This window comes from Bacteroides sp. 1001136B_160425_E2 (genome assembly GCF_015559655.1).
Lineage (GTDB): Bacteria > Bacteroidota > Bacteroidia > Bacteroidales > Bacteroidaceae > Bacteroides > Bacteroides luhongzhouii.
In genome coordinates this window covers 1-57,671 of record NZ_JADMQH010000019.1, presented here as the reverse complement: position 1 = coordinate 57,671, position 57,671 = coordinate 1, and the positions used below count along the sequence as shown (strand labels likewise).

The 57,671-nt window shown below is 40.4% G+C and carries 32 protein-coding genes, 1 tRNA gene and 6 pseudogenes (1 of these 39 running past the window's edge); 21 read left to right on the top strand and 18 right to left on the bottom strand.

From position 1 onward, the window contains the following. Nucleotides 1-3 carry the start of a kelch repeat-containing protein gene (locus I2I04_RS18375; RefSeq protein WP_195655602.1) on the bottom strand. Its footprint begins 2,523 nt before the window's first position, so 3 of the gene's 2,526 nt are visible here — the first part of the coding sequence; the start codon lies at nt 1-3; its stop codon lies off the left edge, out of view. 339 nt (nt 4-342) lie between these two features. Between I2I04_RS18375 and I2I04_RS18370 the strand changes: the two genes are divergently transcribed. After that, nucleotides 343-3,180, top strand: a complete 2,838-nt coding sequence (locus I2I04_RS18370; protein WP_195655601.1) for a hypothetical protein — start codon at nt 343-345, stop codon at nt 3,178-3,180. A 398-nt stretch (nt 3,181-3,578) separates the two neighbouring features. On the opposite strand, the gene I2I04_RS18365 is transcribed toward I2I04_RS18370, so the two are convergent. Beyond that, nucleotides 3,579-5,354 (bottom strand): DUF5010 domain-containing protein, encoded by a 1,776-nt coding sequence (locus I2I04_RS18365; protein WP_195655600.1) that lies wholly within the window; start codon nt 5,352-5,354, stop codon nt 3,579-3,581. 327 nt (nt 5,355-5,681) lie between these two features. On the opposite strand from I2I04_RS18365, the gene I2I04_RS18360 reads away from it, so the two are divergent. The 6 genes and pseudogenes from I2I04_RS18360 (at nt 5,682) to I2I04_RS18335 (ending at nt 16,170) form a co-directional block, all read left to right on the top strand. Next, nucleotides 5,682-8,228 (top strand): beta-glucosidase, encoded by a 2,547-nt coding sequence (locus I2I04_RS18360; protein WP_195655599.1) that lies wholly within the window; start codon nt 5,682-5,684, stop codon nt 8,226-8,228. Between the two features lie 48 nt (nt 8,229-8,276). Then, on the top strand, nt 8,277-9,527 hold the full coding sequence (locus tag I2I04_RS18355; RefSeq protein ID WP_195655598.1) for a right-handed parallel beta-helix repeat-containing protein: 1,251 nt from the start codon (nt 8,277-8,279) through the stop codon (nt 9,525-9,527). A gap of 8 nt (nt 9,528-9,535) precedes the next feature. Continuing rightward, entirely contained in the window at nt 9,536-10,531 is a 996-nt protein-coding gene (locus I2I04_RS18350) for a family 43 glycosylhydrolase (protein ID WP_195655597.1), read from the top strand. Between the two features lie 16 nt (nt 10,532-10,547). After that, nucleotides 10,548-12,326: a DUF5010 domain-containing protein gene (locus tag I2I04_RS18345; protein WP_195655596.1), complete on the top strand. Its 1,779-nt coding sequence runs from the start codon at nt 10,548-10,550 to the stop codon at nt 12,324-12,326. Between the two features lie 214 nt (nt 12,327-12,540). Continuing rightward, nucleotides 12,541-14,880, top strand: a complete 2,340-nt coding sequence (locus tag I2I04_RS18340; RefSeq protein WP_195655595.1) for a hybrid sensor histidine kinase/response regulator — start codon at nt 12,541-12,543, stop codon at nt 14,878-14,880. Then, nucleotides 14,855-16,170 (top strand): annotated as a pseudogene (locus I2I04_RS18335) (sigma-54-dependent transcriptional regulator). Before I2I04_RS18340 ends, I2I04_RS18335 begins: the two are co-directional and overlap by 26 nt. 444 nt (nt 16,171-16,614) lie before the next feature. On the opposite strand, the pseudogene I2I04_RS18325 reads toward I2I04_RS18335, so the two are convergent. The 6 genes and pseudogenes from I2I04_RS18325 to sppA form a co-directional block, all read right to left on the bottom strand. Beyond that, a pseudogene (locus I2I04_RS18325) lies at nt 16,615-17,508 on the bottom strand (site-specific integrase); the annotation flags it as partial. A gap of 455 nt (nt 17,509-17,963) precedes the next feature. Next, nucleotides 17,964-18,036, bottom strand: a tRNA-Phe gene (locus I2I04_RS18320). A 161-nt stretch (nt 18,037-18,197) separates the two neighbouring features. Continuing rightward, nucleotides 18,198-19,235: a thiamine-phosphate kinase gene (gene thiL / locus I2I04_RS18315; RefSeq protein ID WP_143260512.1), complete on the bottom strand. Its 1,038-nt coding sequence runs from the start codon at nt 19,233-19,235 to the stop codon at nt 18,198-18,200. Between the two features lie 16 nt (nt 19,236-19,251). After that, on the bottom strand, nt 19,252-20,061 hold the full coding sequence (locus I2I04_RS18310) for a purine-nucleoside phosphorylase (protein WP_195655593.1): 810 nt from the start codon (nt 20,059-20,061) through the stop codon (nt 19,252-19,254). Next, complete coding sequence (gene lpxK / locus I2I04_RS18305) at nt 20,018-21,148, bottom strand: tetraacyldisaccharide 4'-kinase (protein WP_195655592.1); 1,131 nt, start codon at nt 21,146-21,148, stop codon at nt 20,018-20,020. Before lpxK ends, I2I04_RS18310 begins: the two co-directional genes overlap by 44 nt. 10 nt (nt 21,149-21,158) lie before the next feature. Beyond that, complete coding sequence (gene sppA / locus I2I04_RS18300) at nt 21,159-22,937, bottom strand: signal peptide peptidase SppA (protein ID WP_195655591.1); 1,779 nt, start codon at nt 22,935-22,937, stop codon at nt 21,159-21,161. Nucleotides 22,938-23,168: 231 nt separating this feature from the next. Between sppA and I2I04_RS18295 the strand changes: the two genes are divergently transcribed. Next, entirely contained in the window at nt 23,169-23,513 is a 345-nt protein-coding gene (locus I2I04_RS18295; RefSeq protein WP_223225947.1) for a hypothetical protein, read from the top strand. A gap of 57 nt (nt 23,514-23,570) precedes the next feature. After that, nucleotides 23,571-25,766, top strand: coding sequence for a GH92 family glycosyl hydrolase (locus I2I04_RS18290; RefSeq protein ID WP_195655590.1), 2,196 nt, complete (start codon nt 23,571-23,573; stop codon nt 25,764-25,766). A 149-nt stretch (nt 25,767-25,915) separates the two neighbouring features. On the opposite strand, the gene I2I04_RS18285 is transcribed toward I2I04_RS18290, so the two are convergent. Together I2I04_RS18285 and I2I04_RS18280 are read right to left on the bottom strand one after the other, a co-directional pair. Next, a complete protein-coding gene (locus tag I2I04_RS18285; protein ID WP_195655589.1) occupies nt 25,916-26,959 on the bottom strand; it encodes a FecR family protein in 1,044 nt (347 codons plus the stop codon). 53 nt (nt 26,960-27,012) lie between these two features. Beyond that, on the bottom strand, nt 27,013-27,600 hold the full coding sequence (locus I2I04_RS18280; RefSeq protein WP_195655588.1) for an RNA polymerase sigma-70 factor: 588 nt from the start codon (nt 27,598-27,600) through the stop codon (nt 27,013-27,015). Between the two features lie 326 nt (nt 27,601-27,926). Here I2I04_RS18280 and I2I04_RS18275 point away from each other — a divergent pair, with 326 nt between their 5' ends. From I2I04_RS18275 to I2I04_RS18240, 8 genes are all read left to right on the top strand, one after another. Beyond that, complete coding sequence (locus tag I2I04_RS18275) at nt 27,927-31,343, top strand: SusC/RagA family TonB-linked outer membrane protein (protein WP_195655587.1); 3,417 nt, start codon at nt 27,927-27,929, stop codon at nt 31,341-31,343. 32 nt (nt 31,344-31,375) lie between these two features. After that, entirely contained in the window at nt 31,376-33,019 is a 1,644-nt protein-coding gene (locus tag I2I04_RS18270; protein ID WP_229127013.1) for a RagB/SusD family nutrient uptake outer membrane protein, read from the top strand. Further along, entirely contained in the window at nt 33,019-34,434 is a 1,416-nt protein-coding gene (locus I2I04_RS18265) for a DUF5125 domain-containing protein (protein WP_195655585.1), read from the top strand. The genes I2I04_RS18270 and I2I04_RS18265 overlap by 1 nt, the downstream gene beginning before the upstream one ends. A gap of 46 nt (nt 34,435-34,480) precedes the next feature. Beyond that, nucleotides 34,481-35,959, top strand: a complete 1,479-nt coding sequence (locus tag I2I04_RS18260) for a BACON domain-containing protein (protein ID WP_143260468.1) — start codon at nt 34,481-34,483, stop codon at nt 35,957-35,959. Nucleotides 35,960-35,993: 34 nt separating this feature from the next. After that, the gene (locus I2I04_RS18255; RefSeq protein ID WP_195655584.1) at nt 35,994-37,067 is read left to right on the top strand and encodes a cellulase family glycosylhydrolase; all 1,074 of its coding nucleotides are present in this window, start codon (nt 35,994-35,996) and stop codon (nt 37,065-37,067) included. Nucleotides 37,068-37,074: 7 nt separating this feature from the next. Continuing rightward, nucleotides 37,075-39,600, top strand: coding sequence for a family 20 glycosylhydrolase (locus I2I04_RS18250; protein ID WP_195655583.1), 2,526 nt, complete (start codon nt 37,075-37,077; stop codon nt 39,598-39,600). A gap of 250 nt (nt 39,601-39,850) precedes the next feature. Then, on the top strand, nt 39,851-43,876 hold the full coding sequence (locus I2I04_RS18245) for a hybrid sensor histidine kinase/response regulator transcription factor (RefSeq protein WP_195655582.1): 4,026 nt from the start codon (nt 39,851-39,853) through the stop codon (nt 43,874-43,876). 70 nt (nt 43,877-43,946) lie between these two features. Next, on the top strand, nt 43,947-45,233 hold the full coding sequence (locus I2I04_RS18240) for a histidine-type phosphatase (protein WP_143260457.1): 1,287 nt from the start codon (nt 43,947-43,949) through the stop codon (nt 45,231-45,233). A 62-nt stretch (nt 45,234-45,295) separates the two neighbouring features. On the opposite strand, the gene I2I04_RS18235 is transcribed toward I2I04_RS18240, so the two are convergent. Beyond that, on the bottom strand, nt 45,296-46,810 hold the full coding sequence (locus I2I04_RS18235; RefSeq protein ID WP_143260456.1) for an SLC13 family permease: 1,515 nt from the start codon (nt 46,808-46,810) through the stop codon (nt 45,296-45,298). A 187-nt stretch (nt 46,811-46,997) separates the two neighbouring features. Between I2I04_RS18235 and I2I04_RS23680 the strand changes: the two are divergent. From I2I04_RS23680 to I2I04_RS18215, 4 genes and pseudogenes are all read left to right on the top strand, one after another. Then, a pseudogene (locus I2I04_RS23680) lies at nt 46,998-47,165 on the top strand (RNA polymerase sigma-70 factor); the annotation flags it as partial. Beyond that, nucleotides 47,153-47,425 (top strand): annotated as a pseudogene (locus tag I2I04_RS18225) (beta-galactosidase); the annotation flags it as partial. The pseudogenes I2I04_RS23680 and I2I04_RS18225, both read left to right, overlap by 13 nt. 1 nt (nt 47,426) lies before the next feature. Next, nucleotides 47,427-47,675: pseudogene (locus I2I04_RS18220) on the top strand (1,4-beta-xylanase); the annotation flags it as partial. A gap of 113 nt (nt 47,676-47,788) precedes the next feature. Further along, on the top strand, nt 47,789-49,783 hold the full coding sequence (locus tag I2I04_RS18215) for a glycoside hydrolase family 97 protein (protein ID WP_195655581.1): 1,995 nt from the start codon (nt 47,789-47,791) through the stop codon (nt 49,781-49,783). A gap of 111 nt (nt 49,784-49,894) precedes the next feature. Here I2I04_RS18215 and I2I04_RS18210 read toward each other — a convergent pair whose 3' ends face one another. The 7 genes and pseudogenes from I2I04_RS18210 to I2I04_RS18180 all read right to left on the bottom strand — a co-directional run bounded on the left by I2I04_RS18210 (nt 49,895) and on the right by I2I04_RS18180 (nt 57,357). Further along, nucleotides 49,895-50,668 (bottom strand): ABC transporter permease subunit, encoded by a 774-nt coding sequence (locus I2I04_RS18210; RefSeq protein ID WP_229127011.1) that lies wholly within the window; start codon nt 50,666-50,668, stop codon nt 49,895-49,897. Nucleotides 50,669-50,677: 9 nt separating this feature from the next. Beyond that, nucleotides 50,678-51,376: an ABC transporter ATP-binding protein gene (locus tag I2I04_RS18205; protein ID WP_143260440.1), complete on the bottom strand. Its 699-nt coding sequence runs from the start codon at nt 51,374-51,376 to the stop codon at nt 50,678-50,680. Next, entirely contained in the window at nt 51,373-52,614 is a 1,242-nt protein-coding gene (gene nosD / locus I2I04_RS18200) for a nitrous oxide reductase family maturation protein NosD (RefSeq protein ID WP_195655580.1), read from the bottom strand. Before nosD ends, I2I04_RS18205 begins: the two co-directional genes overlap by 4 nt. Continuing rightward, nucleotides 52,578-53,633 (bottom strand): nitrous oxide reductase accessory protein NosL, encoded by a 1,056-nt coding sequence (locus I2I04_RS18195; protein WP_195655579.1) that lies wholly within the window; start codon nt 53,631-53,633, stop codon nt 52,578-52,580. The genes nosD and I2I04_RS18195 overlap by 37 nt, the downstream gene beginning before the upstream one ends. Continuing rightward, nucleotides 53,630-55,618, bottom strand: coding sequence for a Sec-dependent nitrous-oxide reductase (nosZ, locus tag I2I04_RS18190; protein ID WP_143260438.1), 1,989 nt, complete (start codon nt 55,616-55,618; stop codon nt 53,630-53,632). Before nosZ ends, I2I04_RS18195 begins: the two co-directional genes overlap by 4 nt. A gap of 259 nt (nt 55,619-55,877) precedes the next feature. Continuing rightward, nucleotides 55,878-56,051: pseudogene (locus tag I2I04_RS18185) on the bottom strand (ISAs1 family transposase); the annotation flags it as partial. A 97-nt stretch (nt 56,052-56,148) separates the two neighbouring features. Beyond that, a complete protein-coding gene (locus tag I2I04_RS18180; protein ID WP_195655578.1) occupies nt 56,149-57,357 on the bottom strand; it encodes a hexokinase in 1,209 nt (402 codons plus the stop codon). Nucleotides 57,358-57,671 lie beyond the last annotated feature (314 nt).

The following is a 57,671-nucleotide window of genomic DNA, read 5'->3' as shown; positions in this document are numbered from 1 at the left end:
CATATAAAAATATATCTTTATTGCATAAAAATGAATGTACAAAGATAATTTTTATTTCAAGAAAAGAGGGTGAAAGTTTCTTTTTTACCGATTAATTACGCATTTAAGCTATAATTAATTGCGTATTAAGTTCAATTTAAGCGATAAGGAAAGCCTTGCGCCCTATTTTTGTTCCCATAAACAAATAATTAGATTTGTTCTTTAAATTGTAATATTATGAAGCAGACATTTCCTTCCATTCTCATCTTTAATAAAGAACTTTTATTTAGTAATAGTTCTTCTCGGAAAGTATGTTTCTTCGGGAATAAAAAACAAACTATTTCAATAACAAAAAATTTATCTATGATGAACAGAAAGTTTTTAAACGCAGTTCTCTGTGGGGCTTTGATGCTCTATATGGGGACATTTTCGTCTTGTAAAGATTATGATGACGACATTGACGGACTTGACAATCGTTTGACTGTTGTGGAAGAGGCGACTAAAAAGTTGCAGCAGCAAGTGGAAGATGCAATCAACAACGGGAAGTGGATTGATTATGTGGAAGAGCAGGCTTCCGAATTTATATTGCATCTGACAAACAAAAACGGTGCTGTGGAGACTATTTCCATACCCAAACAAGGTGCAGACGTGATGTATTATTTTAAAGTAGCGGCTGATTCTGAAGGTGAAGGAGAAGGAGCAGGATCTCAAAATGTATGGTGGTATAGCAACGATGGGAGTAATTGGCAGTATGTGCTGGATGAAGCAACTCATAGCAAAATGGTGTTTAATTCGTCTTCTGCAATAAAAGAGAGTGTCACGATTACCTCTAATGAAAATGTATCTTATGTAGCAATTGGTGGTGAGCAGACTACTATCAAGGTGGATAACACGACCAAACTGTTGGCGGAAGATAAGGAGAATGGTATATTGGTAGTGAAACTCGGTGAACTCAATTATACTATTCTACTTGAAGAATCTCTTTTCCGTGGGTTGAACTCTGTACAGTACAGACCGATGCAGGTATCTTCGGAAGAGACATTGGTGGCTGTTACGTTGAAAATGAAATCTGACGATACATATACTTACGAACAACCCGCATGGGGATATTTCAGATGTCTGCCTGCCACGCATTTCGACCCGACTGCAGATAATGTGGCATATGCTTGCCAAGACTTGCATATAGTGACTCGTGCAACAGGAAGTCTGATGCTGACTCCAGTGAAAGAAGGTGCAACAGTCGATGAGAATGGTATCTTGAAATTAGGCTTCCAGCCACAGACCGGTTTCGAAGATGATACCTATTATAAGACATTACTGGATATTACAATGAATGGTTACACCGTATCTTCAGATTATTTCAATGTGCGTAAAGAGACTCATTATATAGAGGAAGCTGTTTGCTATGAATTGGGTAAAGGAGAAGTCGATGTCAATGAACCTCTTCTTTTTGATATAAATAGTGGCTATCCGCTGGATGACAAGATTATGATCGGATTCAAGACCGGTGATAACATGGATCAGCTTAAATCGCTCAAAGAATTAGGTTTCCCAATTACCGTCGATTATACTATTGAAGGAGATAATGCGGCATTTTCCATTGGTACAGATGTGAATACAGGTAAGAAAATGCTGGTGAAAAATAATGCTGAAGTGGGAAGTGAAGTAGTAGTATACGTGAAATGGACGGTTAATGGAGAAACTAAACCGAACTGTTCATTCCCTGTCAAGTTTAAAGTAGAATCTTTGGAGCAGGCTTTGGGTGCTAGGGATCAGACAATTCAGATGAGTGCTTTGGAATCTAATTATAAGACTCCGATTGAAATCGAATTGGAAACTAGTGGAATAGCTCCTGAAGATTGGGTACTGTTCAAGAATCGTTTGAATGAACAACAAGCTATAACTCTCAAATATCGTTATATGGAAAACGGAGCCGAGAAGTTTGCTTCTCCTGTGGCCCCTATTGATGGAACAGATCCATTGAATGTCAAACTAGATGGTGATAAACTTATCCTGACTATTGGTCATCATGCTTCTTTCAAGGAAGATATTTCTCGCAACTTGTTTGTGATGGGAGTCAATAACAATGTTGAATCTGTAGTTCAGATTGAAGGGGGAAAGACTTTGTATGTACAGAATGTGAAAGTGAAGTATGCACCATCGGTAGCTCCGAAAGCAAGCCATAAAGTAATCTTGGGTGATGGAAATGTCATTAAGGGTGATATGAATACAGGTGATATTACTGAATTAGTTCAGATTTACAGCAAAAAGCAGTTTGTCTTACAGAATACGAATTTACAGTTTGGCTCAAATGCCTATGTTATGCCTAACCAATCTGTCAATCAGGGATGTTTGTTGAATTATAATTTATCTGCTTTGTATGATATCAAGCCTACCGATCTGGAGGTTGAGTTTGATATAGATAGAACGAACGAATTAATTACAGCAAATGCTGATTGGGGCAATGATCAGGATAGTGGTAATACTCCGGGCCGTTTCTTCCATAAGAATCATGTTGTGAATGGTGTAGTAACTAACACGAGCCGATATGATGGTGCTGTTAAAGTAAATGGGGTAAAACAGGAATCCAACTACAATGTTTATGGTGGTGTTCCTGTTAGATGGACTATTAATGATGATAAACTACCTGAAGGGGTGAAATCGGAAGGATGCGAACGTTGGCTGATGTATGAACCGTTTGTTTTCTTTGGACAAGGCGGTGGTTGGGAAGCTAATTTGGGTGACTATGCTAAATTGAAAAACAATAAGCAGAATAAGGTTGTGACTGGAACCGTGACACTGCAACAATTGAGAGATGGTGTAGTGTTGCAAGAACTTCCAATAAATGAGTCGGACTTGGTTTTAGTCAATGCATTGCCTTATGGTGCAAAGGAATTTAAGCCATGGGTGTGGTCGGATGAGAATGGAAAAGTTCATTTCGCATCTAAAGACGATTCTCAATACGGTGGTAATGATCCATATTCTACTAATGGACAGGGGGTATACTATGTTTGGGATGGTGACCCTGGTGTCTTTGAAGGTTTGGTCAGTCCGAATGGAAAAAGTGCAACTACGCTGAAACTGAAAAGTGAACAGACTGTAGAGATTGGAACAGAATTGAATTTCAAGGCTCAGTATAGGTATGATGCCGGTAGTTCGGAACAGGGCTCTTTAAGATTGAAACTTATTGTAGTGGATTGACCTTTTTAAGAACAAGGCTGATTATATCGGCCTTGTTCTTAATAATATAAACAAGAAGTAGTTGAAGTAATATATTGCTCCTTTAACTACTTTTTGTTTTTATGGATTATGAATTAAGTTAGTACTTTGCTAACTCTAAGAATAATATGAGCAAGAAGGATCTTGATGATTTTATGGGGATAATTTCATTTTCTATAACAGATTGTACTGGAATTAGTAGATGAGTTAGGAAAAATGTTTCATTGAAAGTCGTGGAACTGTGATTTGGAGACCTGTCAGAATAACTTTTGAAGCAATGTAATGAAAGATGTAAGTAACTTTCATTTATGTATATTACATTCCACTCTTTCTTACTTTGAAGAAAGGTGGAGTGTATTTGATAATCTTGCTCTTATCTATTATTGCGTTACGATATCGAAATAATTAATATCAATTTTTCTAGATACCTGTAGAGTGATTGTATGTAAAGCTGCTTTTTGTTGTACAAAAGGACAACATTCTATGGTTTCCCACAATCCTCCTGTTGATGGTAGTATTTTATTGGGCTGATTGGAATTGTTACCATCAATTTGAAAGTTTATAGTTGCATTATTTGTAGATTTATAGCGAATTTTGAATACTGTGTAACCAGCTCTGACTGGGATTTCTTTCCATTGCAGATAATTGCCGGCTTGCATTCTGACGTGCCATCCTGCATTCTTGTCGTTGCATCGATAGATATCTAAACCATCTAGACGAAATGCTTTTCCAGAACGTGTACTTCCGGTGTCATCATATTCGTCGCATGCTTCAGCTTCTAACCTATATGTTTTCGGGTAGGGGTTATGGCTATATTGACGTAGGATATTGAGCCGCTGATTGCAATAATCATAATGAGTCTTTTCATAAGCATCCTTTTTAGCTCGCCAAAGAGCGGCATTCTCCATTACATCAGTAAAACCTTCAAGAAAAATAAGATTGCACCCTTTGTTAATGAAGTCATCAAGTGATTCTTTCAGATGATTGCCGTGGCGTGGATCAATCCAATCCCAGTTTTCCATAGGACCCTTGTCTTTGTCGCCACCGACAAATGAAGGTACGGTAGTACCTACTGTCAATCCGTTATGAGTGAAAGTTCTTCTCGGTTCTGCCATGGTGAACCAACCTGATATACCGCCTATGTATGGGCATGTCCGTATGCTGTAATCACGCTTTGACCAGTCTTGATCTACCACCAATAACGGGTACATACCAGTTTCTTTGTAACAGTCCTCATAAAGTCTTTTGCAGATATAAGAAAGCAGGCCATTGCAGCAATCCTCTTTATTGTCACCGGCACGGACAAATCCACATCCCCAGAAAAAGATCAGAGGTTTGCCCTCGTAGGTGAATAGCAAGTCGTTTACTCCTATCTTCTTCCCTTCATCAATGATGTTTCGCAATGCTGCTTTGATATTGAAATCCCAGATAAACTGATAGACGGAGTCGCGGAATATTTTGTCTTCTTCAGGGCAGTTTTTCCATCCCTTGCGTTCCATTTTCTCAATCTGTGCTTTCATTGTCTTTAGCGGGAAGGGGAGACGTTTTTCATTGTTCTCTTTGTTGGCATCCCAACCACTGTATCCACGCCCTAAATAATGATTACGGGCAGCTTCCCACGAAGCGGGACAGTCGTCAAAAATGGCTATTTTGAATTTGTTTTCTACACCTCTTTCTTTCATCGCTTGCACTAATTCACTCACCCGATCGGGGTCACCATGATCGGTTTTAACTGGATTGTTTTTAAGTTGTGACCCATATCCCCTAAAGTTGAGAGCAATATAGTCTATGCCGCTATAAGCAATCTCTTCCGCCATGTTTCCCCACCACTCTTGTGTCTTTCTTTTCCCTTCTTCAGTTTTCCACCAGTTTGTGTCATTTTCTCTTCCTTCGGCTCCGTCTAATGCACTTTCGTATAGGGGCTGGTTGAAATAAGTGGTACGTGTATCTTTTTTATAAGCATTGCCGCGTATCAAGTCGCCTTCGAAGCCCATGAGCGAACCGATGTAACAATTTTGAGGGAGTAATGGTACGGGGTTCTCCCATTGAGGTTCAGAAGATGCTATTCCTTTTGGGAGAATTGTTTCATGTTCACTGCATGAAACTAGGAAGGTAAGGATACCGATCCATGCTGCCAAATGTGTTTTTCTTTCCATGAATTTAATTATTAGTATGAAACATGCAGCCTAAGTAAAGAGAAGGCTATTAGTGGATATATTAACGAAAGGATTAATTTTAATTCCATTAACTAATGAACATCATAATTTAATATAGATTGATACATAATAGTCTGTATTTAGAGGATAAACCTTTTTTTCTGTAAAGTGAAAAAAAGTGTTTTTTTGCTTATTAACCGCATTTTTAATTTCTTATTAAGTCTAATTTAAGCGAAAAGGAAAGCGTCTGTGTTTATTTTTGCCCTTGTGAAAAGACACAATGTTGTTTGGCAATGATATTATGAAGATAAAACCTTATAAAAAGACATGAGAAAGAAATTTATATTAATAGGAATTTTACTGTTTGCATGTTTGTCTGTTGTACGGACACAGGAAATCTATAAGAATGAGAATATGCCTGTCAATGAGCGTATCCTCGATTTATTGTCACGCCTGACAGTGGAAGAAAAAATCAGTTTATTGCGTGCTACTTCTCCGAGTATTCCCCGGCTGGATATTCCTAAATATTATCATGGCAATGAGGCCCTCCACGGAGTGGTTCGGCCGGGACGCTTCACGGTATTTCCGCAGGCCATCGGGCTGGCGTCTACTTGGAATCCGGAATTGCAGAAACGAGTGGCAACCGTTATATCCGATGAAGCACGTGCCCGCTGGAATGAATTCGACCAGGGACGGAGCCAGAAAGAACAGTTCAGTGACCTGCTGACATTCTGGTCGCCTACGGTCAACATGGCACGTGATCCGCGTTGGGGACGTACACCGGAGACGTATGGCGAAGACCCTTATCTGAGCGGTGTGATGGGGGTTGCCTTTGTGAAAGGATTGCAGGGAGATGATCCCCGCTACTTGAAGATTGTTGCCACACCGAAACATTTCGCAGCGAATAATGAAGAGCACAATCGTTTTGTCTGCAATCCGCAGATTTCTGAGAAACAGTTGCGTGATTATTATTTCCCGGCTTTCGAGGCTTGCGTGAAAGAGGGGAAGGCGGCTTCTATCATGACGGCGTATAATGCGCTCAATGATGTACCCTGCACATTGAATACTTGGTTGCTGAAAAAAGTGCTTCGTAAGGATTGGGGGTTCAAAGGTTATGTAGTATCTGACTGTGGTGGACCTTCTTTGTTGGTGAACGCTCATAAATATGTGAAAACGAAAGAAGCGGCGGCCACGCTTTCTATTCAGGCGGGGTTGGACCTGGAGTGTGGGGATGATGTGTACGACGAACCGTTGCTGAACGCCTACCGTCAGTATATGGTATCGGATGCGGATATTGATTCAGCAGCTTATCATGTGCTGGATGCACGAATGAAGTTAGGTTTGTTTGATAGCGGAAGTCAGAACCCGTATACAAAGATTTCTCCTGCCGTGATTGGTTCGAAAGAGCATCAGCAGGTAGCATTGGATGCTGCGCGTCAGTGCATTGTACTATTGAAGAATCAGAAGAATATGCTGCCACTGAATCCGGAAAAAATGAAATCTATCGCAGTGGTGGGAATTAATGCGGGGCAATGCGAATTCGGTGATTATAGCGGTTCGCCTGTGGTGACTCCCGTTTCAGTTCTCGAAGGTATTAGAAATAAGGTTAGGGGTAATGTAAAAGTTGTTTATGCTCCCTGGAAATCAGCTTCGGATGGTATGGAGCTGATTCAGGGGGCTAATTTCCCTGAAGGATTGAAAGCGGAATATTATGATAATACGGAGTTGAAAGGGACTCCGAAAGTGAGAAAGGAAGAATGGATTAACTTCGAACCTGGTAATCAGGCTCCCGATCCGTTCTTGCCCAAATCTCCGCTATCGGTACGCTGGACGGGTAAACTGCGTCCTACAGTATCTGGCAAATATACATTCAACTTTACTTCAGATGATGGATGCCGTCTGTTTTTGGACGGAAAGATGCTCATTGATGCTTGGGACGGACATACAGTCCGCACAGACTCTGCTTCCATCGAATTGGAGGCAGGCAGGGACTATTTTCTGAAAGCGGAATACTACGACAGACGCGACTATGCGATTGGTAAATTGCAATGGAGAGTACCTCAAATGGAGAAGGCTGCTCGTCTCGACCTGTACGGAGAAGCGGGTAAAGCTGTTCGCGAATGTGAGACGGTGATTGCTGTGATGGGGATCAATAAGACCATCGAGCGTGAAGGGCAAGATCGTTATGACATTCAGTTGCCTGCCGACCAGCGTGAATTCTTGCAGGAGATTTATAAGGTAAATCCTAATATTGTAGTGGTGCTGATAGCGGGAAGTTCATTGGCGGTGAACTGGATGGACGAGCATATTCCGGCCATTGTGAATGCATGGTATCCGGGCGAACAAGGAGGAACTGCGGTAGCCGAGGTACTGTTTGGTGATTATAATCCGGCGGGACGTTTGCCACTTACCTATTATAAGAGTCTTAATGAATTGCCTCCTTTTGATGATTATGACATTACGAAAGGGCGTACGTATCAGTATTTTAAAGGCGAAGTTCTGTATCCTTTCGGTTACGGATTGAGTTACACTTCTTTCAGATACAGTCATCTTTCGGTGACGGATGATAAAGAGGAAGTGAGCGTTGCGTTCAAACTGAAGAATACGGGTAAATATAAAGGAGACGAAGTGGTGCAAGTATATGTGAAACTTCCCGACACCGGCAAGGTGATACCAATAAAAGAACTGAAAGGATTTCGCCGGGTGACTTTGAACCGGGGCGAGGAACAACGAGTCGAAATAAAGATTAGAAAAGAATTACTCCGCTGCTGGGATGAGGAGAAGGCGGATTTTGTACGTCCTTCCGGAAATTATACCATTATGGTGGGAGCTTCTTCTAAAGATATACGCTTGGAAACGAGTATTCTATTATAATAAAAACGAAATATCTATTTTGGTAACTAATTGCTAATATTATTATATATGAAACAGAATTATTTGACTAAAGGCTTATTAAGCCTATGTTTGGTAGGAATGGTAACTACAGGTTTTGCTAAAGACATTTTTGTGGCTACTACTGGGAATGATAAGAATCCAGGTACGAAGGAACAACCGGTACTTACGTTCAACAAGGCGCTGAGTCTTGCCAGAGGTGCGAAAGAAGATGCTGTAATCAAGTTTTCAGGAGCCGTTAAACTGGATAAGACTTTTGATTTGAATGGTACGCAATGCAATCATCTGGTCACTGTAGAAGGTTTGGAACCTGATAGAAGTAAGAACGTGCTGACAAAGGCGGACGGACGGGTTATCAATATTCATGAAGGTGCGAATTTCGCAATGAAGAATCTTACCGTAACCGGACAGAATACAACAGGTGCAGTATCGGAGTTCTCCGGTGGATCAACCGTCACACTTACGAATTGTGCATTTACCGGCAATAAAGCGGAAACGAGTATATATGGTGGTGCGTTGAGAGCAAACAAGGTGACATTGACTTTGACAGATTGCCTGTTTGATGGCAATATTTCGAAAAAAGCAGGAGCTCTTTCTGCCAATCAGTGTAAGCTTACTGCTAAAGGTACAACATTCTCCAACAATCGGTCAGTAGGCGATAAAGGCGGTGCTGTACAACTTGAAAAGTGTGTGTCTGTATTCGATCATTGTACTTTCAAAGATAATAAGTCGGACTTTCATGCGGGAGCAGTTTACGTTAGCGGTGGCAATTTTACCGGTGCTTCTTTGAAAATGACTGATTGCGTACTGACGGGTAACCATGCCGATAAATCAGGTGGAGCCATTTATTACGAGATTCAGAATCCGAATGGTGACTTCAAATCGGAATTTATCAATACTACCATTTCGAAAAACAGCACCAATGAAATTGGAGGTGCAATGCGTTATGTAGGTGGTCCTGCATCAGTAGTCAAACATACGATTGATTTTATCAACTGTACGATTACAGAAAATACCACAGAACGCGGGGTTGCTGATGCCGGTGGTCTGTACATCGAGGGACCGTCTATGAAGATCAAGATTCACGGAACAAAAATTGAAAAGAACCTTGCTTTAAAAGATGGACATAAGAAATATTCCGACCTTCGTGTGGCAAACTACGATGCTAATGAACATGAAGCTAACTTTAGTATCAAGAATGCTGTAATTGGTAAAGTGTCAGGTGCCGATTTGATTCCGGAAGATAATTCATCTATTGACGAATCTCCGGTAGAAGAATAAGAAAGGCTATGAGAAGGTTTTTATATCCATTGCTTATGGTTTGTCTGGTTGGAGGACTATCATCTTGTAAGTTTGGAAAAAAAGTAGACTTGATAATGAATGATACGATAGTTGCCAGTATTGATTCGATGGCCTCCAACCCGTTTATCACTCATATGTATACGGCCGATCCCTCTGCGCATGTCTGGGAAGACGGACGGTTGTATGTATATGCTTCGCATGATATTGATCCACCACACGGATGCGACCTGATGGATCGTTATCATGTGTTTTCTACCGATGATATGGTGCACTGGACAGATCATGGAGAAATCTTGAATTCATCGCAAGTCTCTTGGGGACGCAAGGAAGGCGGATTTATGTGGGCACCGGATTGTGCTTATAAGGATGGGATTTATTATTTTTATTTCCCACATCCTAGCGATACCGATTGGGACAAGAGCTGGAAAATCGGTGTGGCAACCAGCAGGAAGCCTGCTTCGGACTTTACCGTGCAGGGCTATATTGAAGGGATGGATCCGCTCATTGACCCTTGTGTGTTTGTAGACGATGACGGGCAGGCCTACATCTATAACGGTGGCGGCGGAAAATGTAAGGGAGGTAAACTAAAAGATAATATGATGGAACTGGATGGTCTGATGAAAGATATGGAGGGACTGGAGGATTTTCATGAAGCGACTTGGATACATAAAAGGAATGGCATCTATTATCTTTCTTATTCTGACAATCATGATGAAAACTGGAACGATGGTGTGAAAGGGGACAATCGTATGCGTTATGCAATAGGTGACTCTCCACTTGGTCCCTGGAAGTCGCAGGGTATTTATATGGAGCCAACAGACAGTTATACTAATCATGGTTCAATAGTAGAATACAAGGGGCAGTGGTTTGCATTCTACCACAATAGTGTATTGTCAAATCATGACTGGCTGCGTTCGATTTGTGTTGATAAGCTATACTATAATGAAGACGGAACCATTCAAATGGTGGAACAAACTAAGTAAATAAGGAGATAATACTATGAAAAGCATTTCAAAATGGATTATGTTTTTAGGAGCAGTCCTGTTAATCGGTTGTTCGGACGAGAATGAATCGGAATTTATTCCTGTCAATCCTCCCATGGAGGAACTTGAACCGGAGACTGAACCGGAGCCAACTCCGAAGAAGGATTTTTATATTGGTTCTTTGGTTGGCTTTGAAGGAGATTTAAGAAAAGGGACTAAAAACTTTGAAAACGGAGTGACTACTTATTATAATAGATCTCTATTTGAAAAAGTTACCACTACAGAAGACGAATGGTGGGATAATTTGGTAGAAGAGATTGCGTACAGTGGCATGGACTATGTTGCAATGAATTGTCGTGGAACTCAGGCCGATTTGGCTAAGCATAAAATAGATCATGGCAGACCAGACTTGTTACCGGATATGATTGCTGCGATGGAGCGTCGGGGCGTAGCGGATAAATTTAAAATAGCTATATTTGATGACTGTCCTGCATCTTGGAGTGCTGCCCGTAACGAGGCATTAGGGTATGGGTATTCTTCCAAACCCAAGAAAAATGGGGTAAGAGTATCCGAATCTTATTTCCCTTTAATAGATATTGATTTGTCGACTACGGAAGGTAAAGAAAGGTTCGAAAAAGAAGTGTTTTATTATATATGGGACAGGAATTTGCGGTTAGCTATGTCGAATATTCCCGATAAGTATCTTTTTAAATACAATGACAGACCATTGATTTACCTTTGGGGATGCAATGGCTTTTTGATAGATGATTTAATTAATGAAAAATTAGCTGATGGTTCGTTGACGTGTACGGCAGGAAAAAGTAAATCTGGTGAAGTCGATGCTTATCACGGAAAATTGACTTATATATTGCAACGGATTTCTGAGTCATGTGAAAGTGAGTTTGGACTGAAGCCCTTTCTCATTATAGATCAGTCCTGGTGTGACAGAGATCTGACAATTGCCTTTTCAGAATATGTGGATGGTATAAACAATTGGTTTGGTGTGCCTAAAACGGGGCAGAGTCCGGATAAACAGGCTGAAGCCATGACAAAGACTTATCAGGTACGTGAGCATAAGGGACTTAAAGTGGGAACAGGTATTCCCGGTTTCTTGGTGGATGACAAGAATTATGATAAAATAAAGGAGGAAGGAGACAATTACGAAGGGTATATGTTTTTGGATGCAGATCATGGAAAACAACTAAAAAAGGCATTGAACTATTTTAGACAGGAAAAAGCCCAACTGATATTCCTAGAAGGTTTTACGGATGTGGCAGAGAATGCGGCTTATTGGAGAAGTTCGGATAAAGTGTATTATGACTATCCTAACCAGCGATTGAACATTCTGAGACAATATAGTAACGAACCGTATCCTGCTGTTCAGAAGTTGGAGGCTGAAGCCTGCGATTTTTGTTATAACTCTGCTGTTCCGGGAGATACAGGTAATGCTCCAGGTAAAGATGTAGTGGGCAAGTGTTCAGATATCAATAATGGTGGTGGATGGTATGTAAAAAGTCTAGGAGGTCAAGTAAATAGTCTCAAATGGAAGGAACTTCCTTTCCGTAGTGGTAAATCTACACTGCGGATTCGTTATACTGCCAGTAGAACGGCAGAAGTACTATTCAAAATAAATGGTATAATTTGTGGTATGGTGAAAACATTACCGGCAACATATAATTGGGAAACGATCGAAATTACAACTTTTGAACAAAAGACGGAAGCTTTATGGGATATAATATTTACAGTTTTATCAGGTACAATTGATATTAACTATATTGAAATTATAGCCTTATGATTTGGTTATAAATCTTGTTGTAAAATATGTAATTGCGATTTTTTTGGTAGCAAAAAATTATGGTTGAGAGTTGGAGACCAATATAGAAGTGTATACAGAATATTGCTTTATGGATATTAAAATATTGGGTACTGGGACAAGAATTAATTAGATAGAATTAGGAAAATTTCTGTCGTAAGGAATGAGGAATCTTTTTATTTTGATGTTGTAGCTAATGGAAAGAAAAAATATAAATATTCTGAATCTCAAAATATTGTTCGGGCATTTTATTTTGTTGGCAGTAATTTGCAGTGTGATATCAATTATATTGTATGAAAAGCAGCAGTTATACGAAATAGAAGTAGATTCAGAGAGTATTCATAACATTCAGTACAACATCAATACGGTTCATCGTCATTTTACAGAGCTTACGACTTTAGGGGAATCTGTTATCGGTTGGAAAGATACAGATTATCAGACATACCGCGAAAGGAGGTTATGTACAGATAGTTTGTTGCAAAAGTTACAGTTGCTCTGCTTGGAATTTATTCATTCGGAGCAAATTGATACATTGAGAAAATTGCTTATAAGTAAAGAGCAGCATTTATTTCATATTATGCAAGTTGTCAATAAGAAGGAAGAGGTGGATAGTTTACTTGTATACCGTTTGCATGTTGCTACCAAGCAAATGGTCTATCCTCGTATAATAACGCATAAAAAAAAGGGAATTGCTGGATTTTTTTCAAAAAAGGATTTTATAAAAGTTACAGATCCTGTAGTATCGTTTCGTGCTTTAAATGAGCAATTGATTGAAATGCAGGAACAGCGAAGGAATGAGTTGGAAAGTTATATAGATACATTAAGATTAAAGAATAGAATACTTAATAGCAAACTGATGGCTCTGATCTCCAATATGGATAATTTGACTCAAATAGCTTTCCAGCAAAGAGAACAAAGAATAGGGAATATGCGGCAGAGTTCTTTTCGATTAATGTCTTATATGATGGTAATTGCTACCATATTGTTATTTGTTTCCTACTTAATTATTCAGCGTGACCTTTTACACAGAGAAAAATCACGTCGAGAGTTGGAAGACAGTATTAGACATAATAGTGCCCTTTTGGAAATGCGTAAGAAAATTATTTTGACAATTTCCCATGATATACGTGGTCCCTTAGGGAGCATAAATGGTAGTGCTGAATTGGCTATGGATATACGTGAGAAGAAAAAAAGAAACCGTCATCTGATTAATATACAGACATCCTGTCGGCATATTTTACATCTTGTAAATAATCTGCTAGACATTTATAGGATGAACGAATCTAAAGAGACTAGAAACGATTTCCCATTTAGACTGGATCGTTTTATAGAGCGAATTATTGCTGGGTATTTGCACAAGTGCAATGATAAAGGACTTTTGTTCTTAACAAAATTATCTGGTATGGAAATCACAGTGACAGGAGATGCTGATCGTATTGAACAGATTCTTGATAATCTTTTAATGAATGCCATTAAATTTACTGAAGTTGGGGAAATTGGTTTAACAGCAGATTATAAAAACGGAAGGTTAATAATGGAAGTACATGATACGGGCATTGGGATGAGTGAGGAAACACTGTCTCGTATATTCAATCCATTTGAGCGTGCTGCTCAAAAAATAAATTCGGAAGGTTTCGGACTAGGATTGTCAATAACGAAAGGGCTTGTTGAACTGCTTGAAGGTGAAATCTCGGTTACGAGTTCCCTCGGTAAGGGAAGTGTGTTTAGCGTCATTCTGCCACTTGTTGAAACGGAGGATAAAGAAGAGGAAGAGAATAAAACTGTTATAGGTAAGCTACGGCTACCACGTCAGGTCCTTGTTGTTGATGATGATTCTGTTCAGCTTGAAGTAATCAAAGAGATGCTGGAACGTAATGGGGTTTATTGTCAAGCGTGTAAAAATGTAAAAGAGGTGATTTTGGCATTAAGGGAACGGAATTTTGATCTGATACTAACGGATCTTCAAATGCCTGACACTGACGGTTTCGGTTTATTGAAGTTACTACGTAATTCTAAAATTGGGAATTCTCAGGTAGTACCTGTAATAGCAATGACTGCTCGTGGAGATAAAGATGTATCCAACTTCATGGAAGCTGGTTTCTTTGACTGTATTTACAAACCGTTCTCCACTCAGGAACTTTTGTCCTTTATCTCTTTGACTGTTCGACAGGAAGATGAAGAAAACAATAATGTCTCTTTTAAAGCATTGACATCTGAAACGAATGATGAGGGAAAGATACTGGAACTTTTTATTGAGGAATCGGAAAGAAGTATAATGGACTTACGGATGGCTTTACATAAGGCAGATTGGAAAAAACTTCGTGAAACTGTACACCGTATGCTTCCATTATGGGAGATGTTAAATGTAACTGAGGTTTTGCAAGTGTGTTATCGGATGCTGTGTGATGAGAAGATTGACAAAAAAGTAATTTGTTTTGAAACAGAAAAGATCGTTGCTTATGCATATGAATTGATAGCAAATGCCAAAAATAAAATAATTAAATTGAAAGATGAAACCAAGGATATTGATAGTTGAAGATAATGTAGCTTTGTCGCTGTTGCAGAAAAAATGGTTGGAAAGATATGGGTATGATGTGCTAACAGCTATGAATGAACCGATTGCCCGTAAGTTGATACGGAATCAGACATTTGATCTAATCTTTTCGGATGTGCGTCTTCCTGAAGGTAATGGTATTAGCTTGCTGAAATGGCTCAATAAATTTAAAATACGTATTCCTTTTGTTATAATGACAGATTATGCGTCTTTTTCGGATGCCGTATATGCTGTCAAACTAGGTGCTAAAGATTATTTGCCAAAACCTGTTCATAAAGAAAGATTGCATGAGCTTGTTTGTGAGTTATTGAAACCATTGTTGATTATGAGTGAAGAGAAAAGAATAATTCGGAGAACTAGTCTCAAAGCAAAAGAAGTGGAACGCTTTGCCCTGCTGACTGCTCCATCAGATATATCAGTGATGATATTCGGTGCTAATGGTACAGGAAAGGAGTCTGTAGCTCAATGTATTCATTTGAATAGTGAGAGACATGACCAGCCTTTTATTGCAGTTAATTGTGGAGGAATTCCTAGGGATCTTGCTTCATCTTATTTTTTCGGACACGTTAAAGGGGCATTCACTGGTGCTGAGAGTGATAGAAAGGGGTATTTTGAACTGGCAAATGGGGGCACACTTTTTTTAGATGAAATAGGTAATATGCCTTTTGATTTGCAAACCATGCTGTTAAGAGTATTACAGGAGCGTACATATTCTCCTGTTGGTAGTCACAAGGAATTGTTTGCTGATGTTCGTATTCTTTCTGCTACTAATGAAGATTTGAAACAAGCTATTTCTAATGGGTTGTTTCGTGAAGATCTTTATCATCGTCTTTGTGAGTTTGAACTATATATGCCTACTTTATCGGAATGTCCTGAGGATATTCTAGCTTTTGCTGATTTTTTTCGAGAGCAATTTTCTAAAAGGTATAGAAGAGAAATAACAGGATTCACTGTTGGAGCTAAAGACATGTTGTTAGGTTATTCATGGTCTGGAAATATCCGAGAATTGAGAAATCGGATAAAACGTGCTGTGATAGTAGCACGATATGGACTGCTATCTGAAGAAGATTTAGGATTTAATGAAGAAATAATAACGAATTTCAGTAAAAAAGTCAGACTGCTATTCTAAAACTCAAGGATGAGAAAAGAGAATTAGATCTAGTAAAGCTTGCTCTTGAAAAATCGGGAGGTAATATCACACAAGCAGCTATATTGCTTGGTATTAGCCGTCAAGCTTTGTATGCAAGATTGAGGAAATGTAATATAAAGTAACTTTTTATATTTCAGGTAAATCATCTGGTATGTATTGTTGGGAGTAGTAAAGAAATGTATATTTCATGAAATGAGCTTCTTTGTCAGTTGTTATGGGGGATACGATTATAATAAAGGAGAAGTTTTCAAAGCGGTTTTTATTAATATGAAACTTTAAGGTTTGTGATATGCTTTGATTTATAAAATAAGTATTACGATACAGATTTAATACTAGAAATAAAACATGTATAGGCTTTGCCACTTAAAGAAGTAATAAGAGTTGGTAGAATGTTATTACTTTGAGAAATATAAAGAGCAGATAGGAATAAAACATTAACTTCTATGAGTTGGTGAATTCGTAGGCATACAAAGTATGTGATATTAAATATTGCTACAATTCGGAACAATAGCCTGCTTTATTGGCCTGGGTTCTACGTATTATTTGAGAGGAGAATATAAGTATATGGAGATATGATTATATTTACGCCGATGCATCAGTTTGATTCTTCCTTTTCTGATCCACCAGTCTCCATTATTATCTTGCATCAGATCTTCTTTTTTGAGCGTGGACACATCGGCAAATGCCAGACCAGTGAAGCAGGCGAAAATGAAAATATCCCGTACCAGTGCTAGTCGGGGTATAGTGAATTCCTTATTCATAACGGTCTGTAATTCGTCATATGTGAGGAATACAGGAGTTGTTTCATCCTGTTCCATTTTGTATCCATAAAACGCATCTTTCTTCATCCAACCTTTTGCCAGTGCCATATTTGTGATTTTCTTGAAACATTTCATATATCGTACAATAGTGTTGCGGCATAAACCGACTTCTGTTTTTAAATGAAGGTCAAAGGCTTTTATGAATTCCGGAGTGAGTTCATGGAAAGTAATATCTTTTTTGTCATAAAATGTAGGAATGGAATTTTCGAGTTTTTTCAGTACATTTTTGTAACGGTTGATGGTCACTGGTGCATAGTCAATATTCACAACTTTCTCCATCTCCTTGATTTCTTGTCGTATTGCTTCAAGCAGGGTACGCATTTCCGTATCCTTACCGAATACACGTTTTAATATTAAGGAGGGAGTGGATATTGCCTGTTCCAGTATAAGTTCCTTATACTTTTCCAATGCTCGCGTGGCTAATTCAGATAAATAACTGTTGAGTTCATTGGAAGCCCGGTCTTTTCCTTTACTACATCCTTTGGCTGCGTTCCACAGTTTGAGAGGAACGCTTCTTTGGATTCGTGTTTCTTCGTATTGACCGTTAATTGTGATCCTCATTAGAATAGGTGCTTCACCATTTTTTAATAATTTCGTTTTGAGAACGAAAAACAGAATCTTCATTGTTCCTTGTTTCATAACCTTTTTTCTTTAAGTTGGTAAATACAATTAGTTATTCTGTCAACTTGAAAGATGAGTTGGAAGTCGGTAAAAAAGTTAAAATCGGTGTTTTTTTTGTAGACATGGTCTGAAAAACCACCGTTTTTTTAGTTTTAAGATTCTCTTTGTTTTCCTTCATCTTATATTTGTCAGTAAAGGAAGAATCTTTTTTGCTTTTCTTTTTCCGCTATTTCCATTACATTCAAGCAGGTATGCAAAAGTATGTTTTTGCTCCTAAAAATGTTTGTCGCAAATTGTTGTAAATGAGTGAAATATCGTGCAATCGGTGGTTTTTAAAAGGGACTCTGAAAAAGCCACCGAATGGGACATTTCCAGATACTCGAATCGGCTGGAATTTGCGTATTGGAGTATAAAAGAAAACCCATTGAAATGACTGAATTTCAATGGGTTCTGAGAAATTACCGAATCGATAGTGGTGCCACCAGGAATCGAACCGGGGACACAAGGATTTTCAGTCCTTTGCTCTACCAACTGAGCTATGGCACCTTGTAGTTGTTTGGTCCGGTAATATCTCTTTTGCGGTTGCAAAGGTAGTGAAACTTTTGGATTCTGCAAGCCTTCTGGAAATAAAAAACACTGATAAAAAGCTAGTTGGCTTATTATCAGTGTTGTATATAATGAAAAATATTTCAAGTATATAATGAAATCTATTGTTTATCTTCCTTTAATGGATTCCAACCCTGTGCTTTTAGTTCGAATTCCTGGCCGTCGCGGGTAATTAATGCACAGCCAAGTTCAGGTTTGGTGATATGCCCGATGAGGCGCACTCCTTCCATTTGTGATACTTTCTCATGATCGGCGATAGAAACGGTAAAGAGTAGTTCATAATCTTCTCCGCCATTCAAGGCGCAAGTCGTCAGATTCATGTTAAACTCTTCAGCCATAACAGCCGTCTGATAATCGATCGGAATATGTTCTTCGTACACACGGCAACCAGCATTGCTTTGTCTGCAGATATGCATCAATTCTGATGATAGACCGTCAGAAATATCCATCATAGAGGTTGGGACAATATTGGCGGCAGCTAGTTTCTCAATGATATCCTTACGTGCTTCCGGTTTTAACTGGCGTTCTAACAAGTATTCTTTGCCGGTGAAATCCGGTTGAATGTCTTTATCTCCTTTTAGTACGACTTTCTCGCGCTCCAATAGTTGTAAACCCATATAGGATGCTCCCAGATCACCGCTGACGCAGATCAAGTCAGTTTCTTTTGCTCCATTGCGGTAAACCACTTTATCCTTGTCAGCATCGCCGATACAAGTGATGCTGATAGCAAGCCCTGTAAGGGAGGAAGTAGTATCACCTCCCACAATGTCGACATTATATTGTTGGCAGGCTAGGCGGATACCGGAATAAAGCTCGTCCATATCTTCTACGCTGAAACGCTTGGAAAGGCCAAGAGATACCGTAATCTGCCGGGGAGTGCCGTTCATGGCATAAATATCGGAGAAATTAACTACTGCTGATTTATATCCCAAATGTTTCAAAGGAACATAAGTCAAGTCAAAATGTACGCCTTCCATAAGCAGGTCGGTTGTTACCAATACTTGCTTTTCTGAAGGATAGGAGAGAACGGCGGCATCGTCGCCTACTCCATATTTACTGGATTCATTTTCTAGTTTGATTCCCTCGGTGAGGCGGTCAATCAGACCAAACTCACCGAGAGATGCTATTTCAGTTCTCATAAATCGGGGTGATTGTTTAGGCACGGTTGATAAGTTCGCGCATGATTGTTGTCATTTTCGGTTGGGCGGCATCGGCTGCTTTCTGAACTTCTTCGTGCGTTACTTCTACGATTTTTCCTTCTACTCCCAAGTCGGTAATGACGGAAATGCCAAATACTTTGATGCCACAATGATTGGCTACAATTACTTCCGGAACGGTAGACATACCAACAGCGTCGGCGCCAAGGATATGGAATAGTTTATATTCGGCAGGAGTTTCGAAGGTAGGACCTTGTGTGCCGATGTATATTCCGTGTTGTACTTTAATTCCTTTTTCTTTGGCAATCTCATCGGCTTTACGGATCAGTTCCTTGCTGTATGCTTCGCTCATGTCCGGGAAACGAGGACCATAGGGGATATTTTTTCCACGAAGCGGATGTTCGGGGAAATAGTTGATATGGTCAGTGATAATCATCAAATCGCCGATTTCGAAGTCTGCATTTGTTCCGCCACTGGCGTTGGACACAAACAAGGTTTTGATTCCTAATTCGTGCATTACACGTACAGGGAAAGTCACTTCTTTCATCGAATAACCCTCGTAATAGTGGAAACGTCCTTGCATAGCCATGATATCCTTATTGCCTAGTTTGCCGAAAATCAGCTTACCGCTATGACCTTCGACGGTAGATACCGGGAAGTTCGGGATATCCGAATACTTTATTTCATACTTCTCGGTGATTTCGTTTGCCAAACTGCCAAGTCCGGTGCCAAGAATAATGGCTGTTTCCGGGCTGGTATGCATCTTACCTTTCAGATAAGCTGCGGTTTCTTGTATTTTCTCTAACATAGTCAATAATATGTTGGTTAAATTTATCTTGTTGATTCTGTAATATTTCTATTTCAATAGGCAAGGCATAGATAAATGGTTTCAATTCCTTGTCCAAAGCCGGATGGTTAATCAGGCGTGTTGCATCTTTTTCGGTGGTAATAATCAACCGATGTTCTCCTTTCAGCCTATGAAACCGTTCTTTGATAAGCTGTATATCCCGATGGCTGAAATTATGATGATCGTCAAACGATAGCAAATCTATTTGTTTGGTGCAATCTTTCAGTCTTTCAAGAATGGGAGCCGGTGAGGCAATTCCGGTCATCAATAATATATCTGTATTTGTCAGCGAGGACAAATCAATTTCATTGTTTGCCGAAGTGGCATCTGTGTCCGGAACCATCATAGGAAATACCGGTTGCAGGTTGCCATACCGGAACGATGAGAAAAATAACTGTTGATATGGATAAAGGTTCAGTCGTTTCGTGATAATATTATAATCAATAGGTTTGATGTCCTGTGGACATTTGGTGACAATAACGATTTGTGCCCGGTTTTTGCCGTTAATTGGTTCACGAAGTCGTCCTGCGGGGAGCAAGGTGTCGTCACAGAACAGCCGGTGATAATCCGTTAACAGAATACTCAATCCCGGTTTGACATATCGGTGCTGGAAAGCATCATCCAACAGGATAACATCTATCGAAGGCTTTTGCAATGCAAGTAGCTTTTCTATGCCATGACAACGCTTTTCGTCGACGGCTACTGTGACAGACGGGAATTTCTGATGCATCTGGTAGGGTTCGTCACCAATGCTTCTTGCCGTACTTTCCGGAGTCGCCAGCACATAACCTTTCGTATGCCGTTTGTACCCCCGACTTAATACAGCTACATTATATTGATTACAGAGAAACTTTATCAGATATTCAGTGTGCGGAGTTTTCCCTGTTCCTCCAACAGAGAGATTACCTACGCTGATGATAGGTATATCAAAATTCTTTGATTGGAGCACTTCCCAGTCAAAGAGTTTATTTCTCATCATTACCGCTGCTCCGTAGAGCCAGGAGGCAGGGTAGAGCCACTTATGTATCTTTATAAAGTGTTCGTCCATGTATGACAGTTTATTTAATATTCAGTTCGAACGGAATACGCGCCTGAATCATGGATTGTTCTTGCAGATTCTTTAGTAAACCGAATTGTTGGTAGAACTCACCTAACTTACTTTTCAGCAATTGTGATTCTACATAATTCGTAGGTTTCGTATCAAGCAGGGAAGAAAAGAAATCTTGTTTTGCAGGATAAGAAACAACGGTGTAGCCCTCGATACCGGCTTTTGCCACGGCAATATCCAGAGCCTTGTCAATGCCGCCTAACTCGTCTACCAATCCTAACTTTTTAGCAGTTTCCCCGGTCCATACACGGCCTTCGGCAATCTTTTCGATCGCTTCCTTTGTCATGTGACGTCCTTCGGCACAACGGCTAACAAAGGTGTCGTATCCTTCGGTAATCATCATTTGAAGCAATGATTTTTCATCCTCGTTGAACGGGCGCATGATATTCCCGAAATCAGCATATTTATTCGTCTTAACTACATCATAATTTAAACCGATTTTATCAGTCAACCCTTTTACATTAGGAATGATACCGAAGATTCCGATAGAACCGGTCAGGGTAGTAGGCTCTGCAACAATCGTGTCGGCAACGCAAGAGATATAGTAACCTCCTGACGCGGCATAATCACCCATAGAGACAATGACCGGCTTCTTTGTTTTCAACTCTTTCACTGCATGCCAGATTTGTTCTGAAGCAAAAGCACTTCCTCCCGGAGAATTGACACGGAGTACAACAGCTTTTACATCATTGTCATCTTTCAATTTGCGCAGGTCACGAATGACTTTTGAACCAACAATCCCGTCCTCGGAAGTTGCGGAACCCGGATAGTCTGTAATTTCACCGGATGCGTAATAAACGGCCACGATATTGCCGCTCTTGTCTTTTGGCACATTCTTCTTTACGTTCATCATGTCGCTTAATCCTACTATCGGGAGATTGTCATCCTCATCTATCTTTACCAGTTTTTTAAGATAATTGCGCACATCATTGCGATAAATCAAGGTATCAGCCAATCCGCATTTTACACTCTCTTCTGACGGATAGAACATTAACATGCGATCGGCATAAACATTCAGAGAATCTATTGGAATATTGCGGGAGGCAGAAACCCCCTCCGTCACCTGTCCCCAGATGGAAGTGATAAATGCTGTCACTTGTTCGCGATTGGCAGGGCTCATCTCTGTTGCAATAAACGGCTCCACGGCAGATTTGTAAGTTCCCACCTTGAATACCTGCATCTCAACTCCTATTTTTTGTAGCAGGTCTTTGTAGAACAGGGGAGCGGAAGCGATACCTCTCCATTCAATCATTCCTTTGGGATTGAGCAGCACCTTATCGGCTGCGCTGGAAAGATAATAAAGCCCTTGTGTATAGGAGTCGGCATAAGCAATGACGAACTTTCCACTCTCTTTGAAGTCGAGCAGTGCGTTACGGATTTCTTGTAAGGAAGCATAGGAGGTACCTAATGAACTTGCTTGCAAATAAATTCCTTTGATGTTTTCGTTTTCTTTAGCCTTCCGGATGGAAGAGAGAATATCGTCCAGCCCGTACGTGTTAGATTCGTCACCAAACAACTGTGATAAAATACCTAGCGGATCTTCTTGCGTACGTTCAACTAACGTTCCGTTTAAGTCGAGCATCATTACGGAATTCTTTTTTACGATTGTTTCCGTGTCCGAAGCGGACATGATGCCAAACAGCGTTACCATGCTGATTATAAATAATACAATACTTGACAAAATGATACCTGTCACCGTGGCAAGTGTAAATTTCAAGAAATCTTTCATTATATACTTATTGTTTTTGCGTCAGCTTGTTATTAAGCTAACAAAGATAAATAATTGAGTTGATATTTATTCAATAAGTCGTACGAATTTTTGTTTTATCATAGCGAATCCACATAAATAGGAGCTTCTTTTCTGTAAGATTTAAGTATATTTGTCTGTATCTAATCCTTTTAAATGAGAAGAATTCTCTAATTTTGTGGCACAACTATTAATACATAGAATAATCATATTATGAGAAAACTCACCTCTGTTCTTTTACTGCTCTTGTTCGTATGGACGGTACAGGCGCAAACGGCTCGTGAAGAGATCAACGTAAACCGATATTTATCCGCTAATAATTATTATGCATATCCTACCCCTACTGCCAAGCAGACAGCTGCTCCTAAAGGGTACGAGCCTTTTTATATAAGCACCTATATGCGTCATGGTTCACGATATTTGATTGATCCGAATGATTATCGTTTTCCAAAACAGACCTTATTGAAAGCTGACTCTCTGAACAAACTTACCGCAACCGGTAAAAACAGATGTAGCTCCTTATTATCATTGGAAAGATGTAGAAAGCTATTATCGTGAAAAATTAAATAAATATCAGCATATGTAATGCGACATTAACTTAACAATCTAATTATAATGAGAAGAAAAAACCTTTTTATGGCCGCAGTTTTAGCAGGCTTGTTTTTTTATTCTTCCTGTACTCCGACTGAAAAGGCGGAAACAAAGGATTATACTCAATACGTTAATACCTTTATTGGGGCTGCTGATAATGGTCATACATTTCCCGGCGCATGCTATCCTTTCGGTATGATACAAACCAGTCCTGTGACGGGAGCGGTCGGTTGGCGCTATTGTTCTGAATATGTTTATGAGGATTCCCTGATTTGGGGATTTACTCAAACACATCTGAATGGAACGGGGTGTATGGATTTAGGTGATATTTTGGTGATGCCGGTCACAGGTACACGTGTACGTGCGTGGGATGCCTATCGCAGTCATTTCTCTAAAGATAAAGAAGCGGCTACTCCGGGATATTACACAGCAGAGCTTTCTGATCCACTAGTAAAAGCGGAACTGACTGCCTCCATCCATGCTGCCCTTCACCGCTATACTTATCACAAGGCTGATTCTGCCTCTATATTGATTGACTTGCAACATGGTCCTGCATGGAGAGAAGAGCAATATCACTCACAAGTCAACAGTTGTGAAGTAAACTGGGAAGATGCTCAAACACTGACAGGACATGTCAATAACACAGTATGGGTCAATCAGGATTATTTCTTTGTGATGAAATTCAACCATCCGATAGTCGATTCACTTTATCTTCCGATGGGCGAAACAGAAAAAGGAAAACGCATCATTGCCTCTTTTGACATGCAACCGGGGGACGAGTTGATGATGAAAGTGGCTCTTTCCACCACCAGCATAGATGGGGCTAAAAAAAATCTGGAGGCAGAAATTCCTGCCTGGGATTTTGAAGGAGTAAGAACTGCCGCCCACAATGAATGGAATAACTATTTGAGCCGTATTGAAATAGAGGGTACCGATGATGAAAAAACGAATTTTTACACTTGTTTCTATCATGCGTTGATTCAACCCAATCAGATATCAGATGTGGATGGTATGTATCGCAATGCCGCCGACTCTATTGTAAAAGCCGGAACAGGTACTTTCTATTCTACATTCTCTTTGTGGGATACTTACCGTGCAGCTCATCCGTTTTATACATTGGTGATTCCCGAACGTGTGGACGGTTTTGTGAATTCTCTCATCGAACAGGGCGAAGTGCAAGGTTTCCTACCTATATGGGGATTGTGGGGTAAAGAGAATTTCTGTATGATTGGTAATCACGGCGTATCAGTTATAGCCGAGGCTTATCGCAAAGGCTTCCGTGGCTTTGACGCTGAACGTGCTTTCAATATAATAAAGAAGACGCAGACCGTATCTCATCCGTTGAAGTCTGATTGGGAAGTTTATACAAAATATGGTTATTTCCCGACAGACCTGATAAAAGCAGAATCTGTATCTTCTACTTTAGAATCGGTATATGATGATTATGCTGCTGCCGATATGGCACGACGTATGGGCAAAGAGGAAGATGCCGCTTATTTTGCGAAACGTGCTGACTATTATAAGAATCTATTCGATCCGGAGACGAAGTTCATGCGCCCGCGTAAGGCGGACGGAACTTGGAAAGCTCCGTTTAATCCAAGTGCGTTGGCGCATTCAGAGAGTATTGGTGGAGATTATACGGAAGGAAACGCATGGCAATATACTTGGCATGTACAGCATGATGTACCGGGATTAATCCAGTTGTTTGGCGGTGAAAAGCCTTTCCTGAATAAATTAGACTCATTGTTTACAGTTGAGCTAGAAGGCGAGAGTTTATCAGATGTTACCGGATTGATCGGACAGTATGCTCACGGCAATGAACCAAGTCATCATGTTACTTATTTGTATGCATTGGCTGGTCGTCCGGAACGTACACAGGAATTAGTTCGTGAAATATTTGATACTCAATATAAGAACAAACCCGACGGACTTTGCGGAAATGATGATTGCGGACAGATGTCTGCCTGGTATATGCTTAGTGCGATGGGATTCTATCCAGTAGATCCGGTGAGTGCGGAATATGTATTCGGTGCTCCACAGTTGCCGAAGATGACTTTGTACTTGGCTGATGGCAAGACTTTCACAATTGTTGCAGAGAATTTATCGAAAGAACATAAATATGTAGATAGTATTACATTGAATGGTGAACCATATACGAAGAAAACAATCTCGCATGAAGATATTGTAAAAGGTGGTACACTGGTGTATAAGATGAAGTAATTCTCAAACATCCTCACCGTAATGAGAAAAAATACTCATTGCGGTGAGAACTTTTTCTCATTACTATGAGAATTAATTCTCATAGTAATGAGAATCATTCCTTGTCAGAGCATACGGAAACGGCGTTTTTACACAGACTGAAACTCCCTCTATTGTATAGTCCTGCTCACCTCTATACGCTGCTTTTCAAATTTCTCATTATTAGTGTGGCGGTTGCTAACCTCTTTACAGCGAATAGGTGCACTCATTTCAAGCAAGCGCAAAATCTCATTTAAAGATTCACCTTCAAAAGTCGCTTTATAGGAATACTTCCCTAATTCGGCGTCTTTCAGAATAAATTCCACGTTATAAGTCTGTCCCAAACGCTTGAATACATATTCCAGCGGGTCATCTCTAAAAATGAGTATTCCATCTTTCCATGAGCACCATTTATAAGTATTGGTCTTATTGACGTTATATAAAGAAGTGGCTAGATTATAGTCAATTTTCTCTCCCGGTGAAAGGGAAATCGTCTTTTTCTGGTCAAGAGTAACTGCAACCTTTCCTTTTACTAGCGTCACTGCTGCTACATGATCCGGAGCGTATGCGTTCACATTGAATGCAGTGCCGGTAGCTTCTACAGTCAGTTGTTTCGTTTTTACGATGAAGGGATGCTCTTTATCGGATTCCACTTCAAAATAGGCTTCCCCCTGCATCGAAACAACTCTTTGTTTATCATTGAATTGAGTCGGATACTTTAAAGAACTTCCGGCATTTAGCCAAACCTTAGAACCGTCAGGCAGATTAACTACCGACCAAGTCCCGTAAGGAGTGAATAACTCCTGATAAGTTTCTGCAATTTGAGAGGCGGGTTTAAAATAAAGATAAGCAGATAATATCAGTAAAGGAAGAAGTAAGATAGCTGCCACTTGCTGCCAATAGTGCAGGAAGGACAACTTAGGACGAACGGACACCGGTTGGTTTTGATGGAGAATCTGTTCCATTACTTTTCTGTGCGCACTGTCCACATCTATCTCTTCCGGATTAAAGGCCGGGTGACTGATCTCCCATATGTTTTTTTGTGCCAAAAAGCTTTTATAGTTTGCGGGAGTAGCCGATATCCAATCTTCCAGTACCTTAATGTCCTCTGGTGTAGCCTCTTTTGAGAGATATCTGGAGATTACAATTTCTATGTCTGAATCTTTATTTATCATATGCATTTTACCTTATATATAATAGACGTTTCAGAAAAAAAATCCCACATTCATTAGTGCCAAAGAAAGAAAAAAAGTAGCAAATAAAAATCTTTTAATAAGATGCGAAGCTGCTTCAATGCTTTACTGATACGCACTTCTACCGTTCTGACAGAGATATTCAAGCGATTGGCTATTTCCTGATATTTGATATTTTCTAATCGGCTCATCTCGAACACTTCTCTTTCTTGAGGAGGCAATTGTTCCAACGCATTTTTAAGGTGTCGGCATAAATCAGAATACAGTATGTAGTTTTCTGTCGTATCTGTATGTATAGAACTCGATTTAAGTTCGTAAGCAATGTGTTCATCTATAATTCTGCGATGGCGCAATTCGTCCAGACAGTAATTCCTGACCGCTTTCAGTAAATATGACTTTAGTGAGTTCTCAATTTCCAATGACTTCCGGTCATTCCATAGTTTGAGAAAGATATTTTGCACAATATCTTCACAAGTAGATTTTTCTGGAATGTAAGTACCACCAAACAATACCAAGTCTTTATAATAAGCATGGAATAGACGGGTAAAAGCCTGTTTATCATCCTGTTTCAGTGCTATTACCAGAATACGGTCGTCGGAAGTCTGTTGTTTGATATTCGGCATAGTATTGTAGTAAAGGTTCTATTGTTGGGGGTAAAAATAGAAAGATTATTTGGGATAAACGATAGTTTGAAGAAAAAATAGTGCAGATGAAAAAATAATGTGATATCCAATGTGGCTTTTATTTTTAGAAACGTCTTATTGATAGAAACGAGAGAAAAACACATTTATTAACCTTTAAATAATACAAGCCATGAGAAAGACATAATCAGTGAATTCAGCTTCCGACAACTGATAAAAAAGGAAGGTCTGACTCACCTTCCTTTCCAAAGATTCAGTTATTCGTTAATCAACTTATTTGTAGAACCAATAACCAAACATGTAAAGGTATGAAACTTATTTCAATTAGAAAAATGAAAAAGAGAATTAATGTACCTGCAAATGTAAAAATAGGAAGAATATGTGCGATATGGTTGTTTTGTATAGCTTTGCAAGCTATCAGTATACCTATCCTGGCACAATCTGCCAAAATTACATTGCGACTGAAAAATGTGACTGTAGAGGAGGTCCTGACTAGTATCGAAAATCAGACAGAATATCGTTTCTTATACAACAAAGATATTGTTGATGTAAGTCGTATAGTAAGCATTACTGTGAAAAATGAATTGATGACTCTGGTACTGGATAAACTTTTTAAAGGAGAAGGAGTATCTTATACGATTGAAAAACGTCAGATTGTATTAAACAGAGTCTCATCTCAATCACAGGATAACAAACAGCCGGTCAAGGTGACAGGCAAAGTAGTGGACGAATCCGGCGAGGTTCTTCCGGGAGTGACTGTTATAATAGAAGGGGCTACTCAAGGAACTATTACCGGTATAGATGGCAATTACCAGTTGCAAGTTCCGGAAGGCTCGACACTGAAATTTACTTCAATAGGTTACACTACATATACGCAGAAAATTACCCGGCCAATGACGTTGAATGTGACGATGAAAGAGGATTCAAAACAGTTGGATGAAGTTGTTGTGGTAGGGTATGGAACGACCACCCGTAAGAATCTGACAACTTCCATTGCAACGGTAAAAACGGAAAAAATATCGCGAGCCGCAACAAGTAATATGTCACAGATGTTGCTTGGGCGGGCTGCCGGACTGGAAGCTACGTTGACGAGCCCGCAACCGGGTGGAGCAGTTGACCTTTCAATTCGTGGGGCAGGTACTCCTATCTTTATAGTGGATGGAGTAATGATGCCTTCCACTTCTTTAGAAGTTGGAAACGGAAATCAGGTTATGCCCAACTCTATCAATCGTTCGGGATTGGCCGGACTTAATCCTGCAGATATTGAATCTATCGAAGTATTAAAGGATGCGTCTGCCTCCATTTATGGAATTGGCGCAGCCAATGGTGTCGTATTGATCACCACAAAGAAAGGTACTGAGACTCGTCCCCAAATCACTTATGAAGGAAATTATTCTATCGTGAAAAACTATTCGTATCTGGAACCTTTGAGTGGGGAAGAATATATGAATGTTGCCAACATTTTCAATAAAGAAAACTATTTATTTACGAACGGTATGTATCCTTACGGTGATAAACCTTTTGATAATAAATGGGTGCCTCAATTCTCACCTCAACAGATAGCTGCCGCTCAAACAACAGACTGGCTGGATTGTGTATTAAAGGATGGTAGCATCAATAATCATAATATCACAATCACGGGTGGTTCTAAACTGCTGAAATATTATCTGTCCGGAAATTATTACAAACAGGAAGGTACGGTAGAAAACTCCGCTATGGAACGTTACGCTCTTCGGACAAACATATCTTCACAATTGCTTCCATTTCTTAAGTTGACAGCAATTGTCAATGTAAATGAGAATGAATATACAAACTCAACTTCCGGTGGCGGGGGTGGTGGAAATGGGTATGATGCCATACAATCGGCTCTGACTTATCCTTCTTATTTACCGATCAGAGGTGAGGACGGAAAACCTACCTTATATTCAAATTACCCTAACCCGGCCGAAATGATAAAAGTTAGTGACCGGACTAAAACAAGCGGTTATTATCTAAACTTTGCTGCCGATGTGGATATAATCAAGGATATGTTGTCTTTCCGCTTGATGTATGGTATTAATAAGGAGAATGCCAATCGTAACTTGTATATTCCTTCTGATATTTATTTTATGGATATGTATAAATCAAGAGGGCATTTGGGATATGTTGAACGTAGAAATCAGACCATGGAAGGCACATTGACTTTCAAAAAGCAGTTTGGAGACTTGTTACGTGTCGATGCCGTAGTCGGTATGGGAAGATATACGAACGATTCAAATGGTCTTGAACTTGACTACGAACAGATTAACGATCACATTGCTGCTGATAAGGTGGAAGCTGCGGAAGGCGCTTTCTACCCGACTTCTTTCAGAGCTGCCGATGAACGTCGTTCTCAATTTGCCAGGGCAAGTGTGGATGTGCTCGACAGATATGTGGTTGCCGCTACTATTCGCCGCGATGGAACGGATAAGTTTTTCCCGGGAAAGAAATATGCCTATTTCCCTTCAGTATCATTAGCCTGGAAATTATCTAACGAGCCGTTTATGAAGCATATATCATGGATTGACCAGTTGAAGATTCGGGGCAGTTATGGACAGACAGGTAATGATAATCTGGGTAGTTCGCTTTATGGCACTTTCAGTCTGGCAGCCCAATATATCAAGTTCTCTAACAATTCAGTGACTTATGTACCCTATTTGCTGAGCGGTCCTGATTACCCGAATGTTACCTGGGAAAAGACTACCATGAAAAATATAGGCGTAGATTTTTCAGTTTTAAAAGATAGAATCTGGGGAAGTTTTGATATGTTCCGCAATGATGTAACCAACTTGCTGGGATATGACTCTGCCTCTCCGCTTAGTATGACATCTTCCGTCCCGATGAATTATGGGCATTATGTACGTTACGGATGGGATGCGACTATTAACTCACTTAACTTTGAAATCCCCCGTGTGTTTAAGTGGACCTCACAATTGACCTTATCACATCATAATGCCGTTTGGAAAGAACGGATGCCCAACTATTATTATGAAGAATATCGAATCCGTAAGAACGAACCGGTGAATGCTTATTACTACTATGAAACGGAAGGCGTTATTAATATAGATAAAAGCAATATGCCCGAATCGCAGAAATCTTTGCCGGCAGACGCGCAACAGCCCGGTTATCCGATTATTAAGGATGCAAATGGGGATAATAAAATAACGATTGATGATGTAAAGATGCGAAATACACTTCCAAAAATTCACATAGGCTTTGGAAATACATTTGTATACAAAGATTTTGATCTGGATGTATTTATGTATGGACAATTCGGACGTACACGCTATAACTATGCATATCGTTGGGCGCTTGTCGGAGATGTGTATTACACGAGTCCCAAGAATTCAAACAAATATGTATATACTATCTGGAATTCTCAAACCAATCAGAATGGAAACCGGCGTGGTATCGCTTCAACAAAAGCTGTCGCTTTACCTGGTAACGTAGGCTTTGAGGAAGATTATCAGAATGCTTCGTTTGTACGTGTCAGGAATATCACTTTAGGATATAACCTTTCAGGAAAGAAGCTGGGAAAAGTGGGTGATTATGTGAGTTCTATCAGAGTTTTTATCGACTGTCAGAATCCGTTTACTTTTACCAAGTTTGTAGGTGTCGATCCTGAAATAAAGACGGGTGGTGACGGCTCCAAAGCGGAGTATCCGATGACGAGAACATACTCCTTCGGAGCAAAAATATGTTTCTAAGAAAACCTGTAACGAAAGAAAAGATTGAAAATATGAATAAGAATAAATTATTTAAGGTGTTTGTCATGATTGCATTTATAATGTGCAGTTGTGAGGATAATTTTGATCCGAAGATGTATGGCACGTTGAATGTTTCTAATTATCCGGTGACTGAATCCGAATACGAATCATTTATGATGACCTGCTATATGCCTTTTACGACAACATGGACCTACTGGATCGGTGCCGGAACAAGTGGCAATCAGCACGGTTGGTATATTCCTGCCGGAGGTGTACTGAAGTTCTTTGATTATCCGACAGATGAAATGGCCGTGTGGAATAATGGTTGGGGAGGCGGATATTATTTCCTTTCTAAAGCCGATTTCAGTCAGTGTGTTTATTACACAAGCGGCGCGTTGAGTGATGAAAGGCCGAACCACTTTCCGAAAGTAAGTGAGATTTCCTACTTCACCAATGTGATTGGAACATTGGAGAAAGCTTCTACCGAAGTGGTTTCCGAAGAGCGTAAAAGGGAATTTATTGCTGAAGCCCGTCTTTGTCGTGGATTGATGATGTATTATTTATTACATGTATATGGTCCTGTTCCTTTGATTGTCGATCCGAACGATCTGATTAATCCTTCAAAGCTGGAAAATCTGGTACGTCCGACATTGCAGCAAATGACGGAGTGGATTATGGCTGATTTTGATTATGCTTATCAGTATATTGCAGATACGCAGCCGGAACAGGGACGTTACAATAAAGACTATGCACGTGTATGCATCATGCGGCATTGCTTGAATGAAGGCTATTATATGTCCGGTTATTATCAGAAAGCAATTGATATGTATAATGAGTTGAAGGGACGGTATAGTCTTTTCAAAAAAGGGGATAATCCTTATATCGAGCAATTTAAAAATGCCAATAACTTTAATTCGGAGGTGATTATGGCTGTCAGTTGTGATGAAACGGCGGATGGTACGAATAAGTCCGGTAACTTTAACCCGCTGATGATGCTCGCTACTCCCGATAATGCAGCCAGAGTGGACGATCAGGGGAATCCGACTCCTTTCTACTTGCAAGGGCAGGGATGGGGGCAAACATTCAACGTGTCTCCGAAATTTTGGGATACATATGATCCTTCGGACAAACGTCGTGAAGTTATCCTGACCAAATATTATACGACTGCAGGAACCTGGATTGACCGGAACACTACTACATGGGACGGTTTTATCATTAATAAATTCCCGGTTGAAACAGCTACGGCTTTTCAGGGGACTGATATACCGTTAGCCCGTTGGGCAGATGTATTGCTCATGTATGCGGAAGCCGAGGTACGTAAAAACAATGCAGCTCCGTCCGCTGATGCTATAGCTGCGGTCAATGAGGTGCGTAAGCGTGCCGGACTGGGAGATCTCCCGTCATCGGCAACAGCGAATGCAGAAGCTTTCCTGGATGCTTTACTTACGGAAAGAGGACATGAAATGTTGTATGAAGGAATGCGTAAAATAGATCTCATCCGTTTTAATCAGTATGCACAACGTACAGCGAAGATCAAAGGAGTGGCTCCTACACATCAATATGTGCCTATTCCTAATTACGCGGTTCAACAAGCTTCGGAATCTTATGGAAAAGTGTTGGCACAGACATTTGAACGTGAGGGATGGAAAGCGGATCTTGCGGCAGCTCGCAATTAATGTCATCATTCATTATTGTTAAACTAGAGATCTTAAGAAAAATGAAAAAGATATATGTATTATTCATGTCGTCGTTACTGCTCCTTTCGTGTGCAAAAGATGATATTAGTAAGCCAAGTGAATGGCCGGAGTGGCCTACACCTTCAAAACCTAAAATAGAAAATGCCGTGTTGCGGGGAGTGAATGGTGAAACGGTTGTGGCGGCTGGTGATAAAGTGAAGTTCACTGCACAAGTAAGTGATGAACATAATGATTTGGTTTCATTCCAATTATTAGTGACAATGGATGGAGCCGAAATCTTGAATTTGTCTAAAGGATTGAGCGGACGTTCTGCGGTTATTGAAGAGGAAGCTACTTTACCTTTTGTGGCCGGTTTCCAGAATGGCCGTCCTGTGGTAACTATAAAGGCTGTAAACGATTTAGGTGGCAATGAATCGACCCTGACTTTGGATGAGGCCGCAAGTGTGGCGGTGACCCGTCCGGAAACACCTTCCAAATTATACCTTGTTGATGATTTGGGAAATGTGTATGAAATGGACAAGGAGAGTCAGAATGAAACGGATTATAGTTTCCGGACGAGTGCGGCGGATTTGGCAGGGATTGGCGACCATTTTAAAGTTGCCGAAAAGATAATAAATAATAAACCTGATTATTCCGGGTTGGTATGGGGATATTCAGACAATAAGATTGCGGTTGTGGCTGATGATGCGGCAACTTCGATTCCTACTCCTAAGGTAGGGAGTTATACATTGGAGAATATCACTTTTGATATGTTGAGTTTCCAGGCTGATAAGACTTTGACATACAGCATTGATATTGATAAGTCCCGCTTCTTTGATGTGGGAGGAGGATATGTTCAATTGGATGTTGAATTGGTGGAAAGTGCCAAGATTAATTTTATAGGTTTTGGTAGTGATGTCACCAATATGCTCCGGCCGGAATTCTTTAAAGATGTTTCAGGGAGCAAAGCAAAATTCGATGGTCCGTCGGTACTTTATAACTTGAAATATAATACATCAAATGGCTTCATGTATATGGAACGCCCGCGGGATGTTTTTTATCCGGAGGTGATGTATATTGTCGGTACTGGAGTCGGATTTCCACGCGAACCTTATGTGGCTACGCTTGCTTGGGACTTCGCATATCCTCACCAATGGTTCTTCTTTAAGAAGGTAGGAGCAAGTGCTTTTGAAGCAGTTGTGTATATTGATCAGACGATGGGATTTAAATTCTATAGAGGATATGGTTGGGCACAAGAGGAGGATACAAAGAATTTATATACAGTTGAGCCTACTAACTTGATAACGAGAAGTGCTCCCGGTGATTTGATTCCCGGTCCTGATTTTAAAGCCGGACTTTATACGATACAGATTGATAAAGCCAAAGAAGTGATACGATTGTCTCCTTATAATTAAGGGAGAATCAATATTAATAGTCTTTAATTTAATATTTAATAGAATTATGTATATATCAATGAAAACATATAGTAAAAAATTTCTGGTTACATTCTTTTTCTCGATGTTGCCAATGTTGTTGATGTCTTGTTCGATGGATCCGGAGAAAGCTTCTTTCTCAATTTCTGGGAATTTGGAGAAGTTACAGATCGGTAATGAAGGTTTTACGGAGGTTTATTCGATAAAGTCTAATACGGAATGGAAATTTGTAAATGAGACAGATCAGTCCTGGGTTACCATTTCTCCGGCCAAAGGGAGCGGAAATGGAACTGTGACAATTACTGCAAGTGCAAATACGGGAACCGGACGTACAGCTGTATTCCGTGTGGTGCCTAACGGAGTGAAGACACAGGAACTTGAGATCATACAGGGTAATTCTTATATTCCTACAACTGATGGAGAGTTTCCGATTATAGCATGGACCGGAGTGGAAGCAGATAAGTCGCTGGAGAAATTTCCGGTGATGAAAGCATCCGGCATTAATATTTATCTGGGATGGTATGATGATTTGGAGACAACATTGAAGGCGCTTGACGCCGCACAGAAGACCGGAGTGAAAATGATAACTTCTTGTAAGGACCTCTTATCTGTCGGTACTGCCGAAGAGGTCGTAAAAGCGATGATGAATCATCCGGCTTTGTATGCCTACCATTTGAAGGATGAACCGGAAGTGAATGATTTGCCGGGTTTGGGCGAATTGGTGAAGAAGATTAAAACCATCGACAGCCATCATCCTTGTTATATAAATCTGTACCCTAACTGGGCATGGGGAAAAGAGCTTTATTCAGAAAATGTAAAATCATTTATAGAACAAGTTCCTGTTCCGTTTATTTCGTTTGACAATTATCCTATTGTATCTATAAATGGTGCTCCAAGCATTGTCCGTCCGGACTGGTATCGGAATCTGGAAGAAATATCGGCTGCAGCTAAAGAGAATAATAAGCCGTTCTGGGCATTTGCACTTGCACTTTCCCATAAGCTTGATGAAACTCATTTTTATAAGATACCGACATTGCCCGAGTTGAGATTACAAGTCTTCAGTGATTTGGCTTATGGTGCGCAGGCAATCCAGTATTTTACCTATCGCGGACTTCAACATGACGAACCGACTGAAGTTTATGATTTGGTCAAGACAGTTAATCAGGAAGTACAACAACTTGCGGGTATATTCTTGGGAGCACAGGTTATTTCAGTATCTCACACCGGAAGTGAAATACCTGAAGGAACGACAGCTTTGGGAAGTCTGCCGACTCCTATAAAATCATTGACTACGAGTGATACAGGTGCTGTTGTCTCTGTTCTGGAGAAAGATGGTAATCAATATCTTGTGGTGGTAAATAGAGATTTTCGTAATGTGATGAATCTGTCTATTGATGTGGATAGTGCTGTAAGCCGGGTGTTGAAAAATGGCTCAACAACAGCTCCGGATGGTTCTATGATAGCAGTCGAACCGGGTGATATGGTAATATTTACATGGAGAAAATAAAAAGATTTTTAATTTGATAAAGTAAAACGATTATATGAAAAAGATATTACTCTCATTTTTTATTGGTATTATGTTGATTGCCTGCAGTCAGAAAACAGTTTCTGTTCGTGAAGTCTGGACAAAAGAGCAGGCTAATGAGTGGTATAAACAATGGGGATGGCTTCGTGGATGCGATTTTATTCCAAGTACGGCAATCAACCAAATGGAGATGTGGCAGGCAGATACTTTTGATCCGGTTACTATTGATCGTGAACTGGGTTGGGCGGAAGAAATAGGCATGAACTGTATGCGCGTATATTTACATCACTTGGTTTGGGAAACAGACAAGGAAGGCTTTAAGAAACGTATCAATGAATACCTTACTATTGCCGACAAGCATCATATTTCTACCATCTTCGTCTTCCTGGATGATTGCTGGAATCCTGTTTATCAGTCCGGCAAACAACCGGAACCACAGCCGGGAGTACACAATTCGGGATGGGCACGTGACCCGGGTGATCTGTATTATAAAGGTGATACGGCAGTGATACTTCCGGTATTGGAAAGCTATGTGAAAGATATCCTGACTACCTTTAAGGATGATAAGAGAATCGTATTATGGGATTTATATAATGAGCCGGGAGGTTCGGGAGGATATAGATACGGTGAAAGAAGTTTGCCGTTATTGCAGAAAATATTTATGTGGGGACGAACAGTGAATCCGTCACAACCTTTGTCGGCCGGAGTTTGGGATATGAGCCTGACTAATCTGAATAAATTCCAATTGGAAAATTCGGATGTGATAACATACCACACGTATGAAGGTTTGAATTCTCATCAGCAACTCATTGATACATTGAAGCAATACGGTCGTCCGATGATTTGTACGGAATATATGGCACGTACTCAAAATAGTACTTTTCAAGATATTATGCCACTGCTGAAGAAAGAAAATATCGGTGCAATCAATTGGGGACTTGTAGCCGGAAAAACAAATACGATCTTTGCATGGGACACTCCATTGCCTGATGTTGTTGAACCTCCATTGTGGTTCCACGATATATTCCGCAGTGATGGGACTCCTTATTCGGCAGAAGAAGTAGAATGTATTCGGTCATTAACTAAATAATTTTCTTATGATGGCTATGAGGAATATATGGGTAATGATAGTAGGAATATGCCTGTTTGGTTGTGGGGTTGGTAAACAACCCCCTTCCTCACAGCTATCCTTAACATGGAAGCTGGAAAAAGATAGTGTGGAAGCCAGATATTTTAAGAATACATTCTGCCTGACGAATAATGGGAATAAATCTCTGACTAATAATTGGGTGATCTATTTTAATCAGACACCTATTTATTATCAGCAACCTATTAATGCACCGCTGGAAATTGAATGTTTGGGTTCGACTTACTATAAAATGTACCCCACTGAGCACTACCAGGCATTGGCACCGGGTGAAACACTTACTTTTACTATATTGAGTGAAGGAAATGTGATTAATGTGTCCTCGATTCCTGAAGGGGCTTATGTGGTAACTACCGATGAAAAAGGAAAACTGTTACAACCGCAAAATGTCCCCATTGAGATCGAGCTTTTTAAGCCCGACGCCCAATGGATTAGCTCGAGGAACAGCTTTCCCTATGCAGATGGAAATTATTTTTATAAGCAGAATGATGATTTCAGTAAGCCGGTAGATTGTGATATGCTTTCTCTTTTTCCTGCTCCTAAAAAAGTGGAAAAGACGGGTGGTGTTTCTTCTTTCTCTCAAAAGGTTTGTCTGAAGTTTGATGATACATTTAAAGAGGAAGCTCTTTTATTGAAAAGTCAATTGACCTCACTATTAAGATGTAACGTTTCTGATGAGGATGAAGAAACAATCATTGAATTGAAGAAAATGGAGGTACCTGCTACTTGTCAATATCCGGATGAGTATTACGAAATCGTGATAAAGAATAACCGGTTGACTCTGAAAGCTAATGATACACATGGCATATTTAATGCTTGTCAGACATTGCTTGCCTTATTAGATAACATGGAACTAACTTCTTCTCCGCTTCCTAATCTTCATATTACCGATTATCCGGACATGGGGCATCGGGGAATTATGTTGGACGTAGCCCGTAACTTTACAAAGAAAGCGGACCTGCTGAAATTGATCGATATATTGTCATTCTATAAGATGAATGTACTGCATTTGCATTTGAGTGACGATGAGGCTTGGCGTGTGGAAATACCCGGATTGGAGGAGTTGACAGAAATAGCTTCTCGCAGAGGACATACCACAGATGAACAGACATGTCTTTATCCTGCGTATGCCTGGGGATGGAATGAGACAGATACTGCTTCATTGGCCAATGGATATTATTCTCGCAGTGACTTCATGGATATTTTGATATATGCGAAAGAAAGGCATATCAGAGTTATTCCCGAAATAGACATTCCCGGACATTCTCGTGCAGCGATTAAAGCCATGAATGCCCGTTATCAGAAATATATAGATACGGACCGGCCGAAAGCGGAAGAATATCTTTTGATTGACTTTGCGGATACTTCCCAATATCTGTCTGCACAAAATTTCACAGACAATGTGATTAATGTTGCCATGCCCTCCACTTATCATTTTCTTGAAAAAGTAATTGATGAAATCGTGCGGATGTATCAGGATGCAGGAATAGAACTGACTGCTTTCCATGTGGGTGGAGATGAAGTGCCGGAAGGTATTTGGGAAGGTTCTTCTATCTGCCGCACTTTTATGCAAGAGAACGGACTGACTAAGATACGGGATTTGAAGGATTATTTTCTGGAACAAATATTGGAAATGCTGGACAAACGTAACATACAGGCAGTCGGATGGCAGGACATTGTTATGAATCCTGATAATACCGTTAACGAACATTTCAGAAACAGTAAGGTATTAAATTATTGCTGGAATACCATCCCGGAGCAGGGTGGGGATGAAGTACCGTATAAGTTAGCTAATGCGGGCTATCCGATTATACTTTGTAATGTGGGCAATTTCTATTTGGATATGGCCTATTGCTATCATGTGGAAGAACCGGGATTGCGTTGGGGCGGTTACGTAGATGAGTATGTGACGTTTGATATGTTGCCTTTTGATATTTATAAGTCTTTACGACGGAATTTGAGAGGTGAACCTGTTGATGTGAAAACAGTCTCAAACGGTAAACAGCTCTTAACAAAGGAAGGTTATCAGAATATCAAAGGTCTGTCCGGACAAATCTGGTCGGAGACAATCCGTAGTTTTGAACAGATAGAATATTATCTTTTCCCAAAAGTTTTCGGATTGGCAGAACGCGCCTGGAATGCTCAACCATCGTGGGCTTTATCTCCGGACGGCAAAGTATATACGGATGCCAAACGGAAATATAATGCCGCTATTGTAGATTATGAGTTGCCACGGCTGGCAAGGCGAGGAATTAATTTCCGGGTATCTCCTCCCGGTATTATTGTAAAGGATGGGTTATTATTGGCTAATACAACCAATCCAAATGCAGTAATCAGGTATACTACTGATGGTAGTGAGCCAAATGAAAACTCTGTTGTATGGAAAGAACCGATAAAGTGTGATGCACCATTGGTAAAGGCTAAAGCTTTTTGTCTAGGGAAAGAAAGCGTAGCAATTGAGTTGATTAATAGATGATATATGAATAGAAAGCTATTTTAAGAATATTGGGATAGCTTTCTATTTTTTATTTTTTTTGGAAAACCTTAATCTTTTCGAAAACTGCCGGGGATTCTTGGTTCTTCTTTAGAATATTCAACAAACTAAAAATTGTGCATATAAAAAATGATTTTAATTATTAGTTGAAATATGAATACATTTGTTGAGTTGTATTTTAATTAATTTTTTCATATTTTTGCAGGACGTTTTTTGAATATTTGTGAAAGACATGAATAGTTTTGTAAAAATGAGAAGATATTTGTTGTTTATATTCCTTCTCATTAATGCTACTGTAAGCAAGGGGCAGATTTATAAGTATATAGGGCTGGAAAACGGTCTGAACAATCAGAAAATATACCATATCCAGAAAGACCGGCGAGGGTATATGTGGTTTCTGACTCAGGAAGGAGTAGACCGTTATGACGGCAAATATATTAAGCATTATACCTTTTCAGACGACAACATGAAGTTGGATTCACGGGTTGCCTTGAGCAGATTCTATATGGATAGCAAGGATGTATTATGGGTGATTGGTCAAAAAGGGCGTATTTTCAAGTATGATTCTCAACATGATAAATTCGAACTGGCTTATGTACATCCGGAACTGATCAGAAATAAGTCACAGGCATTTCTTGATTACGGTTATTTGGACAAGAATGACCATGTGTGGTTATGCTATAAAGACACTATTACTTGGTATAATATCCGTACTGGAAAAACGTTGCATAAAGCGGTGCCGGTTCATGGGGAAATAACTGCCATTGAACAGACGGATAGCAACCATTTTTTTATCGGTACGGGAAGCGGCCTGTTTAGTGTTGGAATAGAAGAGGGAGAATTTAAGTTGATATCCGATGAAGTGGTGAATAATATCAGTACTCCGGTGCATGAACTCTATTACCATGATGTTTCCAAACAATTGTTTGTAGGAACTTATAAAGAGGGAATACTGATCTATAATATTGGTGAAGCGGGAAAATTTACTTCCTGCAGTTCACCCAACAATGTAGAAATTAACCGGATCGTCTCATTGAATGCCCATGAACTGTTGATAGCTACAGGTGGAAAAGGGGTATACAAACTGGATGTGAATACCTGCATGAGTGTACCTTATATAACGGCTGATTATAGTAGTTATAATAAGATGAACGGAAACAATATCAATGATATCTATGTGGATGAAGAAGAACGTATCTGGCTTGCCAATTATCCAACCGGTATCACAATCCGTAACAATCGTTATCAGAGTTACGACCTGATAAAGCATTCCCTTGGTAACAACCGGTCATTGGTGAATAATCAGGTTCATGATGTAATGGAGGATAGTGACGGCGATCTTTGGTTTGCAACCAGCAATGGTGTCAGTCTCTACCAGACCGATACAAAAGAGTGGCATTCTTTTTTTAGTTCTTTTGATCCGGTACCGGATGATGAGAATCACATCTTTTTAGCACTGTGTGAGGTTTCTCCCGGTGTGATATGGGCTGGTGGCTTTACTTCCAATATTTACAAGATAGAAAAAAAAGGGCTTAAAATAAGTCTTCTATCTCCTTCTACTATGGCAGGAATACGTCCCGACCAGTATATTTTTGATATTAAAAAGGATTCGAGTGGTGATATATGGTCTGGCGGGTATTATCACCTAAAACGCATCAATCTTGAGACTAAAAACGTCCGTTTATATCCCGGGGTAAGTTCCATTACTACTATTCTGGAGAAAAATGCCCGCCAGATGTGGATTGGTACGAGAATGGGACTCTATCAGCTTGATAAGCAAACCGGAGTGTACCGGTATATTGACCTGCCCATTGAATCTCTTTATATATGTGCATTATACCAAAGAGAAGACGGTATTCTGTATATTGGTACCCGTGGAGCCGGACTTCTTGTTTATGATATCAATAAGGAGGTTTTCATCCATCAGTACCGGACCGATAATTGTGCGTTGATTTCCGACAATATTTATACGATTCTTCCACGTCAGGACAAAAGCCTCCTGATGGGGACGGAGAACGGTATTACAATCTATTCGCCCAAGGAACACTCTTTCCGCAACTGGACGCGGGAACAGGGGCTGATGAGTGTTAATTTTAATGCAGGCTCTGCTACAACTTACAGCAATGGTACGCTTGTTTTTGGTGGTAATGACGGTGCTATCAGATTTCCGACAGACATACAGATACCGGAGCCGCATTACTCACGTCTGTTGCTGCGCGATTTTATGATAGCCTATCATCCTGTTTATCCGGGTGATGACGGATCTCCTTTGGAGAAGGACATTGACGAAACAGAACGGCTTGAACTAACCTACGGGCAAAACACTTTCTCTTTTGATGTCGCTTCCATTAATTATGATTATCCTTCCAATATTCTTTATTCATGGAAGATTGACGGTTATCATAAAGAGTGGAGCCGTCCGAGTCAGGATAACCGGATTCTTGTCCGAAATTTGCCTCCCGGAAATTATACTTTGCAAATTCGTGCCATATCTAATGAAGAGAAATACAAAACTTATGAGACGAGGAGTATTCAGATCATTATCACTCCTCCGGTGTGGGCCAGTGTATGGGCGATGGTAGGATATGGAATTCTGTTGATGCTGATTATGGTTATCATATTCCGTATTATCATGTTGCATAAACAAAAGAAAATATCGGATGAAAAGACACAGTTCTTTATTAATACGGCTCATGACATCCGTACACCGCTTACATTGATAAAAGCACCGTTGGAGGAAGTGGTAGAAAATCATATGGTGGCTGAACAGGCGTTACCCCATATGAATATGGCTCTTAAGAATGTGAATACATTACTTCAACTGACGACCAACTTGATAAATTTCGAACGGATAGATGTCTATTCATCTACGCTCTATGTTTCCGAGTATGAACTGAATACCTTTATGAATGATGTTTGTGCCGCTTTTCGCAAATATGCCGAAATGAAACATGTCAGGTTTGTTTATGAAAGCAATTTTGACTATCTGAATGTATGGTTTGATAGTGACAAGATGGGATCCATATTGAAAAATATCTTGTCGAATGCTTTGAAGTATACATCTGAAGAAGGTAGTGTTTGTATTTCCGCTTGTGAGGAAGGAGACACCTGGAGCATCGAGGTGAAAGATACTGGAATCGGTATTCCTTTGGGTGAACAGAAAAAATTGTTCAGGAATTGTTTTCGAGGCAGCAATGTTGTCAATCTCAAAGTGACAGGTAGCGGAATCGGGCTGATGCTGGTATACAAACTGGTCAAGTTGCATAAAGGCAAGATCCGGATTCAGAGTGCCGAACATCAGGGTACTTGCGTACGGCTTACTTTCCCGAAAGGAAATACTCATTTCCATAAAGCAAAATTTATTTCTCCCAAGCTATTAGAACAACGTCCGGAGACTATCATACCGGGTAGTATTTCTGATTTGCCGACTATGGAGATATCCCAGATAAACAGTTCCTTACAACGTATCTTGATAGTGGAGGATAATGATGATTTGCGCAATTATCTGGTGGATATGCTTAAGACGAGTTATAATATTCAGGCATGTCCGAATGGAAAGGATGCGCTTATCATAATCCGGGAATTTAATCCGGATCTTGTTATATCCGATATAATGATGCCTGAAATGAGCGGAGATGAACTTTGTTCAGCGATTAAAGGCGATCTTGAGATGTCTCATATTCCGGTCGTTTTGCTGACAGCATTGGGAGATGAGAAGAATATGCTCGAAGGACTGGAAATCGGAGCGGATGCTTATATCACCAAGCCTTTCAGTGTAGGGATACTCAAGGCAACGATAAAAAATATACTTACGAATCGTGCTTTGCTCCGCCAGGTTTATAATAGTATCGAAGAGGAAGAACCGAGTTTCCCGGCTAATTGTACTAATACCTTGGACTGGAAATTTATAGCTTCTGTCAAAGAATGTATAGAGAAGAACATGGGGGATTCGAATTTTAATGTGGAAATGCTTAGCAGCCAGCATCATATGAGTCGTACGAGCTTTTTCAATAAATTAAAGGCATTGACAGGTTATGCTCCGGCCGATTATATCCGGATGATACGTTTGCAACATGCCGCGCAATTGCTAAAGCAGGGCGAATATACAATAGCGGAAATTACCGATATGGTCGGGTTCTCGGATGCGAAATACTTCAGGGAAGTATTTAAAAAATATTATGGTGTAAGTCCAAGCAAGTATGCGGAGTCAGGAAAGGAAATTTCTTCTTCAATAACCGATTTCAAAAACATGGAATAGCATGTAGGGTGAATAAACATTATTCTATCTCTGGTTGTTATGTTGCATAAAAAGAAACAGATTCTGCCAGATGAAAGTAATACTGATATTTTTAGCCGTTTTGCTTTACCCGGTAACTTCTCTACTTGGACAAAGTGGAGTTCAGAAATATGCGGGTACAGCTATGCCATACCCTTTAATAAAAGCTTTGTCCACTTCGAACCATGAGGGTATGACTCCTTTTTATATCAACCATTTAGGGAGGCACGGAGCACGTTTTCCGACTTCCGGGAAAGCCTTGGAAAAAGTTAAAGGTGCGCTTGTCTTGGCGGAACAGGAGAAAAGGTTGACGGCAAAAGGGGTGGAATTACTTGCTACGGTATTACAACTGTCTGAAGCTTTTGACGGACAATGGGGAGAACTGTCGCCAATAGGTGAACAAGAGCAAAAGGAAATTGCAGAACGTATGTTATTTCGTTATCCGGAACTATTTGCTGATTCAGCTCGGATTGAAGCCATAGCTACTTATGTTCCTCGTTGCATTAACAGCATGGATGCTTTTCTTTCCGGTATGAAGAAACGTGATTCTTCACTGGTCATACAGCGAAATGCAGGAAAACAATATGATACTTTTCTTCGTTTTTTTGATTTGAACCAGCCTTATCTTCATTATAAGGAAAAAGGAGGCTGGATTCCATTATATGAATCATTTGTCCGGGATAAGATAATGGTCGCTCCGGTCATGAATAGAATCTTTCTTACCTCGGGAAAGGAAACGGAACAGGAAAGCCGGGAATTTGTCATGGCTTTGTTTTCAATAGCAGCAATACTTCCCGATACGGGCTTGCCTTTTGATATGAAAGATCTTTTTAGAAATGAAGAATGGTACAATTATTGGCAGACACAGAACTTACGGCAATATATGACCAAAAGTGCGGCGCCGATAGGAAATATGTTGCCGGTCGCAATAGCATGGCCGTTACTTTCAGAGTTCATTCGAACTACAGAGAAGGCTATTAACGGACAATCGGACAACCGGGCAAATCTTCGTTTTGCACATGCGGAAACTGTTATTCCGTTTGTGGCCCTGATGGGTATAGGAAAAACTGACATACAGGTAACGTCTTCCGACTCTGTATCCACTTATTGGAAAGATTATGATATTGCTCCCATGGCTGCCAATGTCCAATGGATTCTTTATCATGATGAAAACAGTCAGGTTTGGATTAAAGTACTTTTGAATGAGAAAGAAGTGTCTATTCCCGTGGTAACATCTCGTTTTCCATATTATCGATGGGAAGAAGTCCGGGAGTTTCTTGAACAGCGGATAGCGATGTCGAAAAAGATACTTTCCGGTTTTCAAAACAAGAATGGTTAACAAAAAAGCCCTGTGGGAATGACTTGTTCCTACAGGGCTCATTTTAACGGGAAGAGGATTATTTATAATAACTTGTTGGAGCCAAGTATAATCAACATAGTATATCCCAGTATCAATCCGATAATTCCCATGATTATGCCGACTTTCTCCATATCCTTTTGCTGAATCATGCCTGTGGCATGCGCCAATGCGTTGGGAGGAGTACTAATAGGCAATATCATTGCTAATGATGAACCGATTGCTACCCCGATCAATAAAGTTTCGACTCCACCTAATGAATACAGATTTTCGCGCATGCTGCTTCCTGCAATGGCAAGAATGGGGACAAGCAATGCGGCGGTAGCCGTATGTGAGATGAAGTTTGCCATAGCATAACAAATCAGCCCGGAGCCGACAATCATTAATACAGGAGGCCATGTGTTGAAGGGGATAGCTTCAATCATATGCTTGGCCAGCCCGGTTTCCTGTAAAGCAACGCCTAGGGCGAAGCCACCGGCTACCATCCAGAGTACGCTCCAACTGATTTCTTCCAAGTCACGTTTAGTGATGACTCCCGTTATACAGAATACGGCTACCGGAATCATAGCTACTACATTTGAATTTACTCCTGTCACTTTGTCAAACATCCAAAGTATGACTGTGATGGCAAAAGTGATATAAACCACAATGGAACGCCAATCTTTTTTGGCTTCACCTTCAATTTGTAACTCAATATTCTTTTGTTTAAAGGGAAACAACCGTAAAAGTATAAACCAGGCGATAAACAATACAATAATAGTATAGGGTAACATAAAACTCATCCATTCTCCGAAACCGATGTTCAGGTTCAGTCCTTCCGGGTCATTCAGGTATTTTAAAGCGATAGCGTTGGGCGGTGTGCCGATAGGAGTTCCCATACCGCCTACATTGGCAGCCACAGGAATAGCCATGGCCAAACCTATTTTACCTTTACCGTCTGCCGGAAGTGCTTTTAATACAGGAGTAAGGAAAGTAAGCATCATGGCTGCTGTAGCCGTATTGCTAAGAAACATTGAAAATGCAGCTGTAACAAGAATGAACCCTAATAGTACATAGCGTGATTGTGTTCCGAAAGGTCTTAGCATGACGCGTGCCAACAATACGTCCAATCCGCTTTTGGTTGCTGCGATGGCAAGTATGAAACCACCAATAAATAACATAATGATAGGATCGGCAAAGCAGTGCATAATGGACTTATATTTGACTGTCTGTCCCAATTCTTCTGTTGGAACCCCTTGAATGAGGAACCATAAACTGCTGTCGGAAACGGTAAGTAACAATAAAACGACAATCAGCACGGAAGTGGTCCATGCAGGGACAGCCTCGAATACCCACATAAGTGTGGCAAAAATAAAGATAGAAATAAGTCTTTGTTCTATAACAGTTAACCCTTCTATACCAAATGTGTCAATTGGGAGGAGCCATAAAATAAGGGAAAGGGTAATAGCTACGGTTAACTTTATACATCTGGCCACTGTCTGATTTTTTGCTAACCGTTTGGCTTTCTTTAAATCCTGATAAGCTTCCACTAGATGGAAGCCATGAAAAATCTTGTACATGATACTAGTTTAAGAAAAAATTAAAAAACGGTGCAAAAATAACTTTTTATTCTATATTTCGTAAATCAGTGAGAGAAGTTTTTTTATAATTCTTTTGGGTTGTGATGTCCTTGAAGATATTAATATGGATATTAGGTAGTCTGCTGCAATTTCTTTAAATTTGTGCCATTAACTTGACTAATACATCCTTAATTCAGAATGGGAAAAGCGCGAGATCGCGTTTTCATCTCTAATGCCTGATGAGATAACAGACAATAAAATGACGATATCCGATTCGCATCCGTTGGGGACATTGCTGGAGCGTGAACTGGAAGAAGAAATATATAAAGCCATTAATAAATTGCCGAGCGAATGTGGGTGTATCATGTTTTTGCAGCTGGCGGGAAGTTTGTGTGCAATTACCGTTTCCGTCAACCTCTGAAAGGCAGTGAGCAATGCCATTACGGCATGATAATGACCGACGGGGTGACTCTTTCTCCGGGCGGTGAAGAATATGTACGTATTGTGCAGGAGATGAAAAAGCTTCGTGCTGCCTACGATAAGAAAAGCCGTATGCCCAAACAGCTGGCTTCTCGGCGCATTGGACTGCTTTTCGATATGAACAACTATTGGGAGTACCGAATATATGGCTCGTCGCAATGACAGCCGCTTTTGCAATGTTCTTCCTTTGATAAAAAAAGAAAAGGTAGGCGCCATCAATTGGGGATTTGTTGCAGGGAAGACAAATACTATTTTTGCCTGGGATGACGTTATTCCGTCGGGGGAAGAACCGGAATTATGGTTTCATGATATTTATCGTCCTACCGGAGTACCTTATCAGCAGGAAGAAGTCGATTGCATTCAATCTCTGACAGGAAAAAGATAGAATCACGTATTCTTTTTTATCTCTGTTTTTTAGTTTTCATATAGGTTAGTATGATATATTATTTTATTTTTGTATCGTTCTTCTATAATTTGATAACTACTATAATTAAAACCATGAAAAAACTGAAGATTTTATTATTCTTGTGTGTTGTCGCATGTACGCTTACGGTACAGGCGCAAAAACAATTTACTTTGAACTCTCCGGATGGAAAGCTTCAAACGACGATTACCGTAGGTGATAAGTTGACTTATGATATTTACTGTAACGGACGGCAGATCCTTGCTCCTTCTCCAATTTCGATGACATTGGATAACGGAGAAGTCTGGGGAGAGAAAGCAAAGTTGTCCGGCACTTCCGGGAAAAAAGTAGATCAGATGATTCCTTCTCCTTTCTATCGTGCCAGTGAATTAAGAGACCACTATAATGAGTTGACTCTTCGGTTTAAAAAAGACTGGAATGTAGAGTTCCGTGTGTACAATGATGGTATTGCTTACCGCTTTGTCAGCCGTGCGAAGAAACCTTTCAATGTGGTAGATGAAATAGTAGATTATCATTTCCCATCTGATATGGTAGCTTCTGTACCGTATGTAAGAGGAGGAAAGGACGGTGATTATGATTCCCAATATTTCAATTCATTTGAGAATACTTATACTACCGGTCCATTGTCAAAACTGAATAAAAAACGTTTGATGTTTTTGCCGTTAGTCGTGGATGCCGGCGAAGGTGTTAAGATTTGTATTACAGAATCCGATTTGGAGAATTATCCCGGTCTCTATTTGTCTGCTGCTGAAGGAGAAAATCGGTTGACGGGACGTTTCGCGCCATACCCCAAGAAGATGGTGCAAGGCGGACACAATCAACTTCAAATGTTGGTGAAAGAGCATGAAGCTTACATTGCCAAAGTTGATAAACCCAGAAATTTCCCGTGGCGTATGAGCATTGTTACCACTTCCGATAAGGATTTGGCAGCAAGCAACTTGAGCTATTTATTGGCTGCCCCTTCCCGTCTGACGGATCTTTCATGGATCAAACCCGGTAAAGTAGCATGGGACTGGTGGAATGACTGGAATTTGGATGGCGTTGATTTTGTAACCGGAGTAAATAATCCGACTTATAAAGCCTACATTGATTTTGCTTCTGCAAACGGTATTGAATATGTGATACTTGATGAAGGTTGGGCGGTAAATCTGCAAGCGGATTTGATGCAAGTGGTGAAAGAGATTAATCTGAAAGAATTGGTAGATTATGCAGCCTCCAAAAATGTGGGCATCATTCTTTGGGCCGGTTATTATGCTTTCGAACGTGATATGGAGAACGTTTGCCGTCATTATGCCGACATGGGAGTAAAAGGTTTTAAGGTCGATTTTATGGATCGTGACGATCAGCTTATGACTGCGTTTAATTATCGGGCTGCCGAAATGTGTGCTAAATATAAACTGATCCTCGACTTGCACGGAACGCACAAACCGGCCGGTTTGAATCGTACCTATCCGAATGTGTTGAACTTTGAAGGTGTCAATGGGCTGGAACAGATGAAATGGAGTCCGGCTTCGGTAGATCAGGTGAAGTATGACGTGATGATTCCTTTCGCTCGTCAAGTATCCGGTCCGATGGACTACACTCAAGGGGCGATGCGCAATGCTTCGAAAGGTAACTATTACCCTTGTAATTCTGAACCGATGAGTCAGGGGACTCGTTGCCGCCAACTTGCTCTGTATATTGTATTTGAATCTCCTTTCAATATGTTGTGTGATACGCCGAGCAACTATATGCGCGAACCGGAATCAACCGGATTTATTGCTGATATTCCGACAGTATGGGATGAAAGTATCGTGCTTGATGGTAAGATGGGAGAGTATATCGTAACAGCACGCCGGAGTGGAAATGTCTGGTATGTAGGTGGAATCACCGATTGGACGGCACGTGACATCGAAGTGGATTGTTCTTTTCTGGGTGATAAGACGTATGACGCTACGTTATTTAAAGATGGCGCAAATGCTCACCGGATCGGGCGTGATTATAAATGTGAATCCATCCGGATAAGAAATGACGCTAAGTTGAAGATTCATTTGGCACCCGGAGGTGGTTTTGCCCTTAAAATAAAGTAATACAGCTTTTTCTATTTCACTTAGAAATAAGAGATAAAAGAAGAGGAAAGCTCCGGAACGAGTTTTCCTCTTCTTCCATAGTAAGAATCTCAGACCTTACTTAATATTCAATTATAAATCTTTCTTTCTGAACAATCTTACAGACCAGAGATAAGGTAACACAACCCATAACACGAGCACAAGAAAGGATACGATTATTCCTGCCTTTTTGCCTACTAACTCTTTAAAAGCAGCACCGGCATATCCCATGATTGCTGAAACATCCAGTTTTATCAGCATTTGCAATCGTGCCAAATCAATAGGGTTGAGCATCAATGTGCCGATCATAAAATGATCTATCGGATAGTCGCTGAACTGGAACAGTATGAAAAGTATGATACCGTCGTAGATCAATGCAAGGAAAAGCCAAAGAACCAATGCGAGACCAATCCCTTTGGATTTGTCAGACACAAAAGAACAGATAAGAAATGCCAGTGACACGAATACAAGAGTTATACAGAGCCCCATAAAGATCATAAGTAGTCCTGCCATGTTGAATGAATACACCAGGATAGGAATGCCTGCTCCAAGCAAATACGCGAGACAGAGACTGGAAGCTACCCCGGCATAGATGCCGTTCCAGATAGTAGCCCGACGAATAGGGTGTCCCAGCAACAGTACAATACATTCTCTGCAATTATGAAGATATATCGTAGAAAACAATATCGACATGAGGGGAACGATAAACAGGATTTCATTCATGATAGTAATCAGACCTTTGTTCACATCGTCCTCCATGGAGAAAGATACCCACGACATCACCGCTAAAACAACCAGAAAGACTAAAGTCGTTTTGTTCTTCAGTATATCTTTGAAAATGAGTTTGAAGATTTTTATCATATCCATTCTGTCTAACTATTTAATAAGTTGCATCACAGCTTCACTGATATTCTTTTCCCCTGTCTCGGCATACAGCTGGGTTAAAGATTTATTGAACAATACCGAACCGTTTTCCATAAAGACTACGTGTGAAATGATACTGTCTATATCGCTTAATATATGTGAAGTGATAAATATCGTTTTTCCATGTTCCCTTTCTTTGATAATTTTCTTTCTTAGAATGTAGGAAGCTTGTATATCCAATCCGGCGAAGGGCTCGTCCATTACCACAATATCAGGATGAAACATAAAAGCGATTGCTGCGCTTACCTTTTGCACCGTACCGCCGGAGAGGGTGTTCATTTTCTTCGTTCCCAATGCTGGAATATCGTAGGCTTCATAAATGTCTTTATCTATCTCTCCCCGGTAATTCCGGATAGACTGTACAGCTTTTATCACTTCGTTCACAGTCATGTGTTCGGGAAAAGAGCCGATTTGCGGCATGAAACCAAGATGATTCCTGCTGTCGGGATGTAAACTTACGTTTTTGTTGTCTATCCATACAGTTCCGCTATTTGGTATAACCATGTGGAGCAGGCATTTGATAAGAGTTGTTTTGCCACAACCGTTGGGACCGATAAAGATGACACAAACACCGTCCTCAAAACAGAGGCTGATGTCTTTCAGCACTTGTAAACGTCCGAAACTTTTGCTTATGTTCTTGAATTCAATCATAACTTTCTTCTCATTGCAGGTTTTTCATCAACAAAGTTTTCGGGAGTCATCGTTGGAGAAATTCTCTCGGACAAGTCGAGCATGTTGGCGATGATACTGCGAAAGAAGAGCATTGCCATTGGATTGTGTTCCACAAACATGGAAAAGAGACTCAAAGGGTGGTGGGGGACGTCTCCATATCCGTCTTTGTTCAAATCATAGCCATTGTATTTATCCCAATAATTGCCCGAAAAGGTATTGTTGTTTGTCGAGCTGCTATTGGTTGTCACATCATACGTGTTGCTGATGAAGTTGTTGTCGCTGACACAGTTTTCATAGCTGCTTGCCAGCATACGTATTCCCATTCCGTTTTTCTCGAAATGGTTGTTTCTGATTTGCACATCGTGTGTATCATCCATATAGATTGCCACACTGTTTTCCAGAAATGTATTGTGTGCAATCATACCGTCATAAATATCCTTCAATAATAATCCGTAGGAAATGTCACTCACATTCAGTTCGAACAGGTTGAATGTCATATTCACCTGATGCGAATACATCACTGCTACCCCTGCGCCGTTATGGCGGAAAGTGTTATAATGATATTCGTCATAATGCGAGAACATGAAATGCAAGCCATAACGCATACAATCGTGTACCACATTCCTGTTGATCTGTGAGGCGGAAACAAATTCCAGATAGATGCCGTCCCGATGATTGCTCACCTGATTTTGAATGATGGCCAGCGTATCGCAACTCCAGCAATGAATGGCATTGCCCAGTACGGGCAGATAGTTGATATTCGTTGTCACTTTATTTCCGGAAATTATGCCACGGGTACACTTCTGCAAATTGATCCCGATCGAGTTGTTCAGGCATACATTGTTTCTAATCACCGTTCCGTTACAGTTTACTGCTCTGATTCCACAATATTCATGCAACGATGACCGACCGGAATTTTCCAGCCGGAAGCCCTCAACGATTACATTATCCGCTTGGATCAGCATTACGTTTCCCTTATTGCGTGCATTGACCGAAGGAGAATGAATTCCTCTCAATTGAATAGACTTGTCGATGATTACATTTTCATTGTATACCCCGCCCCACACTTCGACAGTATCACCCGGATGAGCCTGTATGATAGCACTGCCTATAGTCTTGAAATTATAGGCAGCACCCACTCTGATGACCCGGGCATGGGATGTCGCGGCGGACAAAAGAATTATTGCACACCAGCAGGCAAGTCTAAATCTGTCCATGACATCACTTCCGAATGAAATTCTTTTGCATACATCTCGGCTGCATCCTGTGTTTTGAATGCGGCTATATTGCCGCCCATAGGGCTTCGGACTCTGTCTCCTTTTACAAAAAAAGCAGTTTGAAGTTTCAACAGTTCGTTAGATAACAGATAATCAGGTACGAACAGGGCTTTTGCTTTTATATCCGAATGTTTCGTGAGATAATGTATCATGCAAGATAAATCGTCGAATACATAGATCTTCCCTTTGTCGGTAATGAATTCGGTTGCGAATTTCAAGTCGGTAATGGTCATTTTGCAACCGGCGCACGTATCTTTATTCATATTTATGGGGCGTGGTTCCACTTTGCCTGTGCAGGACATGGTGATGAATACCATTCCTGCAATCAGTGCCGCCACATTGGCTTTCTTTGAAAACAGTTTATATATCTTGCACTCTTTTATCGTTACGAAGGCCATAAGCACTCCCGACAGAATCATTAGTATACCTCCCAGTGCAGGGATGGAATATACGCCGAAGTTGAGCAGTTGTTTATATCCGATGATGGGTGGTTGATAGGCCATGCCCGGCACTTGGATAGCGGCTTTGGGCGAAAGGTCGTGCCCGTAGTTGTAGTTCCAGTTGTAGAAATCGAAGAGTGAAACGATACCGAAGACGAGGAAGAGGAACAGGGTGAAAATCGCCCATTTCTTTTTGCCGATAAAGGCGCATGCCAATGTGAGCAATCCGAAGAATGAAATGATATAGGGTAATACGGTAAACTCAATGAAGTCCTCGGTGTACAACTCTTTCATTCCGATATAATGATTCAGGTCATTGATACTGTTTACGTCACCAGCTATCTTGTCGGCATGTAAATACAAATTCAGCCCTTCGGGATACTGTGGAGCCGAAAGTTCTATTTTCCAGATTGGAAACAGTAGTGCGGCGAAAAGAAGGCATCCTGCTATCGCCAACAGGATGCGTGATAGCAAGGAAATCTTCTCGTTTTTGAAGTTTAGTGCAGAAGAGTTTATCATTTTACGATTGTTTTAAGAGGTTTATCGTCGAAACTGCATACTAGTTTTACATTACTGTCTGCCGGAGATACGCGTACATATCCCTGCATTTCCTGATGGAGGGCGCTGCAGAAATCTGTACAATAGAATGGATAAATGCCTGTTGTTTTAGGAGTCCATTTTAGTGTTTGTGTTTCACCCGGCATCACTAACAGTTGGGCATTTTCATTGCCCTTCACTGCGAATCCATGTGGAATATCCCATTCCTGCTCAATGTTGGTGACATGGAAATAGACCGTGTCGCCCACTTTGATACCTTCTATATTATCGGGAACGATACGTGAACGGATCGAGATGAGGTAAACATGAACCTCTCCATTCTTACGTTCGATACGGGCATCGGCATCTGTCTTGGTAGCGTAAGGATTTTGATTCTCGGCGAGATTGTAATATTTCATTTGTTTTTCTTTTAGTATCTCGGCGGGGATGGCTGTTGCGTAGTGAGGTTCTCCTATGGTCGGAAAGTCGAGCAGTAGTTTCATCTTAGTGCCGCTTATATCATACAGCTGGGCACTTTGGCACAGTTCCGGACCGGTAGGAAGGAACCTGTCTTTGGTGATTTTGTTGTAAGCCACCATATATTTTCCATAGGGTTTGACAGTGTTACCTCCCATTACAGAAAGATGTCCGATAGAATAATAGGTAGGAACCTTGTCGAGTACTGTAAGGGTTTTGATGTTCCATTTTACGATTTCGGATGATATGAAGAAACTTGTATAGGCGTTTCCGTCTGCATCGAACTCTGTATGCAATGGGCCCAAGCCGGGTTCTTGCACTTCCCCATAAGACACAGCCTCGTATTTCAGTATGTTGATGCCGCCGAACTTGCCGTCGAACTGTTTGTCTTTTATTGCTTTCAGCATTTTTTCGTAGCTGAACACGGGAATGTTCGTCGCAAGTTTCCCGCTTGCAATGATATACTCTCCGGTGGGATCAACATCGACGCCATGAGGTGATTTGGGACAAGGAATGAGATAGCATAAATCCGGGTATTCTTTAGCATCAAGCACAAGCACCTCTTTCATCATGTCCGATGTAGCTGTCATGGTCGATTCATCAAGTACATTGTGTGCATAATGGCAAGGTTGCTTCTTTCCTGCTCCTGTGTTTGCTAGTTCTTCGGCTTTTTTCCAGTTTATGGCCAGTAGAAAGTCCTTGTCATTTTGTGAGGCATTTACTTCGAGGTTGGTATGTGCCTGCTCACTATTGTAGCAGGAGAAAAACGACCAGTCCGAGCTCTTGCCTTGACCTGAACGGCTCAAGTCGAAGTTCAGTCCCGGAGTGACAATTTGGAAAGCGATGTTCATTCTCCCCGTCTGCGGATCGACTTTGATGAAGCTTAAGTGCCCTTTGAAATTCTTTTTATATGAACTAATAGGCACATCCGTGTTATCGTAATCTCCCGGGACGCTGAAACGGGTACCGGCGACCATATATTCGGTATTGGCGGTAGAGAAGGGTGAAGAATGGTTGCCTGCACTGTTCGGTAACTCTATGATCTCTACAGTGCGGAATGTTTTCAGGTCAATTCTTGCCACTCGTGGCGTATTATTTTCATTGATGAAAACCCAGCGCCCGTCATACATTCCGTTGGTACGTGAGGCATCTGTATGATGGGAGTCTCCCCACGGCAGCCAACCGTGTGATGTGTTCAGCATAGCCTTGGTACCTTCATCATATCCATATCCGTTTTCACCATTAGCAGTGAAGACCGGAATCACTTTAAGCAATCTCCCCGACGGAAGGCCATATACAGCCAACTGGCCGCTGAAACCACCAGAGACAAAATTATAAAATTCGTCGTACTTACCTGGTGCTACATACACCTTTACTGCGGCATTTTCAGCAAGCATGGCTTTGGAACCTTTTGGCTTGCAGGATGTTAGGCTACAAACAACTATCAATAATAGTATAGCAGGAAATGAAATACATTTTTGTTTGCGCATAATTTGTAATTTTTAGAATAAGGAAAAACAGAAAGTAGAAAAATAAATGGCGAGAGGGTAGCGATGAGGCCTGTGTCTTTTCTGATTAAAATAAGTAGAGAAATCATGTTTTATTGATTCCTGACAAACAAAGATATGAAAAAAAAAATGATTATCAATGTATTAATGTCATTTTTTGCTGTTGGCTATCAATAAAAGTCTTTCTGTTATTGTGAAAAGTGTAATATGATGTTGTTGCTCTGCCTATTGAAGATTTACTGCTCTCAATATCAGACTGTTTGATAAGTTCGGGAATAGCTTTTATCTCGTTAGACTTTTCATCCACTTTCTTTTGCCCAAGGCATATACCATTAGGTACAGTCCAAGGGCTAACCATATACAACTTGCTTCTCATACCGTTATTTGAATAAGAGCATGTATAAGGATTATTACATTAAAAAGAGAGTTTTCACACATTCCTGTCGAATTTTTATAAACAACTCGATGGGAGGATCACTCTGCAATGACGATGATAGGATGGGCGGGAGGTATCAGGATAAAGCCGCGATGCCTGTCCCTATCAAATTGGCATTATTCATGCTTTTGATATCAACTTCTACATCTTCTAAGCCGAATAAATTGAAAAGCTCTCGTAATTTTTCCATGACAATCATGTTATAGTTTTTGTCTTTTCTGTTTTTACTCCAGAAAAGGCTGCCTTCGGCAACCAGGCAAATTTTCCGTATATCCTTGTTGTATGATTTCAGCAACATGATAAGCCCTGTCAGTGAAGCCGCAACTAGCTGTGCTGATCTACTATATATCCACTGTGCCACTTCTACATACACCTCTTTATAAATATCGGGATAGTTCATTATAGAGGTAAGCTTTTGTGCGTCAAACTTTTCTTCGAACTCCTCTAATGGGAAAGTGGCTTTTAGAATATCTCCCAGATACATTCCGGATACAGCTTTCTCGAAGCGTTGTTTTCCCGGATTCCCGGAGATTCCATCCACTGTATTGTCTACTGCAGTGAGGAACGGCGGATGAAAATTCCCGGATTCCAGATTAACGGGAATCAATCCATCTACTTTATGCGACGGATTTAATTTTTTTATTTTGTCAGCCGGAATAAAAGTAGCCATATTGGTGCCTGTTCCTACAATCAGACCTATATACGCATCGTAACTACTGTCGGTAAGTCCGGCAAATAAACTGGCAACAGTGTCATTGAGCACTTTTATATTCGTAAACTTGATTTTATTTCTTTCATTCAGATAATCGAGCAAAGGTTTTCCAACAACTTCTCCGATCATCTCTTTTATGTCAACTCCTTTGGTCCAACGCAGCAGTTTGGCATCTCCGTCTGGGACGGACGCTGTCGGATAAGAAAAACAATATCCAATTGGCATCTCTTTTTCCCGTTTTATTCCGGTTATCATATCTGCCATTTCTTTGAACAACTCCTCTCGGGTATAACCGGGAGTTTTCATAATCGACATGTCTTTTTTCCAACCATTGTTAGGATGAATGGCGGGAGGAGTTTTACTAAAGTCAACAATTGCTACCCGGTAATTTGTTCCTCCCAAGTCGAGTACTAATGATTTGCCATTGATACCACTTGCTTTCGGAGTGATGAAAGTGGGAATGCATTGTATCTCTGCATTTTCAGTGTTCAAACCTTCTTCTACTTTTGCTTTAAATGAGCGAGCAATCTCTTTGAGCTGCTCATTATCTAACTGAAAAATATTTTTCTCCATGATATTATTTTTATTGTATAGAATATGTTTATGCATGAATAACAACTGAAAAGGAATTTTGCTCGGTGGGCATACGATATATGGATTCGACCGGATTTCTGGATTTATCTTTTTCTTTTTTTGCTCTTTCCAAAAGACGAATTCAGGTTACTTACGCACTTTCCTCTGCAAACGATTTTTCATTTTCATTTCTCATATTCTCATAAATGATACAATAATCTCCTGTAAAACAATAATATAACACTATGAGAAATAAAGTATAAAATGGTATTTCTCATACTATTTCTATCATTTATCCTTAAAAATGATGCATT

Excerpts from the sequence above, each read along its gene's own strand:
- sppA (WP_195655591.1), bottom strand. The coding sequence starts at position 22,937 with ATGAAAGATTTCTTGAAATTTACACTTGCCACGGTGACAGGTATCATT.
- I2I04_RS18235 (WP_143260456.1), bottom strand. The coding sequence starts at position 46,810 with ATGTACAAGATTTTTCATGGCTTCCATCTAGTGGAAGCTTATCAGGAT.
- I2I04_RS18265 (WP_195655585.1), top strand. The coding sequence starts at position 33,019 with ATGTCATCATTCATTATTGTTAAACTAGAGATCTTAAGAAAAATGAAA.
- I2I04_RS18210 (WP_229127011.1), bottom strand. The coding sequence starts at position 50,668 with ATGGATATGATAAAAATCTTCAAACTCATTTTCAAAGATATACTGAAG.
- I2I04_RS18345 (WP_195655596.1), top strand. The coding sequence starts at position 10,548 with ATGAAAAGCATTTCAAAATGGATTATGTTTTTAGGAGCAGTCCTGTTA.
- I2I04_RS18180 (WP_195655578.1), bottom strand. The coding sequence starts at position 57,357 with ATGGAGAAAAATATTTTTCAGTTAGATAATGAGCAGCTCAAAGAGATT.
- I2I04_RS18350 (WP_195655597.1), top strand. The coding sequence starts at position 9,536 with ATGAGAAGGTTTTTATATCCATTGCTTATGGTTTGTCTGGTTGGAGGA.
- nosZ (WP_143260438.1), bottom strand. The coding sequence starts at position 55,618 with ATGCGCAAACAAAAATGTATTTCATTTCCTGCTATACTATTATTGATA.
- I2I04_RS18290 (WP_195655590.1), top strand. The coding sequence starts at position 23,571 with ATGAGAAGAAAAAACCTTTTTATGGCCGCAGTTTTAGCAGGCTTGTTT.
- I2I04_RS18260 (WP_143260468.1), top strand. The coding sequence starts at position 34,481 with ATGTATATATCAATGAAAACATATAGTAAAAAATTTCTGGTTACATTC.
- I2I04_RS18245 (WP_195655582.1), top strand. The coding sequence starts at position 39,851 with ATGAATAGTTTTGTAAAAATGAGAAGATATTTGTTGTTTATATTCCTT.
- I2I04_RS18240 (WP_143260457.1), top strand. The coding sequence starts at position 43,947 with ATGAAAGTAATACTGATATTTTTAGCCGTTTTGCTTTACCCGGTAACT.
- I2I04_RS18250 (WP_195655583.1), top strand. The coding sequence starts at position 37,075 with ATGATGGCTATGAGGAATATATGGGTAATGATAGTAGGAATATGCCTG.
- I2I04_RS18370 (WP_195655601.1), top strand. The coding sequence starts at position 343 with ATGATGAACAGAAAGTTTTTAAACGCAGTTCTCTGTGGGGCTTTGATG.
- I2I04_RS18310 (WP_195655593.1), bottom strand. The coding sequence starts at position 20,061 with ATGTTAGAGAAAATACAAGAAACCGCAGCTTATCTGAAAGGTAAGATG.
- I2I04_RS18280 (WP_195655588.1), bottom strand. The coding sequence starts at position 27,600 with ATGCCGAATATCAAACAACAGACTTCCGACGACCGTATTCTGGTAATA.
- I2I04_RS18295 (WP_223225947.1), top strand. The coding sequence starts at position 23,169 with ATGAGAAAACTCACCTCTGTTCTTTTACTGCTCTTGTTCGTATGGACG.
- I2I04_RS18285 (WP_195655589.1), bottom strand. The coding sequence starts at position 26,959 with ATGATAAATAAAGATTCAGACATAGAAATTGTAATCTCCAGATATCTC.
- I2I04_RS18355 (WP_195655598.1), top strand. The coding sequence starts at position 8,277 with ATGAAACAGAATTATTTGACTAAAGGCTTATTAAGCCTATGTTTGGTA.
- thiL (WP_143260512.1), bottom strand. The coding sequence starts at position 19,235 with ATGAGAACTGAAATAGCATCTCTCGGTGAGTTTGGTCTGATTGACCGC.
- I2I04_RS18365 (WP_195655600.1), bottom strand. The coding sequence starts at position 5,354 with ATGGAAAGAAAAACACATTTGGCAGCATGGATCGGTATCCTTACCTTC.
- nosD (WP_195655580.1), bottom strand. The coding sequence starts at position 52,614 with ATGGACAGATTTAGACTTGCCTGCTGGTGTGCAATAATTCTTTTGTCC.
- I2I04_RS18275 (WP_195655587.1), top strand. The coding sequence starts at position 27,927 with ATGAAACTTATTTCAATTAGAAAAATGAAAAAGAGAATTAATGTACCT.
- I2I04_RS18360 (WP_195655599.1), top strand. The coding sequence starts at position 5,682 with ATGAGAAAGAAATTTATATTAATAGGAATTTTACTGTTTGCATGTTTG.
- I2I04_RS18270 (WP_229127013.1), top strand. The coding sequence starts at position 31,376 with ATGAATAAGAATAAATTATTTAAGGTGTTTGTCATGATTGCATTTATA.
- I2I04_RS18255 (WP_195655584.1), top strand. The coding sequence starts at position 35,994 with ATGAAAAAGATATTACTCTCATTTTTTATTGGTATTATGTTGATTGCC.
- I2I04_RS18215 (WP_195655581.1), top strand. The coding sequence starts at position 47,789 with ATGAAAAAACTGAAGATTTTATTATTCTTGTGTGTTGTCGCATGTACG.
- lpxK (WP_195655592.1), bottom strand. The coding sequence starts at position 21,148 with ATGGACGAACACTTTATAAAGATACATAAGTGGCTCTACCCTGCCTCC.
- I2I04_RS18205 (WP_143260440.1), bottom strand. The coding sequence starts at position 51,376 with ATGATTGAATTCAAGAACATAAGCAAAAGTTTCGGACGTTTACAAGTG.
- I2I04_RS18340 (WP_195655595.1), top strand. The coding sequence starts at position 12,541 with ATGGAAAGAAAAAATATAAATATTCTGAATCTCAAAATATTGTTCGGG.
- I2I04_RS18195 (WP_195655579.1), bottom strand. The coding sequence starts at position 53,633 with ATGATAAACTCTTCTGCACTAAACTTCAAAAACGAGAAGATTTCCTTG.